This window comes from Pandoraea anapnoica, assembly GCF_902459765.1.
In the GTDB taxonomy this organism is placed as follows: Bacteria; Pseudomonadota; Gammaproteobacteria; order Burkholderiales; family Burkholderiaceae; genus Pandoraea; species Pandoraea anapnoica.
On the sequence record NZ_CABPSP010000006.1, the window covers coordinates 171101 to 228771 of the forward strand.

The 57671-nt window shown below is 63.8% G+C and carries 41 protein-coding genes and 1 pseudogene (2 of these 42 running past the window's edge); 28 read left to right on the forward strand and 14 right to left on the reverse strand.

The features are described from left to right. The 3 genes from PAN31117_RS12230 to pdxA all read left to right on the forward strand — a co-directional run. Positions 1-42, forward strand: the end of a protein-coding gene (locus tag PAN31117_RS12230; protein WP_150738426.1) for a 2-keto-3-deoxygluconate permease. The gene continues 957 nt to the left of window position 1, outside the view; only the last 42 of its 999 coding nucleotides appear in the window; the start codon falls outside the window, past its left edge; the stop codon is at positions 40-42. Next, a complete protein-coding gene (locus tag PAN31117_RS12235) occupies positions 39-1310 on the forward strand; it encodes a four-carbon acid sugar kinase family protein (RefSeq protein WP_150738427.1) in 1272 nt (423 codons plus the stop codon). Before PAN31117_RS12230 ends, PAN31117_RS12235 begins: the two co-directional genes overlap by 4 nt. A gap of 94 nt (positions 1311-1404) precedes the next feature. Continuing rightward, on the forward strand, positions 1405-2406 hold the full coding sequence (pdxA, locus tag PAN31117_RS12240) for a 4-hydroxythreonine-4-phosphate dehydrogenase PdxA (RefSeq protein ID WP_150665791.1): 1002 nt from the start codon (positions 1405-1407) through the stop codon (positions 2404-2406). Between the two features lie 52 nt (positions 2407-2458). On the opposite strand, the gene PAN31117_RS12245 is transcribed toward pdxA, so the two are convergent. After that, entirely contained in the window at positions 2459-3385 is a 927-nt protein-coding gene (locus PAN31117_RS12245; RefSeq protein WP_150738428.1) for a LysR family transcriptional regulator, read from the reverse strand. Positions 3386-3484: 99 nt separating this feature from the next. Between PAN31117_RS12245 and PAN31117_RS12250 the strand changes: the two genes are divergently transcribed. The 3 genes from PAN31117_RS12250 to PAN31117_RS12260 all read left to right on the forward strand — a co-directional run bounded on the left by PAN31117_RS12250 (position 3485) and on the right by PAN31117_RS12260 (position 9455). After that, a complete protein-coding gene (locus PAN31117_RS12250; protein WP_150738429.1) occupies positions 3485-6946 on the forward strand; it encodes a molybdopterin-dependent oxidoreductase in 3462 nt (1153 codons plus the stop codon). A 73-nt stretch (positions 6947-7019) separates the two neighbouring features. After that, on the forward strand, positions 7020-7964 hold the full coding sequence (gene lhpI / locus PAN31117_RS12255) for a bifunctional Delta(1)-pyrroline-2-carboxylate/Delta(1)-piperideine-2-carboxylate reductase (protein ID WP_150738430.1): 945 nt from the start codon (positions 7020-7022) through the stop codon (positions 7962-7964). Positions 7965-8006: 42 nt separating this feature from the next. Further along, entirely contained in the window at positions 8007-9455 is a 1449-nt protein-coding gene (locus tag PAN31117_RS12260; protein ID WP_150738431.1) for a short-chain fatty acid transporter, read from the forward strand. 99 nt (positions 9456-9554) lie between these two features. On the opposite strand, the gene PAN31117_RS12265 is transcribed toward PAN31117_RS12260, so the two are convergent. The 3 genes from PAN31117_RS12265 to PAN31117_RS12275 all read right to left on the reverse strand — a co-directional run bounded on the left by PAN31117_RS12265 (position 9555) and on the right by PAN31117_RS12275 (position 12794). Further along, the gene (locus PAN31117_RS12265) at positions 9555-10316 is read right to left on the reverse strand and encodes a class II aldolase/adducin family protein (RefSeq protein ID WP_150738432.1); all 762 of its coding nucleotides are present in this window, start codon (positions 10314-10316) and stop codon (positions 9555-9557) included. A 59-nt stretch (positions 10317-10375) separates the two neighbouring features. Further along, on the reverse strand, positions 10376-11365 hold the full coding sequence (locus PAN31117_RS12270) for a substrate-binding domain-containing protein (protein WP_150738433.1): 990 nt from the start codon (positions 11363-11365) through the stop codon (positions 10376-10378). A gap of 64 nt (positions 11366-11429) precedes the next feature. After that, positions 11430-12794, reverse strand: a complete 1365-nt coding sequence (locus PAN31117_RS12275) for an MFS transporter (protein ID WP_150738434.1) — start codon at positions 12792-12794, stop codon at positions 11430-11432. A gap of 202 nt (positions 12795-12996) precedes the next feature. On the opposite strand from PAN31117_RS12275, the gene PAN31117_RS12280 reads away from it, so the two are divergent. The 6 genes from PAN31117_RS12280 (at position 12997) to PAN31117_RS12305 (ending at position 30319) form a co-directional block, all read left to right on the forward strand. Then, positions 12997-14322, forward strand: a complete 1326-nt coding sequence (locus PAN31117_RS12280; RefSeq protein WP_246189047.1) for a citrate synthase — start codon at positions 12997-12999, stop codon at positions 14320-14322. Between the two features lie 179 nt (positions 14323-14501). Beyond that, entirely contained in the window at positions 14502-15308 is an 807-nt protein-coding gene (locus PAN31117_RS12285; RefSeq protein WP_150738435.1) for a secretin and TonB N-terminal domain-containing protein, read from the forward strand. Next, entirely contained in the window at positions 15298-15801 is a 504-nt protein-coding gene (locus PAN31117_RS12290; protein ID WP_150738436.1) for an RNA polymerase sigma factor, read from the forward strand. The genes PAN31117_RS12285 and PAN31117_RS12290 overlap by 11 nt, the downstream gene beginning before the upstream one ends. Before the next feature lie 214 nt (positions 15802-16015). Then, positions 16016-17041, forward strand: a complete 1026-nt coding sequence (locus tag PAN31117_RS12295; RefSeq protein WP_217429653.1) for a FecR family protein — start codon at positions 16016-16018, stop codon at positions 17039-17041. A gap of 164 nt (positions 17042-17205) precedes the next feature. Next, positions 17206-29499, forward strand: coding sequence for a filamentous hemagglutinin family protein (locus PAN31117_RS12300; protein ID WP_150738437.1), 12294 nt, complete (start codon positions 17206-17208; stop codon positions 29497-29499). A gap of 181 nt (positions 29500-29680) precedes the next feature. Next, on the forward strand, positions 29681-30319 hold the full coding sequence (locus PAN31117_RS12305; protein WP_174990933.1) for an RNA polymerase sigma factor: 639 nt from the start codon (positions 29681-29683) through the stop codon (positions 30317-30319). A gap of 48 nt (positions 30320-30367) precedes the next feature. On the opposite strand, the gene PAN31117_RS12310 is transcribed toward PAN31117_RS12305, so the two are convergent. Continuing rightward, positions 30368-31003 carry a trimeric intracellular cation channel family protein gene (locus PAN31117_RS12310; protein ID WP_039399799.1) on the reverse strand — a complete coding sequence of 212 codons (636 nt, stop codon included), beginning with the start codon at positions 31001-31003 and terminating at the stop codon, positions 30368-30370. A 354-nt stretch (positions 31004-31357) separates the two neighbouring features. Here PAN31117_RS12310 and macA point away from each other — a divergent pair, with 354 nt between their 5' ends. From macA to PAN31117_RS27930, 5 genes are all read left to right on the forward strand, one after another. Next, positions 31358-32563: a macrolide transporter subunit MacA gene (gene macA, locus PAN31117_RS12315; protein WP_150738439.1), complete on the forward strand. Its 1206-nt coding sequence runs from the start codon at positions 31358-31360 to the stop codon at positions 32561-32563. A 96-nt stretch (positions 32564-32659) separates the two neighbouring features. Continuing rightward, positions 32660-34675: a MacB family efflux pump subunit gene (locus PAN31117_RS12320; RefSeq protein WP_150738511.1), complete on the forward strand. Its 2016-nt coding sequence runs from the start codon at positions 32660-32662 to the stop codon at positions 34673-34675. A gap of 89 nt (positions 34676-34764) precedes the next feature. Further along, complete coding sequence (locus tag PAN31117_RS12325; protein WP_150738512.1) at positions 34765-36174, forward strand: efflux transporter outer membrane subunit; 1410 nt, start codon at positions 34765-34767, stop codon at positions 36172-36174. Positions 36175-36246: 72 nt separating this feature from the next. Continuing rightward, positions 36247-37074, forward strand: a complete 828-nt coding sequence (locus tag PAN31117_RS12330; RefSeq protein ID WP_150738440.1) for an AraC family transcriptional regulator — start codon at positions 36247-36249, stop codon at positions 37072-37074. A gap of 37 nt (positions 37075-37111) precedes the next feature. Then, positions 37112-37177 carry a hypothetical protein gene (locus tag PAN31117_RS27930; protein WP_503124982.1) on the forward strand — a complete coding sequence of 22 codons (66 nt, stop codon included), beginning with the start codon at positions 37112-37114 and terminating at the stop codon, positions 37175-37177. A gap of 161 nt (positions 37178-37338) precedes the next feature. Here PAN31117_RS27930 and PAN31117_RS12340 read toward each other — a convergent pair whose 3' ends face one another. Next, on the reverse strand, positions 37339-38268 hold the full coding sequence (locus PAN31117_RS12340; RefSeq protein ID WP_150738441.1) for a LysR family transcriptional regulator: 930 nt from the start codon (positions 38266-38268) through the stop codon (positions 37339-37341). A gap of 99 nt (positions 38269-38367) precedes the next feature. Here PAN31117_RS12340 and PAN31117_RS12345 point away from each other — a divergent pair, with 99 nt between their 5' ends. The 4 genes and pseudogenes from PAN31117_RS12345 (at position 38368) to PAN31117_RS12360 (ending at position 41334) form a co-directional block, all read left to right on the forward strand. Next, on the forward strand, positions 38368-39669 hold the full coding sequence (locus tag PAN31117_RS12345; RefSeq protein ID WP_150738442.1) for an MFS transporter: 1302 nt from the start codon (positions 38368-38370) through the stop codon (positions 39667-39669). A gap of 195 nt (positions 39670-39864) precedes the next feature. Beyond that, positions 39865-40155: pseudogene (locus PAN31117_RS12350) on the forward strand (helix-turn-helix domain-containing protein); the annotation flags it as partial. 84 nt (positions 40156-40239) lie between these two features. Then, a complete protein-coding gene (locus tag PAN31117_RS12355) occupies positions 40240-40665 on the forward strand; it encodes a cupin domain-containing protein (RefSeq protein WP_150738443.1) in 426 nt (141 codons plus the stop codon). A 99-nt stretch (positions 40666-40764) separates the two neighbouring features. Beyond that, positions 40765-41334 carry a YdeI/OmpD-associated family protein gene (locus PAN31117_RS12360; protein WP_150738444.1) on the forward strand — a complete coding sequence of 190 codons (570 nt, stop codon included), beginning with the start codon at positions 40765-40767 and terminating at the stop codon, positions 41332-41334. A gap of 157 nt (positions 41335-41491) precedes the next feature. Here PAN31117_RS12360 and PAN31117_RS12365 read toward each other — a convergent pair whose 3' ends face one another. The 3 genes from PAN31117_RS12365 to PAN31117_RS12375 form a co-directional block, all read right to left on the reverse strand. Continuing rightward, positions 41492-41905, reverse strand: a complete 414-nt coding sequence (locus tag PAN31117_RS12365; protein WP_150738445.1) for a VOC family protein — start codon at positions 41903-41905, stop codon at positions 41492-41494. A gap of 215 nt (positions 41906-42120) precedes the next feature. After that, the gene (locus PAN31117_RS12370) at positions 42121-43101 is read right to left on the reverse strand and encodes a LysR family transcriptional regulator (protein WP_150738446.1); all 981 of its coding nucleotides are present in this window, start codon (positions 43099-43101) and stop codon (positions 42121-42123) included. A 182-nt stretch (positions 43102-43283) separates the two neighbouring features. Beyond that, complete coding sequence (locus PAN31117_RS12375; protein WP_150738447.1) at positions 43284-43901, reverse strand: LysE family translocator; 618 nt, start codon at positions 43899-43901, stop codon at positions 43284-43286. A gap of 59 nt (positions 43902-43960) precedes the next feature. On the opposite strand from PAN31117_RS12375, the gene PAN31117_RS12380 reads away from it, so the two are divergent. Next, a complete protein-coding gene (locus tag PAN31117_RS12380; protein WP_503124983.1) occupies positions 43961-44194 on the forward strand; it encodes a GNAT family N-acetyltransferase in 234 nt (77 codons plus the stop codon). 38 nt (positions 44195-44232) lie between these two features. Here the strand turns inward: PAN31117_RS12380 and PAN31117_RS12385 are convergent, their stop codons facing one another. The 5 genes from PAN31117_RS12385 to PAN31117_RS12405 all read right to left on the reverse strand — a co-directional run bounded on the left by PAN31117_RS12385 (position 44233) and on the right by PAN31117_RS12405 (position 49495). Continuing rightward, positions 44233-45894 (reverse strand): ABC-F family ATP-binding cassette domain-containing protein, encoded by a 1662-nt coding sequence (locus tag PAN31117_RS12385; RefSeq protein ID WP_150738449.1) that lies wholly within the window; start codon positions 45892-45894, stop codon positions 44233-44235. A gap of 104 nt (positions 45895-45998) precedes the next feature. Then, positions 45999-46556 (reverse strand): DapH/DapD/GlmU-related protein, encoded by a 558-nt coding sequence (locus tag PAN31117_RS12390; protein WP_150738450.1) that lies wholly within the window; start codon positions 46554-46556, stop codon positions 45999-46001. Between the two features lie 33 nt (positions 46557-46589). Further along, positions 46590-48173 (reverse strand): sensor histidine kinase, encoded by a 1584-nt coding sequence (locus PAN31117_RS12395; protein WP_150738451.1) that lies wholly within the window; start codon positions 48171-48173, stop codon positions 46590-46592. 47 nt (positions 48174-48220) lie between these two features. Further along, a complete protein-coding gene (locus tag PAN31117_RS12400) occupies positions 48221-48823 on the reverse strand; it encodes a response regulator transcription factor (protein ID WP_150738452.1) in 603 nt (200 codons plus the stop codon). Positions 48824-49282: 459 nt separating this feature from the next. Next, positions 49283-49495 (reverse strand): hypothetical protein, encoded by a 213-nt coding sequence (locus PAN31117_RS12405; RefSeq protein WP_150738453.1) that lies wholly within the window; start codon positions 49493-49495, stop codon positions 49283-49285. A gap of 156 nt (positions 49496-49651) precedes the next feature. On the opposite strand from PAN31117_RS12405, the gene PAN31117_RS12410 reads away from it, so the two are divergent. The 6 genes from PAN31117_RS12410 to PAN31117_RS12435 form a co-directional block, all read left to right on the forward strand. Then, positions 49652-53011 carry an autotransporter outer membrane beta-barrel domain-containing protein gene (locus PAN31117_RS12410; protein WP_150738454.1) on the forward strand — a complete coding sequence of 1120 codons (3360 nt, stop codon included), beginning with the start codon at positions 49652-49654 and terminating at the stop codon, positions 53009-53011. A gap of 360 nt (positions 53012-53371) precedes the next feature. Next, complete coding sequence (gene cyoA / locus PAN31117_RS12415; RefSeq protein WP_442417691.1) at positions 53372-54331, forward strand: ubiquinol oxidase subunit II; 960 nt, start codon at positions 53372-53374, stop codon at positions 54329-54331. Between the two features lie 3 nt (positions 54332-54334). Continuing rightward, complete coding sequence (gene cyoB / locus PAN31117_RS12420; RefSeq protein ID WP_150577355.1) at positions 54335-56341, forward strand: cytochrome o ubiquinol oxidase subunit I; 2007 nt, start codon at positions 54335-54337, stop codon at positions 56339-56341. Then, a complete protein-coding gene (gene cyoC, locus PAN31117_RS12425; RefSeq protein ID WP_150738455.1) occupies positions 56341-56976 on the forward strand; it encodes a cytochrome o ubiquinol oxidase subunit III in 636 nt (211 codons plus the stop codon). Before cyoB ends, cyoC begins: the two co-directional genes overlap by 1 nt. Continuing rightward, a complete protein-coding gene (cyoD, locus tag PAN31117_RS12430; protein ID WP_150738456.1) occupies positions 56973-57344 on the forward strand; it encodes a cytochrome o ubiquinol oxidase subunit IV in 372 nt (123 codons plus the stop codon). The genes cyoC and cyoD overlap by 4 nt, the downstream gene beginning before the upstream one ends. Positions 57345-57346: 2 nt before the next feature. Beyond that, positions 57347-57671, forward strand: partial view of a LysR family transcriptional regulator gene (locus PAN31117_RS12435; protein ID WP_150738457.1) — the start only. 602 nt of this gene lie beyond the right edge of the window; only the first 325 of its 927 coding nucleotides appear in the window; its start codon is at positions 57347-57349; the stop codon falls past the right edge of the window.

Sequence of the window (57671 nt, forward strand, 5' to 3'; positions counted from 1 at the left end):
ACGGCAAACGCAGCGAGCGCGGGTAAGGGAGCGGTGCAGTGAGTGTTCTGATTGTCGCCGACGATCTGTCCGGCGCTGCCGACTGTGCCATTGGCTTTACCAATGCCGGACGGCGCAGTGTGGTGTCGCTGGACGTCGACGGCTTCAACGCCTCGGCACAGGTTGTCGCCATCGACACCGACACCCGGCGTCTCGCACCGAGTGAAGCGGCGGCACGCGCGGTCGCGGCCTGGCAGCGACTGGCGGCACCGGGCCGTCGTCTGTACAAGAAAATCGACTCGACGTTGCGCGGCAACTGGGTCGCCGAAGTGGCGGCCTTGCAGCCGCTCGCGGGACTGGCGGTCGTAGCGCCCGCGTTTCCCGCGACGGGACGCACCGTGCGCAACGGCGAAGTCTTCGTGCGCGGTGTGCCGCTGGTCGAGACGGACACGTGGCAGTTGGAGCACGAAGGGCAGGAAGCGCGTCTCGCACCCATGCTGAGCGCGGCCGGTATGGTCACGCAGACGGTGTCCGTCGAGACGCTTCGCGACGAACTCGTGCAGGTGGCATCGGCGTTGGCGACCATCGTCGCGCAGGCTCGCGCGGCGGGCGTGACGGCGCTGATCGTCGACGCGCAGACCGATGACGACCTCGCCATGCTCGCGCGCGCCAGCACGTCGCTCACGGAAATCTTCTGGGTCGGTTCGGGCGGTCTCGCTCGTGAACTGGCCGAACTGCCGGAATTGTTCGAGGTGCCGCAAGGCGCAACGCCGTCAGCAGAGGCGGCGAGCAACGTTGACACCGCTAACGGCAACGGCCGCGTGTTGACGCTCGTTGGCAGTTTGTCGGCCGTCTCGCGGCAGCAATGTGCACGACTGTGCGAAGACAATGCGGTCGTGGAGTGGGTCGTGCCGCCTGCCGTATTGCGTGCAGGTGCAGCGCATCCGCAGAGCACCGTGTGGTGCGAACGCATCGGCGAAGCCATCGAGCAAGGCACTGACTTGCTCGTGCGTATCGGACGCGACGACGCGTTCGATCCCGCCGAAGGCGCGCAACTCTCGGCCGCACTGGCGGCATTGATTGCGCCGCACTTCGCGAAGCTATCGGGACTGATCGTCACTGGCGGCGAAACGGCCCGTGCGATGTTGAGCGCGGCGAACATCGGCGCGCTGGAACTGCTGTCGGAAGTGGAGCCGGGCGTGGCCGTCGGACGTCCCGCCAACGGTGCCCCCATGCGCATCGTCACAAAGGCCGGGGCATTCGGCGGGGAGGCGGCGCTTCATAGCGCTTATCGCCACTTGCGCGCGGCGGCGGATGCGAACGTCGGTTGACGCAAGACGTGACACCGCCCTCTAACGAACATCTGGAAATCGCCCCGGCCTGTGCGCCGGGCAACCCAACAAAACGGATATGAACGCAAACGCCATGAACCCTTACCTCCCTGTTATCGGCATCACCATGGGTGATGCGGCGGGCGTTGGCCCCGAAATCATCGTCAAGAGTCTGGCGCACGAGAGCGTTTATCAGCAGTGCCGTCCGGTGGTGATCGGCGACGCGCGCCGTCTGGAACAGGCCATCGCCATCGTGAAGCAGCCGCTCACCGTGCGTCGTATCAAGACGGTCGCCGAGGCGACGTTCGCGCGCGGCGTGATCGAATGCATCGACCTCGATCTGATCCCGGAAGACCTGCCGTTCGGCGAGCTGTCGGCGATTGCGGGCGACGCGGCGTATCAGTACATCGCGCATGCCGCGAAGCTGGCCGAAGCCGGTGAAATCGACGCGATCTGCACCGCACCGCTCAACAAGGAAGCGCTGCACGCGGGCGGTCACAAGTTCCCGGGTCACACCGAAATGCTGGCGCATCTGACGGGCGTAGAAGAAGTGTCGATGATGCTGGTCGCGCCGCAACTGCGCGTGATCCACGTGACGACGCACATCGGCATCATCGACGCGATCCGCAAGATCGAGCCGGGGCTGGTGCAGCGCACGATCGAGCGCGGTCACGCCACGCTGGTGAAGGCGGGCATTGCGAATCCGCGCATCGCCGTGTGCGGCATCAACCCGCATGCGGGTGAGAACGGGCTGTTCGGTTACGGTGAAGAGGAAGAGAAGATCGTGCCCGCCGTGCAACTGCTGCGCGAGCGCGGTTGGGACATCGAAGGCCCGCTCCCGGCCGACACGCTGTTCTTCCGCGCTGGCCGTGGCGACTTCGATCTGGTCGTCGCCATGTACCACGATCAGGGCCACGGTCCGGTCAAGGTGCTGGGTCTGGAGGCGGGTGTGAACGTGACCGTCGGTCTGCAAGTGGTGCGCACGTCGGTCGATCACGGCACGGCGTTCGACATTGCAGGCAAGGGCATTGCCGACGAAGGCAGCCTGCTCGAAGCGCTGCGTCAGGGTGCGGAGCTGGCGACGCGTCGCGGCTAAAGTACGGGAAGGGCATCGGTCGAAGACGACTGTCGGCGACCGATGCCCTCGCTCACTCCACCCCCATATGACCGCGATCGTTGATTTCGCGGATGAGTGTGCGTAGCGCGCCGACGATACGCTCGGTCAGCCCCTGTGGTGGACGTCGCTCCGCCCACACCAGTCCCACATCCATCGATGGCACGCCCGTGCCGAGATCCCGTCGCAAAATCCGTCCGCCATCGATCGACCATGGCCGGTAGACGAGATCCGACAGAATCGATACCCCGTATCCCTGCGCCACCATGCTGCGAATCGATTCGATCGAGCGCGTGCGGAAATGCACGACCGGCTCGACGTGCGCCGCATGCCAGTAACGCTCGACCGTCTGCACATGCTCGTCCATGTCCAGCAGCAGAAAGCGCTGCCCGCGCACGTCGTCCAGTGTGACGGTCGGCTTGTCGAGCAGCGGATGCCCGGGGTTCGTCCAGAGCCGCCGCGTGGAGCGCAGCAACGTGTGCGAGACGAGACCGTCGGCGACGACGTTGGACACCAGTAGCAAGGCGAGATCGACGTCTCCCGCAAGCACGGCCGTTTCCAGCTCGCGACGGTCGCCCTCGATCAGCGTGAGTTCGACGTTAGGGAAACGCTTGGATAACGTGCTGGCCACTGACGGCAGCAGATAGGCAGAGATCGTCTCCGTGACGGCCAGCCGCAGCCGACCGCCCGCGTCGTCGGGCAGCGTACGGGCTTCGTGCAGGGCGTCGTCCGTCGCGTTGAGGATGCGATAGGCGTGCCGCAGGAACCGTTCGCCCGCCTCCGTCGGACGCAGCCCCTTCGCGTGCCGCACGAACAGCGGCGTGCCGACAATCACCTCCAGATTCTGCAAGGCAATCGTCAGCGACGACTGCGACGCGCTGCACCGCTCGGCGGCCCGCATCACTTGCCCGGTCTCGGCGACGGCCACGAAATACTCGATCTGACGCAGGGTTGGTTTCATTTAAAAAATCAATATTGCAAACTATATTTTTTATATTAGTAATAAAACTGTCCCCTGTATAGCATCGGAACATCGCTTCATATATGAGATGCACGGGACATGGTTCAGGAGGTCAAGCCCGGGTTCTGCACGCTTTGCAGGTCCCGCTGCGGCACACTCAATCGCGTGGAAAACGATGCGCTGATCGCGGTCGAGCCCGATCCGTCGCACCCGAACGGCGCGGCCATGTGCCGCAAGGGCAAGGCTGCACCGGAGTTGGTGCATCACCCGGATCGCCTGACCACGCCGTTGCGCCGCACGGCACCCAAAGGGGCCGACGATCCGTGCTGGGAACGCATTTCGTGGGACGAGGCACTGACCGAAATTGCCGCGCGTCTGGGCGACATCCGTCGAGAGAGCGGGGCGCACTCTGTCGCCTTCGGCGTCACCACACCGAGCGGCACGCCGCTGTCGGACAGCATCGACTGGATCGAGCGCTTCATCCGGGGCTTCGGCAGTCCCAACACCGTCTACGCGACGGAGATCTGCAACTGGCACAAGGACTTCGCACACGCATTCACGTTCGGTTGTGGCATGCCGACGGCCGACTATTCGCAGGCGGACGTGATCATGCTCTGGGGGCATAACCCGACGAGCACGTGGCTGAGTCAGGCGAACGCGATCGGACGCGGCCGCACGCGTGGCGCGCGTCTGCTGGTGGTCGATCCGCGTGAGACGCCGCTGGCCGCTGCGGCCGATGCCTGGCTGCCGGTGCGTCCCGGTACGGACGCGGCGCTCGCGCTGGGACTCGCACGCCGGCTGATCGACGACAACCGTTTCGACGAGACCTTCGTGCGTCGCTGGACCAACGCGCCCTTGCTCGTGCGCAATGACAACGGGCACTTTCTGCGGGCGCAGGATTTGGCGACGCTTGGGTCGGACGCGTCTCCGGACGCCTTCGTCATCTGGGACGAAGCGGCCGCCGCCGCCCAAAGCTACGACACGACCCATTCGTTGACGCGCGACGTCGCCAGCCGAGTGGCCCTGCGCGGCGAGTTCACCGTCGATGGCCGCGACGGCGCGCGCATCATCTGCCGCCCGTCCTTCGATCTGCTCTGCGAAGGCCTTGCCCCGTACGATCCGGCGACCGTCAGCGAACTGTGCGGCGTGTCGCCCGAACAACTCGACGCGGCCGCTGCGCTCTTCGACGGCACGCAACGCGTTGCGTATCACGCGTGGTCAGGCGTCGCTCAGCACGCGAATGCTACGCAAATCGAGCGCGCCATCGCGGTGCTCTACGCGCTCACTGGCAGCTTCGACCGACGGGGTGGCAACCGGGTGATGACGCGTCAGCCGGTGAACGCAGTCGCACAGCACGACCTCCTGAGTCCCGAACAACAGGCGAAGGCGCTGGGTATCGACGCGCGTCCGCTGGGGCCGCCTGCACGTGGGTGGGTGACGGCACGCGACACCTATCGCGCCATCCTTGAAGGTGAGCCGTATCGCGTTCGCGCCTTGTTCTGCTTCGGCACGAACGTGCTGGCGTCGCAGGCCGACTACGAGATGGCGCGTGCCGCGCTCGAAACGCTCGAATTCCACGTCCATTGCGATCTGTTCGAAACGCCGTCGTCGCGCTACGCCGACATCGTGCTGCCGGTGAATACGCCGTGGGAGCGCGAGGGCCTTCGTCCCGGCTTCGAGATCGACGATCAGGCCGACGCGCTGATTCAGTTGCGTCAGCGCATGGTGTCCCCGCGTGGCGAGTCGCGCAGCGACAACGACATCGTGTTCGATCTCGCAGTGCGGCTGGGCATGGGAGACGCGTTTTTCGGCGGCAGCCTGGAAGCGGGATGGAATCATCAACTCGCGCCGACAGGGCTGGATGTGCAGACATTGCGCGCGCATCCCGAGGGCATTTCGCGTGCTCAGCCGCAATACGAACGCAAGTACGCGCGTAGCGAATCCGGCGGCGTACGCGGCTTCGCGACTGAGACGCGCCGCGTCGAACTGTATTCCGAGCTTCTATTGCGTCACGGCTATCCGCCGGTGCCGGTGCACGTTACGTCGCATGCACTCACCGACGACGAAGCGCGTCGTTTCCCGCTGCTGCTGGGCTCGACGAAGAACGGTTACTACTGCCATAGCCAGCATCGCGGACTGGCCAGTCTGCGCATGCGCGCGCCGGACCCGTTGGTGCATCTGCACCCCGCACTGGCGCAGCGCAAGCAGATCGCCGAAGGCGACTGGGTGCGCGTGACGACGCCCGCGGGCGTTGCGCGTTTTCGTGCGGCATTCGACGCGGGTGTCGGCGAAGACGTGCTGCTCGCCGAGTATGGTTGGTGGCAGGCATGCGACAGCGTCGGACGTCGCGGCTTCACGATGACGGGCGAGCAGTCGAGCAACTACAACGCGCTGGTCACGACGCGGGACATCGACCCGATCAGCGGTTCGTCGCCGTTGCGCTCACTGCGCTGCGACGTGACGCGCGACGCCGCCAGCGATCCCGCACGTCGCCCGTGGGAAGGCCTCGCACGCTTTCGCATCAGCGAACTCGATGCAGCTGCCGACGGCGTGCGCGCCATCGCTTTCGAACCGCTGGATGACGTGGGCCTGCCGGACTATCTCGCCGGACAGCACGTCACCGTACGCGTGCCGATCCCCGGTCACGCGAAGCCCGTCACACGCGCTTACTCGCTGACCGGGCCCGCCAATGAGTCCGCGCGACGCGGCTATCGCATTGCCGTGCGTCATCAGCAGGGGCGCACCGCCAGCGGCGAGTCCTTCGCGGGCGTGGTCTCCAGTTGGCTAAACACCGGCGCGCGCGTGGGCGACGTGATCGAACTCGGCGCACCGTCGGGGCGCTTCGTCATGCCGCTGCAAAGCCGTCAGCCGGTGATCTGCTTTGCCGGTGGTATCGGCATCACGCCATTCCTCTGCTATCTGGAATCGCTGGCCGAACAAGTCGAGCGCGGACTGGCGCAGACGCCGGAAGTCTGGCTGCACTACGCCAACCGGAACGGCGCGACGCACGCGTTTCGCGATCGTCTGGCGGTGCTGGCGCAGCGGTTGCCCGACGTGCATATCGTCAACTACTACGACGCCCCGCGCGATGTCGATGTCCTCGGGCGCGACTATGCGTCGGCCGAACGATTGTCGGCGACGGTCGTGTCCGACGACCTGATCACCCGCCGCGCCCGCGTTTATCTCTGCGGTCCCGAGCCGATGATGGTGGCGGTGATGGGCGGGCTGGCCGCACGTGGCGTCCCGGCGTTCGACATGTTCAAGGAAGCGTTCCGCTCCCCGGCCGCGCCGCGCGTCGATGCCGATGCTGCGTGGCCCGTCACGTTCGCCCGCTCGGGCCGTCAGGCGGTGTGGACACCGTCGCACGGCAGCCTGCTGTCGTTCGCCGAGTCGCTGGGCCTGTCGCTGCCGAGCGGGTGTCGCGTCGGACAGTGCGAAAGCTGCGCCGTGCGGGTGCTGGAAGGCGAGGTCGATCACATGGGCGACGTTGCGCTCGACGAGCCGGGCATGTGTCTGGCGTGTCAGGCCATACCGCGCGAAGCGGTCGTGATCGACGCTTGAAGCCCGCGACGCCTGAGATCGACGTCAGATTTATCCGAATTTCATCCCCCCAATTCTGAAGAGGACGCAATCCATGAAAATCATCGACGCCGCCACCACCCGCGACACCCTCGCGTTTGGCCCGCTGCTCGACGCACTGAACGCCATGTTCGTGGAGGGATGCGAAGTGCCGCTGCGCCACACTCACGTGATTCCCGATCCGGCAACGGGCGCGTCTGTGACCGTGCTGATCATGCCCGCATGGCAGCCGGGTGGTTTCCTCGGCATCAAGACGGTCAACATCGCGCCGGCCAACGCCCAGCGCAGCGTGCCGGGACTTCATTCGACCTATTTGCTGTACGACGCGGCGACCGGGGTGCCGCTCGCGCAGATGGATGGCAACGAGATCACGTCGCGCCGCACGGCTGCTGCGTCGGCGCTGGGGGCGGCCTATCTGGCACGCGAAGACGCGTCGCATCTCGCGCTGCTGGGCGCGGGACGCGTCGGCTCGCTGGTGCCGCCCGCGCATCGTACGGTGCGCCCGATTACATACGTGAGCGTGTGGGACCGTGATGCGCAAGCCGCTGCCCGGGTGGTCGACGGCCTGCGCGAGCAGGGCTTCGAGGCGCAGGTGAGCGCGACCGCCAAAGACGCCGTGGCGAATGCCGACGTCGTGACGTGCGCCACGCTTGCGACCGAGCCGGTCGTGCAAGCCGAATGGCTCAAACCGGGCGTGCATCTGGATCTGATCGGTAGCTTCACGCCGCAGATGCGCGAGGCGGACGACGCCTGCTTCGCCGGTGCGACGCTGTTCGTCGACACGGAGGAAGCGCTGGTGAAGTCTGGCGAGTTGCTCGGACCGATGGCGCGCGGCGTTTTCACGAAAGAGGACGTACGCGGCACGCTGGCCGATCTGTGCCGCGAGGGGCGCATTCGCCGCAGCACGCAAGACGAGCGCACGGTGTTCAAGGCCGTGGGCACCGCACTGGAAGACCTTGCTGCCGCCATGCTGGTCTGGCGAGCGACGCAGGGCACCTGACCCATCCAATTCAAGCCACATCAAGCAAGGGGAACGCAGGAAATGAAACCGGGAACTTCACTATCGAGCACGACGGAGGCACCGCACGACGGCGGACTCCTCGAACGTCTGGCGGCATCGGTCACACGCTGGTCCGAGCGCTGGTTTCCTGACGCCTATCTGTTCGCCGCACTCGCCGTCATCGTGTGTGCGGGCGGGGCGCTTGCCATCGGGGTGCCTGCGGTCAAGGTCGGCGTCGCGTTCGGCGACGGCTTCTGGAGCCTGATCCCGTTCACGATGCAGATGGCCATCGTCGCCATCTCGGGTTATGTGGTGGCGGTCTCGCCGCCGGCGGCCGTGCTGATTCGCAAGATGGCGGCGGTGCCGCGCAGCGGTCGCAGCGCTGTTGCGTATGTGGCGTTCGTGAGTATCGTGCTCTCCTTGTTCAACTGGGCCATCAGTCTCGTGTTCAGCGGCCTGCTGGTGCGCGCGATTGCACGACGCGACGACATCCGCATGGATTACCGGGCGGGCGGTGCGGCGGCGTATCTGGGCATGGGGGCGACGTGGGCGCTGGGCCTGAGTTCGTCGGCCGCGCAGTTGCAGGCGAATCCGGCGAGTCTGCCCAAGGCGCTCGTCGAGATCACCGGCGTCATTCCGTTCTCGGACACGATTTTCCTGCCGCAGTCGATGGCGATTGCCGCCGTACTGACGGTCGTCTCGGTGATCCTCGCGTACTACTCCGCGCCGCGCGATGCGCGTGCGAAGGTGGCCGCCGATCTCGGCGTGTCGCTCGACGACACGTCGAAGCCGTACGTGCGTCCGCAGCGTCCCGGCGACTGGCTCGAATACAGCCCGTTCGTGACGGTGCTGATCGTGGCGCTCGGTGCGTTGTGGATCGGGCATGAGTTCACGACCAAGGACCCGCTGCTCGCTATCTCGAACCTGAACACGTATAACTTCCTGTTCCTGATGCTGGGGATGTTGCTGAACTGGCGTCCGCGCCGGTTCCTCGACGCCATTGCCAAGTCGGTGCCATCGGTGGCGGGCGTGCTGATTCAGTTCCCGCTATACGGCGGCATCGCCTACCTGCTCACGAAGGCACCCGGACTTGACGGGCAGACGCTCTCGCACCATCTGTCGAGCTTTTTCGTGGCGATCTCGTCGCAGGAGTCGTTCCCCGGCGTGATGGGCGTGTACTCGGCCGTGCTGGGCTTCTTCGTGCCGTCGGGCGGCGGCAAGTGGATCATCGAGGCGCCGTACGTCATGCAAGCCGCCAACGATCTGCACGTGCACCTTGGCTGGGCCGTGACGGTGTATAACGCGGCTGAAGCGCTGCCGAACCTGATCAACCCGTTCTGGATGCTGCCGCTGCTGGGCGTGCTCGGCCTGCGTGCCCGCGACGTGGTGGGCTACACGTTCACGCAGTTGCTTGTGCACTTCCCGGTGGTCATCGTCATGCTTTGGTTGCTGGCGCAGACGCTGACGTATCACCCGCCGGTCATGCCGTAACGCGCCCAAGCGTGGGCATACGCGCTTCCGATCAAGGCGCCTCCCCGGGATGTCGGGAGGCGCTTTGTTTTCCCATAGCCCGTGACAGACCGCCTCGCTTCAGTCACCGCGCAAAGCGGCGGCCTGACGTTTCCACAACGTCCACGGACGCTCCATCACGCCGAGATTGGTTTCCGTGGAGCGGCGGCCTTCCTCTTCGTCGAGATAGGTCACCTCGCCACCGAGCGCGATGGCAGTCGATTGCATACCGGCGTTCAATTCGGTGTAGATCGCGCGATAGACGGCAGCGGGCAGCGTGGGGGCGGTCGCTACGAAGCCATGTCCGCGCATGAGCGCGACGTCCGCCTCGCCCAACGTGTCCGCGAGCGCTTTGCCTTGCTCGCCGTTGCGCACGAGCATGTCCGTGCAGCCGAAGCAATGACGGATGTCGAACACCGGCGCGCCGCTGCCGAGAAAACCGGCCATGTGATAGACGGGACGCAGTCGCACCGACGATGCAGCAAACGGAATCACCGACGGCGAATGGCTATGCACGATGGCCTTGACGTCCGGGCGCGCGCGATAGATCTCGCTGTGAATCCATGTCTCGAGATAACGCTTGCGCGTGTCACCGTCGACCGGCTGGCAATCGAGGTCGAGCGTGAGAATGTCGTCCGGCGTGACCAGCTCGGGCGCCATCGATTGCGCGATCAGAAAGTGCGCCGCATTGCGCGGGTCGCGCACGCTCACATGCCCGAAGCCGTCGAGCACTTCGTGATGCGCAAGGATGTGGTTGGCGGCAACAAGGTCTTCGCGCAGTTGCGCGATGGACGCAGCGTCGTGTTCGGTGATCGCCGGTGTGTAGGGGGTAGTGGCTTGCATAGTGGTGTTTTGCAATGAGTGTCGATAGTCGGACGGTGGCGCGATGTGCAGGGCGGGCGTCAAACCCGCACGGCGGCGCTCACCTCGGGAGGAAACAAATCGTCGGCCTGCATCGGGCGATGACAGACGCCTTGTTCGAAGGCGAATCGCAGGAAGGCGTCGAGCGTGACGCGATTGGGTGCAACGCCATACGGCCACGGATCGCTGCCGAACATCGCTTTGGCTTCGGCGGCACGCTGGCTCATCCACGGCAGCGGGAAGTGCGAGCACGTGATGTCTTCGAGACGGGCGATGCTCGCGTCCTTCGCCTGCGTGAACGCTTTGACGAGGTTGTTGGCGATCCAGCGATTCGCGGTGAAGACATCGCGTCGCATGACGATCAGATGCATGATCGGGAAGATGCCGCTGCGCTCGAAATAGGCGCGCTCGGCCGTCTCGAAGTCCGGTAGTAGACGCACGACTTCGTGCTCGCGTCCGGCAGGCGGTGCAGGCGGACGTGCGCTGAGAATCGCGTCGATCTCGCCATCGAGCAGCAGGGCGGTGAGCGACTTGTCGGGCGACGGCCGATAGCGCACGCCTTCCGGCACGCGCACGGCGACTTTCTCGCGGCGTCCCGCCTGATTCACACCGCCCTGCACCCACTCGACCTCCGTGAGCGCAACGCCCTGATCGTGGGCGAGCCAGCCGCGCGAGTAGACCGACGCCGTCTGTGCCCACTCTGGCACACCGATGCGCTTGCCGCGCAAGTCGCCGGGCGACGCCACGCCGCCGCCTGCATTCACGTAGAGCGACGACAAGCGAAAGACGCGCGACGGAAACACCGGCAGGCCAATCAGCCGGTCGTCGCCCTGCGAGCGCAGCGACGCGTACTTCGCGAGCGACATCTCCGAGAGATCCCATTCCTGAAAATGCGTGGTGCGATAGAAGATCTCTTCCACCGGCAAGACCGACGGCACGAGGTCGATGCCGGTGACGGCGATGCGAGCGTCGAGCAGATCGCGCACGTGGTCGTAGTCGTTGATGGCGAGTGACAGCGAGAGTCTGGACATGAGGGATTCCGAATCGGGCGCGGCATCGAAGGACGACGTCGCCCTGAACACGAAGGGAGCCGCTTCAGTGACCGAAGGCCGGTGCTTTCGGCAGGTTTTCGGGGCGTGCGACGAGGAACACGAGTGCGGCGGCGCTCACGAGCGCTGCGCCGAGCACGAAGAACATCGTGCCCGCGCCGCCCGTCGCCTGTTGCAGCACACCGGCGATGGCCGGACCGCACATGGCACCCACGCGGGCGATGCCGAGATATAGCCCCACGCCGGTGCTGCGAATCTCGGTCGGATAGCTCACGGCCACGAGGTTGTTGAGCACTGTCTGCGTGCCGATGACGAACATGCCCGCCACTACAATGCCCACGAACGTCACCGAGCCGCCGGTGATCGTCGCAAGCACGCCGATGGCTGCAGCACCACACAGCCACGCGAGCGACATGGCGAGCCGACGGTTGCCGATGCGGTCAGCGACCACGCCGGTAAGCAAGCTGCCGAACGCCGACGCGAACACCAGCAACGACCCGTAGGCGAAGCTCGTCGAGAGGTTCTCGCCGCGCTTGAGCATGATTGTCGGCAGCCAGCCCGACAGACCGTACGACGAGAACAGCGACAGCGCGCCCATCGACCATAGGCAGATCGTCTGACGGCGGAATTCGCTGGAGAAGAGAGCGGCGACAGAACCGGCTTTCACACCGGCATTGGGAGACGTGAATGTCGCTGTCGCAAACTCGGCTGCACGCGCGGGCCACAGGCGGGTCAGTTGCGCGCGCACTTCGTCCTGACGGCCACGACTCGCGAGAAACGACACCGACTCGGGCAGCACGAATTGCAGCGCGAGCGCCAGCACGACCGACAGTGCACCGACGTAATACATGCTCTGCCATCCGTACTGCGGAATCAGCCACGCGGCGATGAAGCCGGAGGCGGTTGCTCCACCGATCCAGCCGCACGAGAAGAACACGATAGTGAAGACATTGGCGCTGCGCTTGGGCGCGATTTCATTGATGTACGTAACGGCCACCGGCATCAGCAAACCCAGCGAGATTCCCATCACAAAACGCAGTGCGATGAACGTGCGCAAGTCGTGGGCGAAGAGCGCGATGGCGAGACTCATCACACCGGACAGCCAGATGCCGGTGAGCAGCACGCGGCGGCGTCCGATGCGGTCGCTGAACGGTCCCGAGACGGCGGAGCCCGCAGCAAAGCCTGCTAGCCCGCACGAGAGCAGCACACCGATCTGGCTCGGCGACAGAAGCCACAGCCTGGTGACGTCGTGAACGATGTACGCGGCGTTGTACAGATCGAAGCCGTCAAACAGCAGGATCAGCGCCAGCAGAGTGGCGAGCCGATAGTGAAAGGCCGAGAGCGGGGCGGATTGCAGCGCTTCGCGAACGTCGATGCGCTCGGTTTGCCGCGGCGGAAGGTCATGGGCCATGCGTTGTCTCCGGATGGGCGACCTGTCGAATACCGGCGAGCGCCGGTTCGCAGTGTCTTTGTCTGTGTTCAGGAGACGACTTTACTGAGCGATTTTTTGTTTATCAATATTGATTTTTAAAGTCAATATGAATGTGGCATGATGGGCCGCAAACGCGTTGCCACGGGGCGACGCAGCGCGACCGAAGGAGCAGCAGACACCGATGACGCAGCAGACCGACCTGATGACACGCGAAGAAGTCCTGGCGTTGCTCGATATCAAACCGGCCACGTTGTACGCCTACGTGAGCCGGGGATTGATTCGGGCGCGCCCGCATGAGGACGGTCGCAAGAGCCTGTATCTGCGTCGCGACGTCGAGCGTCTGGCCACGCGCAAGCGCGGGCGCGCGCCGACCGGCGCGGTGGCCGAATCCACCATGCGCTTCGGCGATCCCGTGCTGCATTCGGCCATCACCCAGATCACGCCGCACGGTCCGCGCTATCGCAACCGGCTGGCGATCGATCTGGCCAGCGGCGGGGCGTCGTTCGAGTCGGTCGTGCATTTGCTGATGACGGGGATCTGGCAGGACGGCATTGCCGAATGGCCAATGCAGGAAACGCCGTCCGACGTGCTGCGTTTTCTGTCGACGTACGACGGGGAAGTGGCGAGCGCCGACATCGGCAATCTGCTCGGCATGGTGCCGTTCGCGCTCGCCATGCACGGGCGCGGCGCACTCGAGCTGGCCGACGGCGCCGCCGTGCAGGCGGCCCGCGCGATGCTGCATTGCATGGTCGGATGTGTGGGGTTTCTCGGGCCGCAGCAGCGCTTCGTCGCACGTGAGACCGGGGAGAGCGTTGCCGCGCACGTGCTACGCGCAGCGGGCAGCGCGGTAACACCCGCGCGACTGCGGGCGATGAATGCCGCACTGGTCGTGCTGGCCGACAACGAACTCGCGCCGGCGACGTTTTCGGCGCGCGTGGCGGCATCCACCAATGCGGATCTGTTCGGCTGCGTTGCGGCGGCCATCGGCTCGCACATCGGCTTCACCACCGGCACCAGCACCGAAAAGATCGAGACGCTGCTGCTGTGCGAGCCGTTCGATGCGCTCGACTCGCGTATCGGTCGGGTGCGCGAATACGGCGCGAGCCTGCTTGGCTTCAATCATCCGTTGTATCCGGGTGGAGATGCACGTGCCGATCTGATGATGCAGATGGCGGGTGAGTTGATGCGCGAGACGGACGACGCCACTATCGACGACGCATTGCGCACCAACACGCGGCTGACGCTCGATTTTCTCGAACGTATGCGCACTGAAGTGAACGCGCATGCCGGGTTGGCGACGGGACTGGTCGCGCTCGCCCGTGCGCTGGGACTGCCGGACGGCACGTCGACGGCGATGTGGATCATCGGCCGTTCGGCGGGCTGGGTGGCGCACGTCATGGAGCAGCGCACGCAGGCGTTCATGCTGCGACCGCGCGCGAAGTACGGCTTCGGGGGACCGGTGAGCGCCGAAACTTTCGAGTCGTTTGACCCGCCCGCCACCCGGTGATCGACGCCGTTTGTCGGACTTCACAGCGCACGGATGTCAGACGGTTTCGCATCGGGACGGATTGAGGATGTAACAAAAAATTCATATCGGACTGCTAGCCTGCGCGCAGATTTCCTATTCGCACGCGCCCGGCGGCACCCGCCTCGACCCGGAGCCGCCGTGTGCCAAGTAGCGCGGACATGCTCAGAACCAAAGCGAAAAGCACGCCGCAGCCGATATTGTTACTGTGCATCGCGATGATCTGCTACTGCGCTTGCTCTGCCCGTGCCTGGGCGACGGATGTCGCGCCCGGCGCTGCGACACCTGTCGCACCTGCCACGCCAGGCGCTTCGAGCGACTTTGCCGCTGAGCCGTCGTTGCACTTCGACATCGCGTCACAACCCCTTCAGACCGCGCTGGAATCGTACGGCGCGAGCACCGACGTTTCACTCCTGTATGACAGTTCGCTGACCGCCGGTCGTATCTCTGCACCGGTGCAGGGCGACATGACGGCGCGTGCGGCGCTGCGCATGCTGCTCGAAGGCAGCGGCCTCGCCGCGCGCTATACGGGGGCGAAGACGGTCGCGCTGGTGCCGTTGCGCCGCAGTTTGCCCGACAGCGCCGACGACATTCGGATCGAAGCGAATGCGGCGCGTCGTTACTTCGGACTCATACAGGCGCGGGTTCACGATGCGTTCTGTGCGCAACCTGTGCTGGCACAGGGCGCGCGACGTATCGCGCTGCGCTTGTGGATCGATGCGTCGGGACGGATCGGGCCGGTCAGCCTGCTCGGGTCGAGCGGCGACAGCACCGTCGACAGGCTCGCTGTCGGCGCACTGCAGGGTGTGAGCGTTGGTGAGCCGGTACCGCCGTCGCTCGCACAGCCGTTCACGTTCGTGATCTTGCCCAAGGCGTCGGGACGTAGCTGGGGCTGTAGTTCCGCCGACGATCCCACGGCTGTGACCGCCGACAAGCCGCCTCGCACGGGAGGCCGGAATGACCGATAGCGCCCGCGCGACGTTGCGCGAACTGCTCGTCGAGCGTTACGGGCAACTCAAGACGCTGCTCTCGCGCAGGCTCGGGTCGTCCGAACTCGCGGGCGACGCCTTGCAAGACACGTGGGTGCGGCTGGAGAACACCGAGAACATCGAACCGGTGCGTAATCCGGGCGCGTATCTATACCGAATGGCGTACCACGCTGCGATCGACAAGCAGCGCGCCGAGGACCGGAGACTGAGCGTCGGCGAGATCGAGACGATGCTCGATCTCGTCAGCCCCGAACCCGGACCTGCGCAGATCGCTGAAGCGAATTCCGACCTGCATGAACTCGCACGGGTGCTGGAGCAAATGCCGCAGCGCCGTCGCGACATTCTGCTGGCGGTGCGTCTGGATGGCCTCGCGCAGCGCGAAGTCGCAGAGCGTTTCGGCATCTCCCTGCGGCTGGTCGAACTGGAGTTGAAGAAGGCGCAGGAATTCTGCGCGCAGCACATCGAACGGTAAACATTCGACGCGCCGTACCACACGGTTTTATGACGGTTATGCGACGCGACAGAAAATAATGGCAAAAAAACTGCGGATTCTGCCGATGGCAAACGTCATGTAATCAGGACGACCCGCAAACCCATGGATGCATGGGGCACATCGAAGGCAGAATTCAGGGCGCACGCCACGGAGAAGCGTTCCCGCAGGCAGAGGATCGACAGACACACCCGATATGAAGGTATCACCCGACAACTCGACCGGCTCTGGCACGGCGCCGGCCTCGCACGACGCGTTGCGTATGCAGCGCGACGCCCACGCATGGGTGCGACGCCTCACGTCCGGCGAAGCCACCGTGGCCGACGCGCAGGCGCTTCAGCAATGGTGTGACGCGAGCCCCGCGCATGCCGCGGCGTTTGCCGACGCGCGGCGTCTGTGGCGCGATCTCGGCCCGGCGGGCGAAGTGGTGCGTGCGCGCGAACGTGCCGAGGCACGGCGTCCCACGCGCGCGGGGCGGCGCGTGTTCCTGGGCGGTGCGCTGGCTTCCGTGGCGGGCGTCGGGGCGGCGGTGATTGCACCCGCAGGACTCTGGGGCGCGATGACGTCGCTCGCGCATGCGGACTACCGCACGTCGGCGGGTGAGCAGCGACAGATCGCGCTTACCAGCGATGTGAGCGTCAATCTCAATACGCGTACAAGCATTGCTTTGACGGAGAAAGACGGAGAACTCGGCACGACGTCGGCGCAAGGCGTGCGTCGGGGCGTCGATCTCCTCGATGGCGAGATCGCCGTCGACAACTCGCGCAGTGCCGCACCGTTCATTGTCACGGCGGGCGACGGCCGCGCCATCGGTACGCAAGCGAATTTCGAAGTGCGCAATCTCGACACGCGCGTTTGCGTGACATGTGTGTCCGGTAACGTACGCGTCGAACTCGGCGGCAACAGCGTGCAGCTCGCTGCGCTCCAGCAAGTGAGCTATCAGGGGCAACGCCTTGGGCGTGCAACAACCGTCGACACGACCGTCGCCACCGCGTGGCGCTCTGGCGTGCTGATTTTCCGCGACACGCCGCTGTCCGATGTCATCGGCGAGATCAACCGCTATCGTGCGGGGCGCGTGGTGGTGTTCGACAGCCACCTCGCGCAGAGCCGCCTGAGCGGGCGATTCCGTATCGATCGGCTCGACGAAGTCTTCGCGCAGATACAGGAAGTGCTCGGTGCGCGTGTGACGCAATTGCCGGGCGGGGTGGTCGTCATCGGCTAGCAGAAGTTATAGGTGTGCGTGCGGGACGGGTCCGGTGGCGCAAGAATTTCGAGTGCGGCTTTGCGGGTTTCGGAAATGAGCGTCGTCATCAAAGGGAAGGCCGCTTGCATCGATGCGATGGCAGCGGTCACTAACCGATTGCCGATTGCCACTGCAGACCCGACATGCAACCGAACCCTTTGCTTTCGCTCGCTCCCCCGGCTTCAGACGCTTCTGCCAACCCCAGTGACGACGCGCCACGCAAGCGTCACCGTCTCGGTCGCGTTATTCGCACGCTCCATCGCAAACCGCTCGTTCAGGCCGCAGCGCTGACACTGCTTGCGTCGTCGGCGGCGCATGCGCAACAGGCGTTCAGCAGCGCATGGTTCGCCGCGCGCGGTGCAGCGCAGGCGACGGCATCGCAAACCGGCCGCCTGCCGAACGGCATGCCGGTAACGACGCTGATGGATCCGTCGGCACAGCAGCAACAGGCGAACGCACAGTTGCAACGCTCGATTGCAAATCTGAGTTCGGCCGCGCAGAACATCGCGGCCATGCAGGCGACGCAAGCAAATGCGCGCGCGGCCGCGGCCAACACCGATGCCACGATCCCCGATGGCCTCACTGAGGGCGGTCTCAAAGTCGATACGAACAGCCTGACGAAGGGCTGGATCAACGCCAACGCGCCGACGCAGTCGGCATCCAACAGCAAGACCAACGTCAATGTTCAGCAGACAGCCGACAAGGCGATCCTGAACTGGGAAACGTTCAACGTCGGGCGCAACACGTCCGTCAACTTCGCCCAGCAGAGCGACTGGTCGGTGCTCAACCGGGTGAACGATCCGAACGCGCGTCCGAGCCGGATTCAGGGGCAGATTCACGGCGACGGCACCGTGCTGATCCTGAACCGAAACGGCGTGATCTTCGGCGGCACGAGTCAGGTCGATACGCGTAATCTGGTCGCCGCGGCCGCGAAGATGACCGACGCGCAGTTCACTACCAACGGGCTGTACGGCGCGAATGGCACGGCGCCGACGTTCACCGATGCCCTCGGTAAAGTCGAAGTGCAAGCCGGCGCCAACATCGTCACGCGCACGCCGACATCGGTCACCCAGGGCGGCGGCTACGTCATGCTGGTGGGACGAGAGGTGAGCAACGCGGGGACCATCGTCACGCCACAAGGGCAGGTCGCACTCGCCGCTGGCGACAGCTTCGTCATTCGCAAGGGCGTGGGTACCGATGCCAACACCCCGTCGACGACGCGAGGCAACGAAATCGCGCCGCAGCTCGTCGCGCAGAGCGTAGCCGGAAAGGTCGTCAACACAGGCTTGCTGATGGTGCCTGAAGGCGATATCACGCTGGCAGGACGCGACGTGCAGCAACTCGGCACGGCGGTGTCGACGACGACCGTCAATACGCGCGGCACGATTCACTTGCTGAACTCTGCGAGCGACACGCTGGGCAAAGTGACGCTGGGCAATGGGGCGCTGACGTCGGTCCTCATCAGCGATAACGGCGCCACGGCGCTCGACAGCCAGCGCTCGGCGCTGATGCAGGACTCGGTGGCGCAGGACGTGCTGCGTGCCGGGGCGTCGTCGGGGCTGTTCGACAACCTCTCGAAACTCTCGGACCGACGCGACCAGTCGCGCGTGGAAATCGTCAGCGGCGGCAACGTCGAGTTTCAGGGCAACTCGCTCACGCTCGCCACAGGCGGTCAGCTTGCCGTGAGCGCGATCGGTCGAAGCTTCGTCGCGAACGGTGCGCAGCTCGATGTCTCGGGGGCCGTCGGTGTGTCGCTTTCGATGGACAGCAACAACGTCAAGGTCAACGTTCAGGGCAACGAGCAACGCGACGCCCCGGGAAATCGCGATAACGCGGCGCTCAACAACGCGAACGTCTATATCGACCGTCGCCGTCTGGTCTATGTGCCTGCAAGCGTCGGTGGCTACGCGAACGAGCGCTGGTACACGCCAGGCGGCCTGCTGGAGGTCGGTGGCTATCTTGCCAATCAGGCGCACGGTATCGGCGAATGGACGGCGCAGGGCGGCATGATTACGCTCGGCGGTAATGAGGTCGTGACACAGATGGGTGCGGCCATCAACCTCTCGGGCGGCACGTACAACGTGCAGACCGGGTACCTCAATCAGTCTTGGCTGCGTGGTGCGGACGGTCAGCTTTACAACGTCAATACAGCCCCGACAAATGTCCTCTACACCGGCGTCTACAACGGCTTCGAGGTGACCCACCCGCGCTGGGGCACGAGCGCGACCGAGTCCTACGCCAGTCCGCTGATCGCGCCGACGAGGGTGCTGCAAAACGGCTATACCGTGGGCCGCGACGCTGGTCGTCTGAGCATTTCCGCACCGACCGCCGTGCTCGAAGGTGAGGTGATTGCGAACGTCTACACCGGTCCGGTACAGACGCAGGCACGCCCTGGTGCGCTGACGGACGGCTATGCGCTGAGTCAGTTCGCAGTCGCCCGCGCCGGTTCGCTCACGCTGGGGCAGTACGCGGGGCCGGGGCGCACCGGTGCGTTCACGACCGACGTCGAGATCGGTGCGTTTGACGACATCACGTCGCGAATGGGCGTGGCGGACGCCCTCGATGCCTCGCGCGCGAACACCCTCTGGCTCGACGTATCGCGCCTGAATCGGACGGGCTTCGGCGAACTCGATCTCGTCTCTGCGGGCAATATCGCTGTCAAGCGCGACCTGACGCTGGATAACGGCGGCAGGCTGAGTCTTGTGGCCCCGGACGTGGACGTGAGCGGGACTATCACCGTGCCGTCGGGCACGGTCACCATCGCCAACATGTACTTGCGCGCGACCGATACGTATCCGATTGCGCTCTTGAAGTCGGACGGCACCGCATCGCTGACGCTCGAACCTGGCGCGAAGATCGACGTGCGCGGCCTCTGGGTCAACGGCAGTACGGATTCCGATTCGCTCTCGAAGACGGCATTTCTGAACGGCGGTAACGTCACGTTCGATTCCACGCGCGATGTGACGATCAGCGAGGGCAGCACGATTGACGTGTCCTCGGGTGGCGCGGTACTGGCGAACGGTAAGACGAAGGGCGGCACGGGGGGGAACGTCACCTTAATCGCAGGTGATTCCGCGTCGAACGTCAACATCAGTGCCGGTACGCTCATCCTGAACGGCGACATCGTGGCGTATGGCGTGAACGGCGGTGGCAAGCTCACGGTCTCGACGCCGGACGCCATCATGATCGGCTCGAACGCGGAACTCGCTGGCGGCTTGCTTGCGGCCGGTACGACGTCCAATGTCGCGGTCAAGCTCGCCGAGCCGTACACCGTACCTGCGGGCACGCCGTTGCCATTTTCGACGGTCGATGCACACACGAAGCTGATTATGGACGTGCCGTTGCCCGTCAACATTTCGGTCGCCACGGGCCCGACGCAGCCGACGGCCGCGCCGTGGGTGGTGCCGACCGGCACGCAGGTGCTGGCGTACAAGACCGACGGCAGTATCGGTTACGCTTACTTCAACCCCGGGGACACGGTGCCGCAGGGCACACGCGTCTTCACCGTCACCGGTTACAACAATAACAATGGCATTCCCGCCGGGACGGTGATTCCGTCAAGAGTCTTCCCCCAGGGCTTCGCGATTCAGCCGTACCGAGTGGTGTACTCGGCGGGCACCGTCAATAGCGTGGACGTGACTTATCCGACCGGTTCGGTGGTCCCTGCGGGCACGAAGTTCTCCCGCGACGTGGCTGTCGCCCCGGTGCCGATGTTCAACGCCGGGGATTCGGGCAGTAACACGCCGTTATTTGCTGCGGGCTTCGGCAACTACGACATCACGGGTGGTCAGGGTGTGCGCGTCGACACCGGCGTGGTGCTCGCCCCGGTGATGCCTGTGTATCGCTTCGGCACGAACAGCTTCACTGCGCGGACCGGGGCCGATCCTGCGAGCGCGATGGAAGTGGTCTTGCCGCCACTCTTTGCCGAGAACGCACAGACCGGCACGCTTGCGCAGCGCGCTGGCGCGAGCATCGCGCTGCGCTCAATCGCCAAGGACTATCAGGGCAACAAGACGGGCGGCGACGTGTCGATCGGACGCGGCGCGTCGGTCGTCGTGGACCCGGGGCAGAACATCACACTCGACTCGTTCGGGCAGATTACGGTCGACGGCTCGCTGACGGCGCGTGGTGGGAAGATCACGCTGACCTCCGAAGCGGACAACGTCCTGCCCAGCGCGCGCAACTTCGACGTCGGCGGCAAGAACCTCGGCATGTCAACCTGGCTCGGCCCGACGGCCAGTCTCGATGTCTCCGGATTCGGCTACACCGCCATCGACGCTTCCGGCCGTACCTACGGCAAGGTATCCGACGCGGGCAGCATCACACTCAACGGAGGCCCGTCGTTCGTGATCGTGCGTCCCGGCGCGGAGCTCAATGCCGATGGCGCGGCCGTCACCGTGGACACCGCGACGGTGTCCGGACAACCCTCGAACGCGGTCGGGCGCACAACGCTCGCGTCCAACGGCGGCGCCATCTCGCTAAGCACGACGAGCGGTCTGATGCTCGACGGCAACGCGCACGCCTTCGCTGGCGGCGCGGGTGCGTTGGGCGGCGATCTGTCGCTCTCGCTCGTCTCCGCACAGTTTCAGGATCCGGCAGGCAAGATTCCAGGCAATGTGTTGCCGCCGTCGCAGTTCACCGTGACGCAGGCACGCGGCACGCCGGTCGTGCTGGCGGGACCGGCGGATGTGTCGTCTCTGACGTTCGGTCTGGCGGCCGTGAGCGCGGATCAGATCCGCGAGGGCGGTTTCGCATCTGCCACGCTGGCGTCGACGGACTATCTGATGTTCAGAGGCGACGTGTCGCTTGCACTCGACAAGAGCCTGAGGCTCACGGCCAACGCCATCACCTCCGGCAGGCCGATGGTCGGGACACAAACCCCGACGATTAACACGGTTCGCCTTTCCGCTCCGTATGTGAGCTTCTCCGCCACACCGGCCGTGTACCGCGACGGCTACCGTTCCGGTGCGATCGGCAATACGTCTGCGAACAGCGTGCCGACCAATGCGACGTTCGAAGTCGATGCCAATCTCATCGACATCCAGGGGCCGATCAGCTTCGGCGCGAGCACGGCGTATTACGACACCGCGACCAACCAGTTCGTCGGCACGCCGTCGCAAGGATTCAAGACGACACGCTTCGTGAGTCAGGGCGACATCCGTTTCCTGCCAACGACCGAATTGCAGGCGGGCACGTCGATCATGTCCGGCTGGGACATGGACTTCGTGGGCGCGCAGATTTACCCGACGACGGGGGCGATGGCCAACATCATCGCCGGATCGGGCAACCCGAATTACGACGCGACGCTCACCCTCGGGCGCTCCACCGCCGACGTGCCGGATGTCCCGATGTCCGTCTTCGGCACGCTTTATCTGGCTGCACCGAATATCATGCAGGGCGGTGTGCTGCGCGCGCCCTTCGGTGTGTTGATCTTCGGGCAGGCGGGCGCTGTGCCGGGGCAGGTGCCGGGCGTCAAACGCGTCGAGTTGCTGCCGGGGAGCGTGACCTCCGTGTCGACGAATGGTCTGACGATGCCTTATGGCGGCACGTTCGATGGCGTCACCTACAACTACAACGGCGCGAGCATTGCGGCGTTGGGCGCAGGCGGTTTCACGTCGGGCGGGTGGGGCATCAGTTCCGGGATTCGTCTGGAGGGCGAGTCGGTCGCAGTCGACAGGGGGGCGGTACTCGATCTCTCGGGCGGTGGCTCGCTCACCGGCGCGGGCTTCGTGACAGGCCGGGGCGGCTCGGTCAACGTGCTGACGACGCCGCTCGTCAATGCGAACCCGACCATGACGCTCAGTAAGGCGGGCAACAGGGTCTACGCGATTGTGCCGGGCTATGCGTCGAGCTACGCACCGGTGTCGCCGGAAAACGGCGGGGGCGATCCCGCCATCGGACAACGCATCACCCTCGGTGCGGGCGTGCCGGGGTTGCCTGCGGGGACCTACACGTTGCTGCCGTCGAACTACGCGCTGCTGCCGGGTGCGTTTCGGGTGGAAATCGGCGGCACAGGCCAGAACCTTCCCGCAACGGCGACCGCAGCGGGCAACGGGACTTACCTGACGTCGGGTTACACGAGCATTGCGAACACGTCGGGGCGCAGTCAGTTGCCGTCCACTGTGCTGGTGACGTCGGCCGACGCCGTGCGCAGGTACTCGCAGTTCAACGAACAGAGCTACAGCGATTTCCTCACCACGCAGGCCGCGCAGTTCGGCAACATCCCCCCGCTGTTGCCGCGCGACGGCAAGGCGCTCGACATCCAGTTCGATACGCCTTCGCAAGTTCCGACGACGCCCGTCTTCACGTTCGACGGCACGGCGCGCTTTCAGGCTGCGCCGGGCGGCGTCGCCGGACAGGCCGCCGTGGAGCGTATCGGTGAAATTACGACAGGCAATCGCACGGCGGGCTACACGGGCGTGTCGGTGTCGGCCGATGCCCTGAGCGCCATCGAAGCGCCGCGCCTGAGTATCAACGGTACCGCTGCGGTCACGCTGGGTCAGCAGTACATGATTATTGGACGCGGCAACTCAGACCTTTTCCTGCGCGATGGCGTAACGCTCTCCGCTGGGGAGATCTATCTGGTCGGCGCGAACGGCACGAACATCACGCTCGGCAATAACGTCACGCTGACCACGATAGGCAAGGGACCGGCACCGTTCGACACGGCAACGACCGGGTTGCCGTACACGCCTTTCGCCAACACGGTGCTGGCGGTGTCCAACGGAGACATCGAGTTCGCGGGGCCGCAGACCAGCAACGGCACCATCACCATCGGGGCCGGTTCGGGCCTGTTCTCCGAGGGCACGGTGGTGTTCTCGACGAATGGCGCTTCGCAGCTCGACCCGACGGCGCGCTTCGGCGCACGCAACATCTCGCTCGCGGTGGGATCGCTCAATGTGGGCGACGCCGCGCAGATCGCGACAGCGGGCAATCCGGCGGGCATGATGTTCAATCAGACGATGCTATCGACGCTGATGCAGGGCGATCCGACGAGCGGCGCACCGGCGCTTGAGAAGCTCACGCTGGGCGCTGCGAACGCGATCAACGTGTTTGGCAGCCGCAACCTTGACACGCGCGGCTCCGGTGTGGAGGTCGTGCTCAAAACCCCGGCCATCTATGGCTACGGCGGCAGCGCCGATCATGCGACGGTGGCCGCCGACCGATTGACGTGGAACGGTGTGGCGGGCGCCTCGGCACCTGCCATCGCGGCAGGCGGCCCGGGTACTGGGTCCGGCACGCTGAGCCTTGTCGCCAGGGAAATCGACCTCGGCCAGTTCTCGTCGACGGACACGACTAACGTCACGCGCACGATCTATGGCTTCGGCAACGTCGATCTGACGGCGAGCGAGCGCATCGTCTCGGCAGGCCGCAGCACGCTCTTCGTCTATCAGGCCCCCAGCACGCAGAGCGGTGCGGTGTTCGGCCAGAGCGGCACGGGCGGTAATCTCACGCTCGCGACGCCGCTGCTGAGCGCTACGCAGAAGTCCGTCACCGGCTATGTGGCGGGCGGGGCGCTGAATGTCGTCGCCCCGGCGGGCACGGCACCGAGCGCCGCGACATCGACCATCGCAGGCGCGGAGATCGATCTCACAGGCGACAGCGTGCGACTCGGCAGCACGGTGCTGCTGCCCAGCGGCAAGCTGGCCGTGGACGCCACGAACGACATCGTGCTCGCCGACGGAAGCCGCATCGACCTGAGCGGACAGAAGTCGGCCGTTCAGGATGCGACCGTGTACGGTTTCGGCGGCACTTTGTTGCTGACGAGTGCACAGGGCAACGTCACGCAATCGGCGGGATCGGTGATGGATGTCTCAGCGCAGAACAACAACGCAGGCGACATCGTCATCGATGCGGGCAATGGCACCGTGGCGCTGAACGGACAGTTGCGCGGCGCGGCTAACACGGGCTACCTCAGCGGCGACTTCGGCGCGTCGGCAGGCAGCTTTGCGGACTTTGCGGGCCTTAACGCGTCGCTCACGACGGGGGGCTTCTTCGACGCGCGCAGCTTCGTGCAGAAGCATGGCGACCTGAACGTCGGCAACGGCGTCAAGGCGCACAACGTCAATATCTCGGTCGACGGTGGAAGTCTGACGGTCGACGGGACCATCGACGCCTCCGGGAGCGCATCGGGCACCATTCGTCTGTCGGCGGCTAACGGTCTGACGCTGAGCGGCACATCGTTGCTCGATGCGCACAGCACGAAGCTGCAAGTCGACAGCTACGGTGCCCCCATCGAAGCGAAGAATCGCGGGCACATCGAACTGACGACCGCCAGCGGCACGATGACGCTCTCGCCAGGCGCGACACTGGACCTGAGCACGCCGGGCGGCACGAACTACGGCGAAGTCATCCTGAACGCCGTGCGCACGTCCGAAACGTCGGGCGACATCGCCATCAATGCGTCGGGACCGCTCAATATTCGTGGCGCGAACAGCGTGGCACTCAATGGCTTCTGGACGTACAACCTGCCCGCGGGCAGCGGGATTTCGCAGGGGACGCTCGACGGCTACGACGCTGCCAGCACGTCGTTCATCAATGCGGCGGCGGCCAACAGTTTTCTTGCGACACGCACGGCGGGTTTGTCTGCTCTGGGCAGCGCATATCACCTGCGTCCAGGCGTGCAGATTGCATCGGTCGGCGATTTGTCGACCATCGGCGATATCGACCTCGCTAAGTTCCGCTACGGCCCGAACGCGAATCGCGATCCCAATTCGGCATCGTACGGCGCGGGCGAGCCGATGGCGCTCGTGGTGCGCGCGGGCGGCAACCTTACGATCGGCGGCAGCATCTCGGACGGCTTCCGTGCATCGGCGGGTGCACCGGCGCAGTTCTCCCTTATCGATGTGACGACCGCGCCGTACTTCAAAAAACAGACCAACGTGGTCGGTGGGGCCACTTTTACCTACTGGTTCGACGAGAACAACGACCTCTATCTGGCGAACGCGTGGACGGTTCCGAACGATGCGTTCTACAACTGGTGGACGATTAATTGGTGGGGGCCGTACGTCGATACGCAAGGCAACTCGTATAACCCGGGCGACACGATCCCGGCGGGCACTACGCTTAGCGCAAGCAACAGCTACGGCTTCGGCTTTGAGGCAGGCAACATGCCCGCATTCTCCGCATTGACCAGTCCCGCCGTTGCGCCCAGTCCGGCCACGTCACCGGGCGCGGCGATGCTGGCGGCAGGCTCGCTGTCGACATCGCTGCGTCTGGTCGGCGGGGCCGACCTCGCGTCCGCCGATCAGCGCGCGATGCGGACGACGCGTGCGCTCGCCGGACAGGGCAACGTTACGTTGAGCGACGCGTCGTACAACAACGGTCAGCGCGCTACGACGTTCAGTCTCCTACGTACCGGCACCGGCAATCTGGACATTCTCGCCGCTGGCAGCTTCAGTGAAGCTACGCCGTTCGGCGTGTACACGGCGGGGACGACGTCTGCTCCGATACTCGCGGCGAACGGCACTGATCCGTACAACCTGCCGAACACGGCTTCGGCGGGCGGGGTGAATGTCTGGTATCCGGAGCACGGCGGCGACGTGCTGATCTCGGCCCAACAGGACGTGACCGGCAACATCCAGATGAACGACAACTCGTCGCGTTACGTCGACAGCAACATCACGTCGAACTGGTTGTGGCGGCAAGGCGGGGCGGGTCTGACGACCGATCCGACCGCTTGGGGCATCAACTTCGGCGCGATGGTGAAGGTGAACCCGTACAACGTGACGCCGGGCATCGTCGGCTTCCAGGGTATCGGTACGCTTGGCGGCGGCAATCTGACGCTGATCGCCGGGCGCAATGCCGGGGTGATGGCGTCGGACAATGTCCTCAAGTCGACGGGCCTCGATCTGGCGGTCGCCTCGACCGGCCGTGTGCTGGCCGACGGCACCGTGGTGCAGACGGGCGGAGGCGATCTGACGGTGAAGGTCGGCGGCATGCTCAACGGGCGTGCGTCGGTGGTGGCGGCCGATCGTCCCGGCGATTACTTCGGTTCGGTGACTGCGCTACGCGGCGACACGACTATCGATGCAGGCTCGATCGGGGCGACCGCACCGTACGGCAACGGCGCGTACTGGAAGTCGTACGATCCACGTGCGCAGCCCATCACGACGATCAAGGGCGTGACGGTGACTCGCGGACCGATGGTCGTGCCCGGCGACGGCGTGGTGAGCGTGAGTGCGCGCGGCGATCTCGTGCTCGGTGGCGTGGGCGACGCAGGCATGACGCTCGGCACGGACGTGGACGGCTCGTACTACACGAGCGCGACCGGCACGGTGAGCAAGGGCGGCAACACGCGCTTCACGCTCTATCGTCCGGAGACCGGCATTCGTCTGTTCACGGCGGGAGGCGATGTGGTTCCGCTCGACGGTGGCGTCGGCAGCGACGGTTCTACGTCCACCAACGGCACGTCGTATCTTCCCGGCAGCCTGAGCGTTGTGGCTGCGAACGGCGACATCCGCTTCAATACGGCGCTCACGCCGAGCGATCCGCGCGGCAACATCGAGTTGATCTCGTCGCCGGTCGGCCAGCTCGATATGCTCGCTGCCGGTTCGATCTACGGGCAGGGGGCGACGGTCGCCATGTCCGGGGCCGATATGTCGAGCCTCGCCACGCCGCGGCATCCGTTCTTCCAGGCGCTCAAGGTGTCGAATCTGAACAGCGCGTCGGTGGACGCCGCCATTCTGCGCACCAGCAACAACCCGCTCGCCTATGGCGAAGACACCGTTACGTCGCTGTTGCATGCGCAGGACAGTGTCGCGGCACGCGTCTACGCGGGAATCGATATCGACGATCTGAGTCTGGGCCTGACGATCCCGAAGTTGATTAACGACCCGGTGGCGGGCTTCATACCGACGCATAGCACTTGGTACATCGCTGCCAAGCCGTTCGAGGTGATGGCCGGGCGCGATATCGTCGGGGTGGGTGCAACGCCGAACACGTTCTTGAACCCGACGGGCAGCGATATCAGCCGGATGCAAGCAGGGCGCGACATTCTCTTCCAGTCGGCGAACATCGTCGGCCCGGGGCTGTTGCAGATGCAGGCGGGACGCAATCTGTATCAGGGCTACTACGGCATGCTAACGAGTGTTGGCGACGTGATTCACCCGTCGAACACGGCAGGGGGCGCGGACATTTCGGTGCTCGCCGGTGTGGGCGCAAACGGTCCCGACTATGCGAGCTTCGCCAAGCTGTACTTCGATCCGGCGAATCAGTTGTTCACCGGGGCGACGCTGGCGGGCAGCGGCAAGGTGGCCCATGCGTACGGGGACGAACTGGTGAAGTGGCTGGCCGATCGCTTCGGTTATACAGGCACCGCGAGCGATGCGTTAGCGTACTTCCTTGCGTTGCCGTCGCCGCAGCAAGGCGCGTTCGTGCGACAGGTGTATTTCAAGGAGCTACTCGCTGGTGGGCGTGAATACAACGACGTAGGCAGTCCGCGCTACGGCAGCTATCTGCGCGGACGCGACGCCATTGCGACACTGTTCCCGTCGCTCAATGCACAGGGGCAGCCCATCGACTACACCGGGGCGATCACGATGTTCAGCAGTGTGACGGGGATGAACAACGTGGGCGGCGTGAACATTCCGATTACGGCCGACGCCGGGGTGCGGACCAACTTCGGCGGCAGTATCCAGATGCTGAACCCGGGCGGCCGTACACTGGTCGGCGTCGAAGGCGTGACGCCGGGCGCGACGGCCGGTGTCGTCACACAAGGCGAGGGCGATATCGCGCTTTACAGCCGTGACAGCATCCTGCTGGGCCTCTCACGCATCATGACGACCTTCGGCGGCAGCATTCAGGCGTGGTCGGCGCAGGGCGACATCAACGCGGGGCGCGGTTCCAAAACCACAGTGCTTTACACGCCGCCCAAGCGCGTGTACGACAACGTCGGCGATGTGACGCTTTCGCCTGCGGCACCGTCGAACGGTGCCGGTATCGCAACGCTGGCCCCGCTACCGGAAGTGCCGCCGGGCGACGTCGATCTGGTCGCGCCGCTGGGCACGATCGATGCGGGCGAGGCCGGGGTGCGGGTGTCGGGCAACGTCAACTTCGCGGCGCTGGCGGTGGTCAATGCCGCCAACGTTCAGGTGCAGGGCAAATCGACGGGCCTGCCGGTGATCGCGGCGGTCAACGTGGGTGCACTCACGAACGCGAGCGCTACGGCGTCGCAGGCGGCGAACGCCGCCCAGGACGCGATGGCGCGCGAGCGCGTCTCGCAGCGTCAGAACGCCCCGTCGATCTTCTCGGTGCGGATGCTGAGCGCCGGTGACGGGAGCGGCCCGTCGGCCGATCAGAAGGGCGGTGCGGCGGGCGGTGCAACGGCCGCGAAGATCGGCTACGACCCGTCCAGTGCTTTTCAACTGGTGGGAAATGGTGAGTTGACCGAAGCCCAGAAGATGCAGCTCACGCGGGAGGAAAAGGCACATCTGTGACACGCGGTTGCCCGTTACAAAAAATAGTCTGCGGTTTTGCCCTCCGACATCCGTCATATCAATGAGGCCCGCGATTGCAGCGACGGCCGACGCAAGCGTTCATGGGTATCGGGGGGCACACAATGTTCGCGCAGTGGCATGACGGGGAAGTCGAGTGCGGCAAGGCACCGGGAGCGGCGACGTGGATCTGACCAATGTCAGCGTTGAAGCTGCGGTGCGTGCCGCGCAGGCGCAGGAAAGCAGCGCGGGCACGGCCACGCAGGTGTTGAGGGAGTGTCTGGAAGCGAACTACGACCGCTTGCTGCGCCGTCTGTCGCGCAGCATCGGCTGCCACGATACGGCCAGCGACAGCCTGCACGAGGCGTGGGTGAGGCTCGGCAGCGCCACCTTGCCCGAGGCCGTGCACAAGGGCGAGACGTATGTGTTTCGGATGGCTTACAACCTCGCCGTCGATCAGATGCGGGGACGCCGGATGTGGGAGTCGCTGGCGGACGAGAACCAGGTGTTCGACGTGCTGCCCGACCAAGGCCCCGGACCTGAGGCGGTTGCGGGGGCACGCTCAGAGCTGGCGGCGCTCGCACGTGCTCTTGGCGAGATGTCCGGACACCATCGCCGCGTGCTGGTCGAGTTGCGTATCGACGATCTGACGCGCGAGGAAGTGGCCGCCCGTCACGGTATTTCGCTGCGCAAGGTGGACACGCTGCTGCGCCAGACGCTCGATTACTGTGCAGAGCAGACTGGCCGCCAGGCCGCAGGCGGAATCACGGAGTCGCGTCGTCCGGCGCGGCTGCCCGACGCGTCGGAAGCGATCAAGCCCTGAGCGGCGCATGATGGATGTCCGGCGCGCGCCGCTGCGCCGGGTAAGGCGTTAATGCAACGGCTCGGACGGCGCTTCGTCCTCGAACGTGCGAAAGCGCCAACCGAACCACACGGCCAGCATGCGGATGACGAAGCCCGCGACGAAGCCCACGCCCGTCGCGACGCCGTTCGGCACGCCGAAATGCAGCATCGCCACGTACATCGCTCCCGCGATGCACGCCACGCTGGCGTACATCTCGCGGCGCAGCACCAGCGGCACCTGTCCGCATAGCAGATCGCGCAGCATACCGCCGCCAATCCCCGTCAGCACCCCGGCGAGCACCACGATGACCGGGCTCGTGCTCACGGTCATGCCGATATCGCACCCCAGAATCGTGAAGGCGGCGAGGCCGATGGCGTCGACCGTAATGAACGTCATGCGCAGCCGGTGAATGTGGCGCGCAACGATGGACGCGAGCGTCGCCGCGCCGAGGGTGAGCAGCAGGTACTCCGGATGCGCGATCCAGACGAGCGGATGGCGGCCGAACAGCACGTCGCGAATGGTGCCGCCGCCGAGCGCCGTCACCATGCCGACAAAGGCTAGCCCGAAGCGGTCCATGCCGCGCTGCATCCCCATGATGGCCCCTGACATCGCTTCCGTGACGATGGCGATGAGGTACAGGGCGTAGAAGATTTCTGTTTTCATGATGTCCCTTGCAATGCCGGGCGAATATATCACTTCACGTGGTTTTTCCCGTGTTTTGCCGCGCCAGCGGGCGTGAAACTGTGATTTGTACAAGTTTTCAGCGTCTGTCTCGGGTGCGACACTGCCTGCAACGAAACGACCGACGCGGGAATGCCGCCCCACCCGTCATGCAAACCCCTTAAAATCTCATCCTTTTGTGCTCCGAAGCGTGCCCGACGCGACCGGCACGGCGCTAACGGGGAGATCGACCGATCTCCGGCCGGCAGACCGACCGGCCCACCGGCCCGAATGCGCTACGAGTGAAGCCCTTTTGACGTGTCCCGGACGTGTCTTTTTGATCGCCAACTTCGTTCCATGATCCAGTTCATTCGCCGTCGGCCCTATCTGATTACCAGCCTCGTTGTGCTTATCGTTCTCGTGGTGCTCGGTCTGCGCAGTCTCGCGACCCCGAAGGTGCCTCAGTACCTCAGCGCCAGGGTGGAGCGTGCCGACCTCGAAAACACGGTGCTTGCCACGGGTACGCTGGGTGCCTTCCAGCAGGTGGACGTCGGCGCACAGGTCAGCGGGCAGTTGAAGTCGCTCAAGGTCAAGCTGGGCGACAAGGTCACGAAGGGGCAATGGCTCGCGCAGATCGATCCGGTGCTGGCGCAGAACAGCCTGCGTCAGGCCGAGGCCGAAGAACAGAACCTTCAGGCGCAAAAGCGCTCGACGGCGGCGCAACTCAGGCAGGCCGAACTGGCATTTGCCCGTCAGCGTCAGATGCTGCCGGACGACGCAACTTCCCGTCAGGACTTCGAGTCGGCGCAAGCCAATCTGGACGTGCAGCGCGCCACGCTGAACGGACTCGACGCTCAGATCCGCAAGGCGAGCGTGGCCATCGAATCGGCGAAGGCGAACGTGGGCTATACGCGCATCGACGCGCCGATCGACGGGCAGGTCGTCGCCATCGTCACACAGGAAGGCCAGACCGTCATTGCGCAGCAGCAAGCGCCGGTGATTCTGAAGCTCGCCGATCTGGACACCATTACCGTGAAGGCTCAGGTCTCGGAAGCCGACGTCATTCGTATCTCCCCGGGACAGACGGCCTACTTCACGATTCTGGGCGATCCCGACAAGCGTTACTACGGCAAGCTGCGCGCCATCGAACCGGCCCCCCAGAACTTCCTCGACACGCAAAGTACGCTGGGCGGGGGGGCGACGCGCAACAACACGGCGGTGTTCTACAACGCGCTGTTCGAAGTGCCGAACCCCGACCATCGCCTGCGTATTTCGATGACGGCGCAGGTCAACGTGCTGCTCGGCACCGCCAAGCAGGCGCTGAGCGTGCCGGTGGCGGCGCTGGGCAAGAAGGTCGGCCCGGACCGTTACGAAGTGCGTGTTCTGCCTGCGCAGGGCAAGGGCGATGGCAAGGCTGTGACGCGTCAGGTCGTCACCGGACTGAACAACAACGTGCGGGTCGAGGTGAAAGAAGGTCTCACGGCCGACGATCGCGTCGTGATCGGCGAGGCGGGCGACAGCACGCAAGCCTCAACAGACGCCTCACCCGGTGCGTCCCAATAAAGGGAGACGAGTGCGATGACTCAAGCCGCCGGTACGTCTTCTGTGTCACAAGCGTCGCAAGCTGCTGTGCAGGCTCCCGACGTCCGTGCGCATCCGATGCTGGAACTCACGGGCATCACCCGGCGCTTTCCGGCCGGTGAGCGTGATGTGACCGTATTGCGCGACGTCAATCTCACCATCGAAGAAGGCGAGATCGTCGCGATCATGGGGGCGTCCGGCTCGGGCAAGTCGACGCTGATGAATATCCTCGGCTGTCTCGACCATCCGAGCGAAGGCAGCTATCGCGTTGCGGGGCGCGAGACGCGCGATCTGGATGCGGACGCGCTCGCGCAGCTGCGTCGCGAGCACTTCGGCTTCATCTTCCAGCGCTACCACCTGCTGCCGCACCTCGACGCGGCATCTAACGTGGAGATGCCGTCGGTGTACACCGGCACGCCGCATGCGGCGCGTCGTGCGCGCTCGGTGATGCTGCTGGAGCGGCTCGGGTTGGCCGATCGCACGGAACATCGTCCGAGCCAGTTGTCGGGCGGTCAGCAGCAGCGCGTGAGTATCGCGCGCGCGCTGATGAACGGCGGCGATGTGATTCTGGCCGACGAGCCGACTGGTGCACTCGATACGCGTAGCGGTCGCGAAGTCATCCGCATTCTCAAGGAACTCAACGCGCTGGGGCACACGGTCATCATCGTGACCCATGACGAGAAGGTTGCCGCGCATGCGCGCCGCATCATCGAGATTCGCGATGGCGAGATCGTGGCCGACCGTGAGAACACGCCGGTGGAGATCGAGCCGGATGTCCCGTCGCCGGAAGAGGCTGCTGAGGAAGCCGTGGTCGCCTCGACGCCCCCGGCCGCCGATCCCGCTTCGGTGAACGCCAGCCACGGCGGGGCGATTGCGCCGCGTCGCTGGACGGGGGGCATCGACCGCTTCGCCGAGGCGTTCCGCATGGCATGGATCGCGCTGATTTCGCACCGTCTGCGCACGTTCCTGACGATGCTCGGGATCATCATCGGCATCACGTCGGTCGTCTCCATCGTCGCCATTGGCGAAGGGGCAAAGCGCTACATGCTGGCCGAGATCGGCAGCATCGGCACGAACACGATCAACATCTATCCGGGCAAGGACTGGGGCGATAACCGCGCGACAGCAATTCAGACACTCGTGCCCGAGGACGTGCATGCACTCTCGGAGCAGATCTACGTGGACAGCGCGACGCCCGAGACGGCGCGCAGTTTGCTGCTGCGCTACCGCAATGTCGACGCGAGCGCGATGGTGACGGGCGTGGGCGAGCACTTCTTCCAGGTGCGCGGCATGAAGATCGGGCAGGGCATTGCGTTCGGTGCTGACGAAGTGCGGCGTCAGGCGCAGGTCGCCGTGATCGACCAGAACACGCGTCGCAAGCTGTTCGGCGCGAATCCGAATCCGCTGGGCGAAGTGATCTTCGTGGGCAATCTGCCGTGCGTGGTGATCGGTGTGACGGTGGAAAAGAAGAGCGCATTCGGCGACACCAAGAGCCTGAACATCTGGGTGCCTTACACGACGGCGGCGGGGCGTCTTTTCGGTCAGCGCAACGTCGACAGCATTACGGTGCGTGTGCGTGACGGACAGCCGAGCAAGGCCGCCGAGAAGAGTCTGGAGACGCTCATGACGCAGCGTCACGGCCGCAAGGACTTCTTCACGTACAACATGGACAGCGTGGTGAAGACGGTCGAAAAGACGAGTCAGTCGCTCACGTTGCTGCTGTCGCTGATCGCGGTGATTTCGCTGGTCGTGGGCGGTATCGGTGTGATGAACATCATGATCGTGTCGGTCACGGAGCGTACGCGGGAGATTGGTATTCGGATGGCGGTCGGGGCGCGTCAGAGCGACATCATGCAGCAGTTCCTGGTGGAGGCCGTCATGGTGTGTCTGATGGGCGGCGCGATCGGGATTGCACTTTCGTTTGGGGCGAGCTTCCTGTTCTCGCTGTTCGTCGAGAAGTGGAAGATGGTGTTTTCGATGGGCTCTGTCGTCACAGCATTCCTGTGTTCGACGCTCATCGGCGTGGTGTTCGGGTTCATGCCAGCGCGCAATGCCGCGCGACTCGACCCGGTCGAAGCGCTTGCACGCGATTGAGGTATAGCCAGATGACCAGAATGAAATCTATTACTTGCCACCCGTTCGCTTCGGCGCATTCGTGCGGCACGCCGACGGTGCTGCGTCGTATGGTCCTCGCGCTGGCGAGCGCCGCAGCGCTGCTCACGGGCTGCGCCGGTGTGCGTCACGACACGTTGCCTGCGGTGCCGGTACCTGCGCAGTGGGCGGGTGCGACGGGGACATCGGGGGCCTCCGGGGCATCGCCCGTCGCCGCTGGCAACACCGCAACGATTGCCCCCGACTTCTGGCGTGCATTCGGCGACCCGGTGCTGGACCGTCTGATCACCGATGTACTGGCCGTCAACAACGATCTGGCGGCGGCGGGGATTCGCGTCTATCGCGCACAATTGCAGGCGGGGTTGGCGGATACGAACCTCACGCCGTCCGTGACCGTTGGCGGCAACGCGACCGTACAACGCACGCTGGATACCCATGTGATGGGGCGTAAGAGCACCCTGTCGGCGCAGGCATCGTACGAGCTGGATCTGTGGGGAAAACTCGCCGCGCAACGTGATGCGGCGCGCTGGGAGTACGAGGCGACCGACGCCGACCGCGAATCCGCGCGTCTGTCGATCATCGGTACGACGGCGCAGCTGTACTGGACGATCGGCTTCCTGAATCAGCAGATCGCCAACACCGAAGGCAATATCGCTTATAGCGAACGGATTCTGGCGCTGGTGCGCTCACGCTATGCGGCGGGGGCGGTGTCGGGGCTGGATGTCGCGCAGACGGAGGGCAATCTGGCCGATCAGCGCGCGGCGCTCACGCAGTTGTTGCAGCAGCGCACGGAGAACCGCAACGCACTGGCGATTCTGTTCGACCGTCCCCCCGAGCAGGCGGCCGCCGAGCCGTCGACGCTACCTACGCAGGCGTTGCCTGTCGTACCGGCGGGATTGCCTGCGGAGTTGCTTGGCCGTCGTCCAGACCTGCGCGCCGCGGAGTTGCGTTTGCGTGGGACACTCGCTAACGTCGACATCACCCGCACGAGCTTTTACCCGACGTTCACGCTGACGGGGCAGGTGGGGACGACGAGTACGTCGCTGGAGCGCGTATTGCAGAACCCGATCGGTTCGCTGGGGGTGGGGCTGGCCCTGCCGTTCATCCAGTGGAATACGATGCAGTTGCAGATCAAGGTGTCGCAGACGCAGTACGAGGAAGCGGTGGTGAATTTCCGCAAGAGCCTCTTTACGGCACTGAGCGAAGTCGAGAACGCTCTATCAGCCCGTGAGCAACTGACGCGCGAGGCAGAGCAACGCACGCTGTCGCTGGTGCAGGCACAGCGTGCCGAGACCTTGCTGCGTTCGCGCTATCAGGCGGGCGCTATCGGGGTGCAGCAGTGGCTGGAGCAGTTGCAGTTGCTGCGCAACGCGCAAACGGCCGACGCGCAAGTGCGCTTGAATCGCTTGAACAACCGCATGGCGCTGTACAAGGCGCTGGGCGGGGCAGGCAATGCGTCGGATGTGAATCCGCCTGCTTGAGTGTGTAATATCGAGCGTGGTTTGAATCTGCGACTGCATCGCGACGCGTGAGGTCATCCTAGGCCATACATCATGAATCGACGGACATCCGCTTTAACACCCGATTGGGTGAAGCATGCACAGCCGATCGAGGGCGTGGAGCGCTTCGAGGCCTGGTTTCGCGGTAACGCTTATTCGATGCATCGCCATGACACCTACGCGATTGGCCGCACGCTCGCGGGTGTTCAGAGTTTCAGCTATCGGCGGGGGCAGCGAAACAGTCTGCCCGGCAACACGATGGTGCTGCATCCCGACGAACCGCACGACGGTCAGGCGGGCACCGACGAGGGATTCCGGTATCGCATGATCTACGTGCATCCGTCGCTGTTTCAGGACGTGCTTGGCGGGCAAGCGCTGCCGTTCGTCGAAGGGGGCGTGACGACGGATCCGCGTCTGGCGGCAGCGACCGAAACGTTGCTGCAACACGTTAGCCACACGCTGGAACCACTTGAACAGAGCGACGCGCTGACGGAACTGGCCCACGCGCTTGCGGCCGTCTCAGGCGCGCCTGCGCGGAAGACGAAGGGCGACTATCTGGCGGCGCGGCGTGCGCGTGATTACCTGCATACGCACAGCGCACGGGTCGTCACGCTGGACGAACTCGAAGCGGCGACAGGGCGGGATCGCTGGAGTCTGTCGCGCGACTTTCGCACGTTCTACGGCACAAGTCCGTACCGGTATCTGACGATGCGACGTCTCGACGACGTGCGTCACCAGTTGCTTACGGGCACATCCCTCGTCGATGCGGCTGCTACGGCAGGTTTTGCCGATCAGAGCCATATGACGCGCCATTTCTCGAAGACCTTCGGACTGACGCCCGGCCGCTGGCTTCAGGTCGCGAGCGGCATTCTGCCGGGCTAGAACAGCCAGGGGGAAGAAGGAAAGCGACGAGCACTGGTTGCAGCGCTTCACCCCACGCACGGCTAACAGCATCTGGGCCAAGCTGAATGCAGAACGAGCATAGGCCTTGATCGCCGAAGGCAGAATGCGCCCGTCAGGAATGCGAGAAATCGAAAAAGCCAAAGCGGATGGACGGTGGCAAGCGGCTTCGACGTGCGAATTTACCCGGCTTTTGCGCCGCGGCCGGTGGTGGGAAATCTCCTGCAACGCAGCTTCTGCTCGGGTTTATGCGACGGAATCGGTGAGAGGCAAACATACCGCATCCCTTTCCAGTGTTTCGATCAGTGCGTCGCGCATCACCGCGACGGGTCGCACAAGACGGCCAGGCAGCACGGCATGCACGAGCCACACGTTCAGTCCGCTATTGAACTCAGGCACATCGACGATCTGCAGCGCATTGCGATGCGGGCTGCGCGCCAGCACTTCAGGCGCAGCGAGCCCGACGCCCAAAGCGCGCGCGACCAGCGACAACTGTAGTTCCGAACCGAACGCTTCGACAGCGACGTTGAACGGCAAACCTGCCGCAGACATGGCGCGACTCAGTGCTGAACGCATTCCGCAACCGTCCTGGTTCAACACCCAGGGATAAATCGCCAGATCGGCGAGCGAGACGGGTTTGTCGGGCAGACTGAACGAGCGCGGCGCGACGACGACCGTGGGCTTATAGGCGAGAAGCGTCGACGTCAGGCCTGCCGGCAATGGCACGCCTTCAGGCAAAAGAACGACGACCGCGTCCGCCTTCGCCTTTTCGATGCCCTCCAGCAGTCCCGGCGACCAGCCCGCTGTCACGCGCAGCGTCAGATTCGGAAATGCGGCACGCAGACGATCGATGGGTTGCTCCAACGCCATCTCAGACAAAAACGGCGGTACCCCGATCCTAAACTCGCCTGCCGGCTCGCTATCAGGCGACGCGACGGCCAGCAGGTCGTCGACCGCGCGTAGCACCGCGCGCGCAAGGCCATAGACGTCGCTTCCGGCCGCCGTCGGCTTGAGCGGCTTGCTCTGCCGGTCGAGCAGCTCGATGCCGAGCATCGTTTCCAGATTCTGGACTCGGCGCGTGAGTCCCGGCTGAGTCAAAAACAGTCTCTCTGCGGCCCGCACCATTGAGCCGCTTTCGACCACAGCCACGAAAGCCTGCAAGTCTCGCGTGTTCATTAAACAATCTCGCATAAACATTATCAAGATAATTCAATTGTCGCATAACGTTCTCGTTCTTAGGATAAGCCACACTCGTACACCCGGAAGCCCAAACCCATGAGTCAACCTGCTGACACTTGCGCGCGCAAACTGCCCTCCGCTTCGCTGCCCTCACTGCAAGCGGATGCATCCCCAGGCGGTGACCTGACCACGCCATTGACGATTTTTTTTGCCGCCGCCATCGGCGTCATCGTCGTGAACCTAACCGCCGCGCAACCTCTGACGGGGCCTGTCAGCCGAGCATTGACTCTGCCACCAGAGCTTGCCGGCATGATCGCAATGCTCCCGCAACTCGGCTACGCCGCGGGTCTGCTATTGCTCGTACCCCTATGCGACCTTCTTGAAAATCGCCGCCTGATCGTCTGGACGCTCGCCTGCTGCGCGATGTTCCTCGGATTCGCGTCGCTCGCGCGATCGGGCTGGCTGTTTCTGGCATCGGTGTTCATGGCGGGGGCGACATCGAGCGTGATCCAGATGCTCGTGCCGATGGCGGCGTCGATGGCGCCTGAAAGCCGGCGCGGACGCGCAGTCGGCAACGTGATGAGCGGCCTGATGCTGGGTATTTTGTTGTCGCGACCGCTCGCGAGCCTGATCGGCGGAGCGTTTGGCTGGCGTGCGTTCTATGGCATCGCGGCGTTGGCCGACTTGCTGCTTGCTGTCGTGCTGCTGACTCGGTTGCCGAGTCACACGCCGCAGACGGCTGCTCGCTACTTGGACTTGCTGCGTTCGCTGTGGACCTTGCTGCGCACCGAACGCGTCTTACAGCGTCGCGCGACGCTTGCCGCGCTCGCACTCGGTGCGTTCAGCGCGTTCTGGACAGCCATCGCACTGCTTCTTGCCCAGCCGCCGTTTTCGCTGGGTACACAAGGCATTGCTGCCTTCGCGCTGGCGGGTGCAACGGGCGCGATAGTGACGCCGCTCGCGGGCTACCTCGGCGATTGCGGGGCGGGGCGTGCGACACAAATCACCGCGCATCTGGTGATGATCGCGGCGGTACTCGTGCTCGCGACTGCCGGGGCGGGCTGGGGCGGGTTCTCCGCGGCCACGCACCCCGTCCGTGCGCTCGCATTGCTGGTAGTCGGGGCGGCGGCGCTCGACGCCGGTGTGATCGCCGATCAAACGCTCGGTCGACGCGCGATCAACCTGATCAATCCGGCGGCTCGTGGCCGCTTGAACGCGCTCTTTGTCGGCATCTTTTTCGTCGGCGGCGCAATTGGCGCTGCGCTGTCAGGCGCGGCATGGGCATGGGCGGGATGGAATGGAGTGTGCGTCGTCACACTGGGGTTCGCGGTTGCCGTGTTTTTGTTCGGCTGCTTCGACCGTGCCGCGCAGTCAGGCAAGCGATCTCGGAATGCCTGAGCTCCGGCGCGATGTTCTACATCTGAGTCGCGTTGATGGAATTGGAATTCAATACTACATCCGCGAAATTTCACGACATCAATACGGAACGGCGTCGCCGAGCATTCGAGTTGAATGAGACATGGCAGTAGGCGGCTTTTCTCAAACGACGATGTTGTTGCTGACCTCCCCCCGAAAAAACGTAGCGGCGAGAAGAATAGCGCGCGGGTCGTCACACTGGACGAACTCGAAGCGGCGACGGGACGGGATCGCTGGAGTCTGTCGCGCGACTTTCGCACGTTCTACGGCACAAGTCCGTACCGGTATCTGACGATGCGACGTCTCGATGATGTGCGTCATCAGTTGCTTGCGGGTACATCTCTCGTGGATGCGGCGGCTACGGCAGGTTTCGCCGATCAGAGCCATATGACGCGCCATTTCTCAAAGACCTTCGGGCTGACGCCGGGCCGCTGGCTTCAGGTTGCGAGCGGCATTCTGCCGGGCTAGAACCACCACGCACAATCGTTCAATACGGCCGTGAAGGGGCATGCGTATCCTCGGCGCATTACCCCCAAAAAACCGGAGAGAACGATGTCTCAATTCCCCACTCATCCCAACGCCCCGGCGGATCGCGGCCAGTGCAAGGCCATCGACCCGATCCGCAAGATCGCGCTGATCGATGGTCACTGGCAACCTCGCGTGGTTGCCGAGATGAACGACTACCAGTTCAAGGTCGTGAAGGTCATCGGCGAGTTCCAATGGCATCAGCATGCCGATACCGACGAAACGTTCATCGTCCTGGAAGGCGAGTTGCGGATCGATTTCCGCGATGCGACGACCGGCGACGGTTCCATCGCGCTACGCGCCGGTGAAATGGCCGTGGTGCCGAAGGGTATCGAACACAAGCCGTTTGCGGAGTCTGAAGCCAAGCTGCTGCTCATCGAGCCGCGAGGCGTGGTGAACACGGGCGACGGCGAGGCAGGGGATCGGACGGTGGCGAACGATCAGTGGATTTGAACTGAATATTCGCAGGGGCGTCTCGAGCGCGTTACGATATGGCGACATCGTTGCGGCGCAAAAGTGCCACTGCCCGGATATCACGATTCAAATCGCGCTATGACAGAGCCTTGTCTGACATTCTCTGACCAGAATGAATGGGAAGACTGGTTGAAGCAAAACGGCGGAACATCCGCCGGGGTATGGCTGCGTCTGGCAAAGAAAGGGGCGGCGCAGCCAACGCTGAGCTATGCACAGGCAGTGGAAAGCGCGCTGTGCCACGGCTGGATCGATGGGCAAAAAAAGAAGGAAAGCGATGAACACTGGTTGCAGCGCTTCACACCACGCACGGCGAAAAGCATCTGGGCCAAGCTGAATAGAGAACGAGCGGAAGCCCTGATCGCTACAGGCAGAATGCGCCCGTCAGGGATGCGAGAAATCGAAAAAGCCAAAGCGGATGGGCGGTGGCAAGCAGCTTACGACTCCCCTAAAAACTCAGTAGTCCCGGATGATTTGCAGGCCGCGTTAGACGCGAATCCTAAGGCCAAAGCGTTTTTTGCGACGCTGAATGGCCGGAATCGCTACGCGATCTTGTTTCGGATACAGAACGTCAAAAGGGCCGAGACGCGTGTGCGGAAGATTGATGAGTTCGTCGGGATGTTGAGTCGCGAGGAAACCATTCACGCCTGAACCGGAAAGTTCGGGAGACGGGGTTGATGCTGCTGATTGCGGGGAAGTCCGGAGCCGGATTGGGTGTCGGACGACGGGCATAGCTTGTCCGGAGCAATACCCGTTGACGCTGGAAGATGCGCCCGCGTGAGGCCTCGGCGGGCGAATCATCAGTGCGTTAACCGTGCGGCGGAATGGCTGCCGGGTCCATCCACATTACCTCCCAGATATGGCCGTCCGGATCCTCGAAGCTGCGTCCGAACATGAAACCGAAATCCTGAACAGGCGTGGGATCCGCCTTGCCGCCCGCGTCGGCCGCCTTCTGCACGAGTTCGGACACATCTTCCCGTCCGCCCGCTGACAGGCACAGTAATACCTGTGCCTCAGCGTGCGCGTCGACAATTCGCTTTCCCGTAAACTGGCGCCATTTGTCGTGGGTAAGCAGCATGACGTAGATCGCATCGGAGATCACCATGCATGCTGCGGTCTCGTCGGTGAACGCGGGGTTGTTGACCGCGCCAACGGCCTCATAAAAGGCCTTGGATTGCGGCAGGTTTGTCACGGGCAGGTTGATGAAAATCTGCTTGGTCATGATCTGGCTTCCTGTGCTTGGGCGATATGTGAACGTTGGCTATCGATGAGAGCCATCAGGCGATAGCTATGTCATCTTACTGACCAACAAGGAAAGAAGATGTTCGACAGGCTTCCGCCGCGATCGGATCAGCGTGCCGCACGCCTGTTGCAAGTCACCGCTGCGCGGACCCGTCGATCCAGAGAAACATACTGGCTCGCCCCGATGGTGGGAAGTCAGCGGTTTGCAACGAGGCGTTTCGGAACTGGAACGGTCCCGCCGGACACAGGGGGGCAGGCGGAGGCCGGATCGGACGGCCACCTTGCGCGCACCAGATCGAGGAACACGCGCACGGCGGAAGTCATGCCGCGCCGGCTCGGGTACATGGCGTAAAGCGTCGCCGGGCGCGAGCGCACGGCGTCGAGCACGGGCACCAGTCTGCCGTCATCAATGGCGTCCTGGCAAAGATACGCCGGTAACTGCGCCATGCCGGCGCCGCGCAGCGCGAGTTCGCGAATGACCAATAGATTATCCACGGCAATGCCCGGCGTGATCGCGATGTCGATCGGCTCGTCGTCTGCACCGACGAACTGCCATGGCCTCGGATTTGCCAGCGTGCCCTGCGCGAGACAGGGGTAGCCGGACAACTCATCGAGGCGCGTGGGTGGGCCGTCGGCTTTGAGCAACGACGGATGGGCCACGACGATCGATGGCGACGTTGCTATCGGCATGGCGATCACGTCTTCTGATGCGAGGGGCACAACCGCCGCACGGATGACCAGATCCAGCCGTTCTTCGGCCAGGTCGACAAAGCGATTCGATAGCGTCAACTGCACCTGCACGCGGGGGTGCGTGCGCGCAAAGTCAGCCAGGATTGGTGGGAGCGTGGTCTCGGCGATCAGCACGGAGGTATGGAGGTGGATCACACCCGATGGCTCTGCCACGGCACTGCGCGTGAGCGCGCCGATCTTGTCAACGTGAGTGGCTGCCTCACGCGCGTGCACGAGCACCGCCTCGCCAACGGGTGTGAGGCCGAAGACTTGCCCGGACCGGTGCAGCAGTCGCACGCCGAGCGCGCGCTCGAGTGTCGCCACCCTGCGGGACAGCCGCGATTTGGCGATACCGGTCTGCCGCTCGGCAGCGCTGAATCCGCCGGCGTCCACCACGAGGGTAAAGAGCAGCAAGTCGTCGAGATGCGCGCCGCTGCTCTGCAGCATGGGGGCGAATTCTCTATAGACGGCGGAGGCCGCTTGAGGACCTGACATAAAAGGTGAAATAGGAGGTGAAGGGGCCGGGCCGCGAGATTGCAGGCGAAGCCGATGCTACCGCCCTCATGGGCGGCTGTGAAGATCGCGATCGCCCCTACATCCCATTCGACGCCTTCCTCGGGGGAGAGCAATTAACGAAATGCCTGCCGGATTCCCAGCGCGATCATAAGCCCTCCACATGTGAGGTCGATCCATGCCTTCGCGCGGCGATACGCGCTCGCAATCCTCGCATGCGATAGAACGAGCGCGACGACTCCGTACCAGCATGTCGCCGATATACCGACAGTCGCCAACATCGCGAAGAACGTCGGCGTAGAAACGTGCGTGGGTACCGCTGAGGAAAACACCGCCGCATAAAAGGCGATGGACTTCGGATTCGCGATATTTGTCGCGATACCTTGCAGGAATGCGGCGCGAAACAGGGGGGGCTTCGTCGGCTGACGGACTTCCGTGTGGATGGCCCGTGCCGACATCACTAGCCGTAGCCCGAACCAGATCAGATAGGCCGCACCAGTCAGCTTGACGCCGATCGCGAGCCACGGAAAAATCGCAAACACCACACCGATGCCGAGGACGGCGCAGGTCGCCCAGAACAGATTCACCGTCACGATTCCGGCGACAAGTGCGAGCGCATCGGAGCGTTTGCCGGTTACCGCCTTGTGCGTGATGGCGACGAAGTTCGGCCCGGGTATGACGACAGCGGCCGCATAGACAGAAAAGACTGTCACAACAACAGACCAGTCAACCATTTGTAACCTCAGCGGATATTGGTTGTACGAGACGCTTCGTTGCTTATTCAGCCCATATTCTGAGGCAAATTGCGATGGACTGCTCTTGGGCAGTTTCAGTTGTCGCAGTCGATGCGGCGGGTCGGGGGACAGGTGTTGGCCGATCCTTGATGGCGTACGCCGAAGCCGACGCGCGTGCTCGTGGCATGACCACGCTATTTCTTGACGCGCGGCCGGACGCGATCCCGCTTTATGAGCGAGAGAGCTATGTGCTTCATCCCGCGCCGTCCATGAAGAAGGTCCTGTCGACCTAAGGCCGGTCGACGTGCAACGCCGACCGTCAGGAAGCCACTCAGGCGGCAGCCTGCTCGCGCAGCCGACGTGCTTCGTCGCGCAAGAACTGCTGGTAATCGTCCAGATCGCCGTCGAAGGGTTCGACGCCGCCGTTGGTGACCAGCCAGAACTCGTCACAGACGGCGCGCAGCAGCGCGCGGTCGTGGCTCACCAGCAACACCGTGCCTTCAAACTCGTTAAGCGCCACTGCCAGCGCCTCACGTGTGGCCAAATCGAGGTGGTTGGTCGGCTCGTCGAGCAACAGCAGGTTAGGACGCTGCCACACGATCATGCACAACACGAGCCGCGCCTTTTCGCCGCCGCTCATCGTGCCGACCGCCTGATGGACCATGTCGCCACTAAAGTTGAACGTCCCCAGGAACGTCCGCAGCGATTGCTCCGTGCCACTCTGGCCGGGCGCGCGCATCTGGGGCGGCGTGTCCCGGGCGAGGCGGATCATGTGTTCCATCGGCGTGTCGAGCGGGCGCAGCACGTCAAGCTCCTGCTGGGCGAAGTAGCCGATGTTCAGCCCCTTGCCTTCGCTGATTTCACCGGCAATCGGTGCCAGCGCGTGCGCGACCGTCTTCACCAGCGTGGACTTGCCCTGACCGTTCGCACCGAGAATCCCGATGCGCTGCCCTGCCAGCACAGAACGGCTGATGCCCTTCACGATGACGGTGGGTGGCGTGTCCGGTGGTGCGTCGGCGGGGGCGGGGTAGCCGAAACTCGCGTCCAGCATCGACAACAGCGGGTTCGGAACGCTGAGCGGCTCCTTGAACTCGAAGTTGAATTCCGCTTCTGCAAGCACCGGAGCAACCTTCTCCATGCGTTCGAGCGCTTTGACCCGGCTCTGCGCCTGCTTCGCCTTCGATGCCTGCGCCTTGAATCTGTCGATGAATTTCTGCAAGTGGGCGATCTTTTCCACTTGCTTGGCCATCGCAGCCTGTTGCAAGACAAGCTGCTCGGCGCGCATGTCTTCGAACTTGCTGTAGTTACCGCCATAACGCACGAGCTTGGCATTGTCGACGTGCACGGTGACCTGCGTCACCGCGTCGAGAAACTCGCGGTCGTGGCTGATCACGACCAGCGTTCCCTGATAGCGCTTGAGCCACGCTTCCAGCCAGACCAGTGCGTCGATATCCAAGTGGTTCGTCGGTTCGTCGAGCAGCAGCAGGTCGGACGGGCACATGAGCGCGCGCGCCAGTTGCAGTCGCATGCGCCAGCCACCCGAGAAACTGTTGACCGGCTGATTCAGCTGCTCGGCACTGAAGCCGAGACCCTGAATCAATGCCTGCGCGCGGGCGGGGGCGTCGTGTGCCCCGGCGTCGTGCAGGTTCATGTACGCGTGCGCCATGCGCATGCCGTCGTCGCTGGCTTCGGCAGCGGCGACTTCCGCGTGCGCGGCCATCAGCACGGTGTCGCCTTCGACTACGAAGTCGGTCGCTCCCTGCTCGGTCTCCGGCATATCCTGCGCGACCTGGCCCATCTTCCATGCCGCCGGAATCGAGAATTCGCCGCTATCTTCGTGCAGGGTACCGTTAAGAAGGGCGAAAAACGACGACTTGCCAGCGCCATTGCGGCCGACAAGGCCAATCTTTTCGCCTGGGGTGAAGGTGACGGACGCGCTGTCGAGCACGACGTTGACGCCGCGACGCAGCGTGAGATTACGGACGGAAATCATAAGGAGCTACCGCTAAGAAGACTGGCATGATAGCTGACCGGGCGGGCGGAGCTGTCATTTTCATTTGGCGTCAGCCTTCTTGCGGGCGTCTGTTGGGCGATCTGCTAATCCGAAATCGAACGAATGACCTTCGCCGGATTGCCGCCGACCAGCGAGTTCGGCGGGACGTCTCTGGTCACGACCGCACCGGCCGCAACCACCGAGTTCTCGCCGACGGTGACGCCGCCGATGATGATTGCGCCCGCTGCGATCCAGACGTTCCTCTCGATCACGATAGGCTTTGCGATGACACCGTCGCGCCGCTGGGAGGGGGAAAGGGGATGCCCGGTCGTGATGAGACTCACGTTTGGCCCGATCATCACATCGTCGCCGATGTCGAGGCCGCCAAGGTCATAGAAGGTGCAATTCTGATTGATGAAGACGTTGCGTCCCACGCTGATATCGGCGCCACAGGCCGTGTAAAACGGCGGTGCCAGCATGAAGCTGTCGTCCACCGCCTTGCCGATCAATTCGCTGAACAACGCCCGGACTTCATCCGCATCGTTGAACGTTAACCGGTTCAGCGTCGCGGTGATCGCCATCGCTCGTTTGACGTTTGCCGTCATGGCGGCCGATTCCGGTGTTTTTCTGGCAATTATTCTGGTCCGGTGATCATTCGCCATTCGTTATATTCCTCCGATTTCGACGCCAGCCGATCAGGCTGGCGCAGCTTCCACCGCCGGTGCCTTCGGCAACGTGATCGTAAACGTCGTCCCAACGCCCACCTGACTTGCGACGTCGATAGTCCCTTTGTGGAATTCGATTGCGGCGTAGACCACCGCCAGTCCCACACCGGAGCCGTCTTCCAGCACCGCATTACTGCGCGAGCGGAAGGACATCTGGAAGATCTCCTTCAACTCGTCCGCAGGGATACCTGTGCCGTTGTCTCGCAGCACCACCTGGAACGCCTCACCCGTATCCGTCACGCTCATGTCGATGGCGGGTTGCGCCATCGTGTACTTCGTCGCATTGCTGATGAGGTTGATGAACGCGTGGAACAGCACGTTGCTGTCGCCGATCATCGTGCTGTCCATGCCGGACGGTGCTTGCACCGTGATCGTCGCGTTCGGGAACATGTCCGAGCCGACGCCGCGCACATCCTCCAGCAACGCCACCAGCGACAACTGCGCGCGCTTGCCGAATTTCGGGTCATCCAGCGACGCGCTTTGCGCCGCATCCAGCCAGTTCTGGATCAGGTTATTCAGCTTCGCCACCGCCTCGCGAATCTTCGTGTAACGCGGCGTCGAATCCGTCTCCTCGTTACGCGGGTTCAACAACCGTTGCGCGTGTCCGTCGATCACGCTGAGCAACGTACGGAACTCGTGCGTGGCCATCGAGCGGAACGTCTTCTGAAAGTTATTGAGACGCTCCTCATTGGCCAGCGCCCGCTGCAAAATCGTATTCTTCGCCGTCGCGAGTTTCTGGTTACGCACCAGCGACGCCGTGCTTTCCTGAATCTTCGACAGCGTCCGCGACAGCGTGCCGATTTCGTCACCGCGCGAGAGCCACGGCAGACGCAGCTTGTCTTTGCCCGACATCGTATTGCCCGCCATCCGGATCAGACGCGTCAGCGGACTGAGAATCACGGTGTCCACGTAAATCAGGCAGAGCAGGGTGACGACGATCATCGCGGCAATCAGCGCATCGATTTGCAGCAGATGCTTGCGTGCCGCGCTGTTCTTCACCTCGACTTCCTTGATCAGCGACTCGGTGCTGCGAAACACCAGGGAGCCGAACGTACTGTTCGCCTGCGTGTACTTATTGTTCGAGTCGCCGCGATAGAGCTTGGCGGCCTCGCTCAGCTTGCCGGTCTGCGCAAGCTGAAACACCTGATTCGACGCGCGACGGTACTGCGCCCATTGCGACTGAAACTTTGAGAATGCGAGACGGAATTCGTCGTGGACCAGCACCTTTTGATAACGGTCCGACGCCGACTTGATCTTGTCGTCGAACTCGCCCGCCGCCGTGCGGATGTCCGCAAGCGCCTTGGACGACATCGGCGCGAGGGCTTCGGACTCCACCGTGCGGAAGTCGGAGATGTAGTCGTTGAGCTCTTCGAGCAGGCTCAGATTCTCGATCTGGGTGCGCTCGGCAGCGATGGCGCGCTGCTGGGACGAATCGACCTGATGGTGCACGGCGACGCCCACGGCGATCATCGCCACGAGACAGAGCGCGAGCAGGAGATACATCCGCCCCCGGATCGGGAGCGACTTGGGCGGTGTGGAAGACGCTTTCGACATGCGATGTCAGCAGTGATCAGCAGATGAGGCCCGGCGCGGCGATGCGCTCAGAGCTGGATGATATTGAGCAGGGCCGCACGCACCACGGCTTCGGTGCGGGTGGCGACGTTCAGCTTCTCGCGGGCATTGTCGATGTGGAAGTCGACCGTGCGCTTGCCCAGATCGAGAATGATCGCGATTTCGGCCGACGTCTTGCCCTTCGCCGACCATTGCAGCACTTCCACTTCTCGCTTCGAGAGACCGAAGGGCAGCGGCGCGCCTTCCTCCGGTTCTTCGTGCTCGGTGTACTTGCGGATGACGGTGTCAAGTACGTCGAAATCCACAGGCTTGAGCATGTACTCGTCCGCACCGGTGCTGTGCCCGCGCATGATCGATTCCTTATCGGCGTTGCCGGTCAGGAAGATGAACGGGATCTTGCGTTCGCCCTGAATGATGCCGCGGGCGCTTTCCAGAAACTCGAAGCCGGTCATGCCCGGCACGTTGACGTCGCACACGATGATGTCCGGCATGAACGCGGCGAGCGTCGCCAGCGCGGCCGAAAAATCGTGCGCGACTTTCACGACATAACCGCGATCCGTCAGATCTTCTCGAATCAGATCTGCCGAATCTACGTCGTCCTCAATGCAGAAAACTTTGGTGGGAGATGACATCCCGCTGGCCCCGGTTTTTTTATGGAATAGTGAAATCCTACTAAAAAATCACCGGACGACGAAATTTCGCCGAAATACACGCGGACGACACGTCTCGCGCAATCCGGTTAATTTGTTTTCGCGCAAAAAAAAAGGACCGCGAGCGCGGTCCTTTCTGGGTGGGAGATCTTCCATGCGTGCCCGATCAGGTGAAGAGGGCCGGGCAGATCTCAAATGCGAGCCGCATGCCGATCAATGCCATGTTTTGGAGATTTTCGATCATGACGTGTTCTCCGTCGTGAGTGAGGTTGCGCGGGGCTCAGGCCTAGTAGCCGAACACATGCCCGACGTGGATGGCGCATTGCATGCCGGTTTCGATACAGGTTTCGTTGTAGAAGAGGCTGTCGACGAGGTTGAGGATGAGGCTCATGGTGATTTCTCCGGTATAGGGGGGGAAGTCGGTAAGTCAGTCAGTGCCGATCAGCCGAGGGCCGAGACGATGGTGCCGACGAGGCCGAGGATGGAGGCGAAGCCGTAGGTGACGAGTGCGGGCATGGTGTTTCTCCTTAAGTCGGTTTGTTGGGTTTGGCGGCTGTCGCTGTCTTGCGTTAGCCGGTGAGTGAAGTATCGTCGTCGCCCACTTGCCGCGAAACTGTGATTAATACAGGTCGGCCCGATTTCGGATGAATTCACGATGCTCGGAGAGAAATAGTGCTTATTTCATAGGCGGTTACGGTCGCTCACCGCAAAACCCCGTATAAATCGCAGTGACGTCGTTCAGGGTGCTCCGTACCATTCGCTTCGCATTACAAAGCCTTACAGAAGCGAACTAGAACAATGGAGTACTGAATGAGGACGATTCGGATGACTTGCGTCGCATTTGCGGCGCTTTGCGTAATGACGTCGGCCGCACAGGCTTACGAAACGGTCGACATTGCCGACCATTGGGGCACGGCGTTCATCAAGGCCCGGCTGTTTTCCCCGACGGACGGCCCTTATGCGACTGACGAGAAGGGCAACGATCAATATTCGATTGGAACCCTGACAGCACTGCAGACCAACCAGATCCGCAGCGCCCTGAACTATTGGGCTGAAGTCATCAAGGTGAAGCCCGGAAGTTCTCCGGCGATCATCAACGTGGGCATGAGCACTGAGAACGGCGCACACGCGGCCAGCCCCTATGCGTTCGCGGCGAACGACCAGACGGCCACCGGCGGGCAGAACCCGACGCTGGTGCAGGCGGCGTTGCAGAACAGTCCGCTCGCGCGCAACGACTATCACGGCGCGCACGGCGAGATCACGCTGGGCGATATGGCGTTTTCGACCGCGGCCCCGGTGGCGTCGCAGATCCCGCTCAACAGCGCAGCCGACCTGCCGGCCGTCATGCTGCACGAAGTGGCGCATGCGCTGGGCGTGGGGGCCAACATTATCGAGACCGAGTTGCCGTCGAAATTGCATACGAACCAGTTTGCGACGGTCCTCGACTCCTGGTCCGCGCACCTGTACGACGACAACGGTCGTCAGGCGAAGGCCGGACAAATGATTCTCACGCCGGAAGACGCAGGCACGGTAGCCGACCCCGACGCATTCGACGCCCGCAAGGACACGGCGTACTTCACCGGCGATCACGTCAGGGAAGTGCTCGGGGATTCGATGAAGGGGATTCCCGTGAAGGCGATGTTCGACGAGACGGCCTACGATTCGCCGATCTTCTCGCACATCGAGCTCAAGAACAGCCTGATGAGCCACCAGACGTACCGCAACTACACGGCGTTCATGGAGGCCGAACTGGCCGCGCTGCAAGACCTCGGTTACGACATCGATCGGCGTAATTTTTTCGGCCGCTCGATCTACGACGATGGCAAGACGCTGACTAACGATAACCCGTTCTTCGGCCGCAATGCCGATGGCACGGCCTACATCCCGAACACTTACAACACCTCGACGCTCGGGCTCGGCTTGCACATCTACGGCAGCGGCAACACGGTCGCGCAGCGCGCCGACCTCCTGACCATCGGCGCAGGTGGGGCGGGCATTCGGGTGGACGGCGTTGGCAACAGCGTGACCGTGCTGCCGGGCACGCGCGTCTATGCGGACGGCAGCAACGGGCGCGGCGTGATGTTCACGTACGGCAAGAACCATTCGTTCGTGCAGCGTGGCGACGTTCAGGCACTCGGGGCCAACGGCATCGCGGCGAGTTTCGATTTCGGCCATAACGCGCTGGGCGACGCTCGCGACTACCGTGGGTCTTACATTTCGACGAAAGTCGATCCCGTCACCAAGCTGACCTTGCCGCTGCCCGACGAACTCAATGGTCCGCTCGTGACCCGCGCCGACATTACCGGCCGTCTCGCGGGCACGTACGCGTCGCTGTACATGTCGGAGAACGGCTATGTCGGCGAGATTAACGTCATGCGCGGGGCGGCGCTGTACGGCGACATCATCTCCCAGTACGCCGAACGGGACGCCCTGGGGGCGCTGCGTCTTACTCAACTGAATTTCGGTCTGACGCCTGACGCCAGCGGCGTCGCAACGAGTGCGGCGGACCCCACGTTCAATCTGCGCTACGACGGCAATATCGTCGGCGGCAACCTGGCGCTGACGATGGCAGGCGGGACGACCCAGATCAACGGCGATCATACGGTGCACGATGTGGCTGTGCTTAGCGGCGCGACGCTGACCGGCAATAGCCGCTACACGCTCGACCCGGCGGGCGCGTTCGTGAACGCGGGCACTGTTGCGCCGTCAGTGGCGGGCAGCTTCATCAGCATTGGCGGTGACTACTCGCAGACGAGTACGGGCCGTCTCGTAGCCTCACTGTCGGATAATGGGACATTCACCAAGCTGATCGTGACCGGCCACGCGGCGCTCGACGGCACGCTCGCCATTGCGCCGCAACGCGGCTGGTACGCAAGCGGCATGACGGTGACGTCGGATCAATGGCTGAACGCGTCGAGCATCGGCGGTGCGTTCGCCAACGTGACGACGCTTCTGTCCTCGCCGACATTGCTTGCCACTGCGAGTTCGCTCGGCAACAACACGTACCGAGTGCAGATTGCCCGCGCGGGCAATGCCTATTCGCAATACGGCATCGACGGTAATAGCCGTCGTGTCGGTGCCGCGCTCGACCGCATTGCGGGCAGCGTCGGCCGCGACCTGCAACCGCTCGTCACGGCGCTCGACTTCTCGGCAGCAGACGGCAGCGACATCGCCCGCGCATTGCCGCAACTGACACCGGCCGCTTACGGCGCGATGTTCACCGGTGGCCTGCTGCGAGAACGTCAATTGACGGATCTGGTGGCCGCTGCCGTCGGTGCAGACGGCGCTCAGAATGTCGGCAACGGTGGGCTCACCGGCAACTGGCGCGGGTTTGCCATGCCGTTCGGTAGCGGCTACTGGCGCGGGCGCAACGATGACACGGCGGGTGCCAGCGGCAACACGTACGGCGTGGTATTCGGCGTCGAAAAGGTGGCGGGCGAGGGGCGCGACTGGACGATCGGCGCGCATGGCGCGGTCAGCGGCCAGTCGACGCGTCTGGACGGGCAGACGCCCGGCTCGGGCAAGACGACGGCGTTCGACATTGGTGTGCATGCCCGTTACGTGCCGTCAGCAAATGTCGGCCCGCACGCGTTTGCCCTGGCGCGTTTCGGTGTCGAGGACGGCCGCGTCGACCGGACCATCGCCGTGAACGGGTACTCGGCCACGCCGCGCGGCACATGGACTGGCGCGACGGCATCCGCAAGCATCGGCGGCGGCTGGCGCTGGCAGTTGAGCAGCACCACGAGCGCAGGCCCGGTGGCAGCGCTCGACTACACCGCACTGTATCGTCCGAGCCTCACAGAAGACGGCGGCGCCAGCCTGCATCTCGACGGCAAGACGTTCAACTCGCTTCGCACCCGCGTGGGTGGGGAGTTGCGCTTCGATCTGCCGATGATCTCGGGCAACGCGCTGACCGCCAATCTGCAAGCGACGTGGAACCACGAGCTGACGAGTGGCGCGATCAACCAGACGGCCAGCTTCGCGGGCTATCCGGGGGCGTCGTTCACGACACGTAGCGAGGTCGTCGGTCGCGACAGCCTCGGCCTGCAAGCTGGCGTGTCGTATCGCATGGCCCGCAAGATCGTGCTCGGTGCGGCCGTGTCGAGCAATGTGTACAAAGCCGGAAATGCCGACATAGCTGGTTCCGTGTCGGCAACGTGGAGATTCTAATGTATGTAATTACGTCAACCTCCAAGTTGTAGGTGGTGACGTAATCGACACGACCGAAAAAACGCCAGGAAATCACAATTCCTGGCGTTTTTTCGTTGTGAGCGGCATCGCCTTATCTCGATTTCAACGCGCGAAACATCGGTTCCCAAGTGCGTCATTATGTCGCGATGTATGGAATATGTGCATGCGTAGCATTCGTCACGCAAATAGTGTATCCATACATAGAGGCTTAAGATGTCCATGCATAACGTCTCGCTCGCCCGCAGAGGAAGGGCAGACACGACACCCGGCGCGCTTTGGCGCACGTGGTGTGCGCGCGTCGCCGCAGCGATGGCGATGGTGCCCATGAGCGGCTGCACGATGGAGTTGTTTGACCCCAAAGGTAGTGTCGGCGAGCAGGAAAAACACCTGATCCTGATCGCGCTGGGTGTCATGCTGCTTGTCGTGATCCCGGTCATCGTGCTCACGCTCGTGTTCTTCTGGCGCTACCGCGAGACCAACACCGCGGCGACCTACTCGCCGAAGTGGTCACACTCCACCAAGATCGAAGTCGTCGTGTGGACGATTCCCGTGATCATCGTTGTAGCGCTTGCCGTGATGATCTGGGAGACGACCCACAAACTCGACCCCTATCAGCCCATCGAACCCATCGCCGCCGACAAGCCGCCGGTGCGCGTGGAAGTCGTGGCGCTGAACTGGAAGTGGCTGTTCATCTACCCGGACTACAAGGTTGCCACCGTCAACAAGTTGGTGCTGCCGGTCGATACCCCCGTGGAGTTCAAGATCACGGCCGAGTCGCTGATGAATGCGTTCTTCATCCCGCAACTGGGCAGCATGGTCTACGCGATGTCGGGCATGCAGACCAAACTGCACCTGATCGCCAACGAGACCGGCACTTACGCGGGGATGTCGTCCGCCTATAGCGGCCCGGGCTTCTCGGACATGCACTTCAAGGCGCACGTCACGTCGCAGGGCGACTTCGACAAGTGGGTCAGGCAAGCGCAGGCCGTGCCCGACACGCTCGACGCACCGACCTACGTGAAGCTCGAGCAGCCGGGCACCGCTGCGCCGGTCGCCATCTACGCCAACGTCATGCCGGGCCTGTTCGACGCCGTCGTCGGCAAGTACATGGGGCCGATGGATGGTCGCATGCAGGGGACGCAAGGCATGCGTGTCTCGGGCAACAGCGCCATCGACGACATCATCGCCGCCGCCAATTGCCGCGTGGACGGCCAACTGGACAGCCGCGCGCTCCTCGCGCAGCGTCCCGAGCGCGAGGTCGGTGCACAACCCGCGTCGCAGCGCGCGCTCACGGAGTAAGTCATGTTCGGAAAACTCGATCTCGACGCCATCCCACTGCACGAGCCCATCATCATGGGCACGCTCGTCGTGGTGCTGCTGGGCGGCGCGGCGCTGCTCGGCGCCATCACGTACTTCAAAAAGTGGGGCTATCTCTGGACGGAGTGGATTACCTCCGTCGACCACAAGCGCATCGGTGTCATGTACATCATCCTCGCGCTCGTCATGATGCTGCGCGGCTTTGCCGACGCGATCATGATGCGCGCGCAGCAAGCCATCGCCGCCGGTGGCGAAGCGGGCTATCTGCCGCCGCATCACTACGATCAGATCTTCACGGCGCACGGCGTCATCATGATCTTCTTCGTGGCCACGCCGCTGGTGCTGGGCCTGATGAACGTGATCGTGCCGTTGCAGATCGGCGCGCGCGACGTGGCGTTTCCGTTCGTCAACTCGCTGTCGTTCTGGCTCTCGGCGATGGGCGCAGTGCTGGTCATGATGTCGATGTTCGTCGGCGATTTCGCCGCGACGGGCTGGGTCGCGTATCCGCCGCTCTCTGAGCTGGGGTATAGCCCGACGGTCGGGGTGGATTACTACATCTGGTCGCTACAGATATCGGGGCTAGGCACCACGCTGACCGGCATCAACTTCATCGTCACGATCCTGCGCATGCGTGCGCCGGGCATGAACCTGATGAAGATGCCGGTGTTCACGTGGACCGCGCTGATCACCAACATCCTGATCGTCGCCGTGTTCCCGGTGCTGACCGCCACGCTCGCGCTGCTCACCGCCGACCGCTACCTCGGCATGCACTTCTTCACTAACGAACTCGGCGGCAACGCCATGATGTACGTGAACCTGATCTGGATCTGGGGTCACCCGGAGGTGTACATCCTGATCCTGCCCGCGTTCGGTGCGTTCTCGGAAATCATCGCCACGTTCTCGCGCAAGCCGCTGTTCGGCTACAAGTCGATGGTCTACGCCACGTCGTCGATCGGCATTCTGTCGTTCTTCGTCTGGCTGCACCACTTCTTCACGATGGGGTCGGGCGCGAACGTGAACGCCTTCTTCGGCATCATGACGACGATCATCTCGATCCCGACCGGCGTGAAGCTGTTCAACTGGCTGTTCACGATGTATCAGGGCCGTATCCGTTATCACTCGGCCACGCTCTGGACCATCGGCTTCATGGTGACGTTCGCCATCGGCGGCATGACTGGTGTGCTGCTGGCTGTGCCGGGCGCGGACTTCGTGCTGCACAATTCGCTGTTCCTCGTGGCGCACTTCCACAACGTGATCATCGGCGGCGTGGTGTTCGGCTGCCTCGCGGGCATTACGTTCTGGTTCCCGAAGGTCTTCGGCTTCACGCTCAACGAACGTTGGGGCAAGTTCTCGTTCGCCTGCTGGCTGATCGGCTTCTACCTCGCGTTCATGCCGCTGTACGTGCTCGGCTTCAAGGGTATGACACGCCGCATGAACCACTACGTGCAGGCCGACTGGCAGCCGTACCTCATTGTGGCGGCGGTCGGTGCCGCAGTGATCGGTCTGGGCATTCTGTCCTTCGGCGTGCAACTCGTCGTGAGCATTCGCGACCGCAACGCCAACCGCGATCTGACGGGCGATCCGTGGGACGCGCGCAGCCTGGAATGGGCGACGTCTTCGCCCGCGCCGTTCTACAACTTCGCGCACGTGCCGCACATCGACTCGCTGGAGCAGCATTGGGACGACAAGGAGCGCGGTCTGGCCTATGTACAGCCGACGCACTACGAAGATATCCACATGCCGCGTAACACCGGCACCGGGTTCATCGTCTCGGCGTTCAGCTTCGTGATGTGCTTCGCGCTGATCTGGCACATCTGGTGGCTGGCCGGTGCGAGCCTGATCGCGACGATTGCCACGTTCCTGTGGCGCACCTACGACCGCGACGTCGATTACTACGTGCCGGCGGCCGAAGTGGAGCGTATCGAAAACGCCCGCTTTGCCGACCTGCGTGCCGCGCATCGCGCGCATCAATCCCTGCAAAAGGCCGCCTGATGTCCTCGGCATCCCTTCACACCTCACACGGTCACGGCACTGCTGCCGGAGCCGACGCCCACGCTCACGGGCACCACGACGCAGGAGCTACGACGACGCTCGGCTTCTGGATCTACCTGATGAGCGACTGTCTCATCTTTTGCGTGCTGTTCGCGACGTTCGGCGTGCTCGCCGCGAACACGGCAGGCGGCCCGACAGGCCGCGAGCTGTTCGAACTGCCGTTCGTGCTCGGCGAGACGATGTTGCTGCTGCTCTCGAGCTTCACGTTCGGGCTGGCATCGCTGTCGATGCGTCCGGGTAACGAGAGCGTCGTCCAGCGCTGGCTCTGGATCACGTTCGCGCTGGGCGCGGCGTTCGTCGCGATGGAAGTCTACGAGTTCTCGGCGCTGCTGCACGAAGGCGCAGGCCCGGGGCGCAGCGCGTTCCTCTCGGCGTTCTTTACGCTGGTGGGCACGCACGGTCTGCACGTCACGTGCGGCCTGCTTTGGCTCGTGGTGATGATCCATCAGATCGGACGCTTCGGTTTTGATCCGGTCGTGCGTCGCCGTCTGCAATGCCTGAGCCTGTTCTGGCACTTTCTGGACCTCGTCTGGATTTGTGTCTTCACCTTCGTCTATCTGCGGGAGTTCGTATGACGAGCGCGCAAGTTCACGACCACGGCGCTTACGCCTCGCAGAGCCATCTGCGCGATTACATCATCGGGTTCTTCCTGTCGCTGGTGCTGACGTTCGCGTCATTCGGCGCGGTCATGCTCAAGCTCGTGCCACCCGGCTGGGGGCTGGCGACCATCGTCGTGCTGTGTGTGGCGCAGTTGGTGGTGCAACTGGTGTACTTCCTGCACATCGGGGCGAAGCGCAGCCAGCGTCAGAACTCGGCCATCTTCCTGTGCACGGCCGGACTGATTGCGATCATCGTCGCGGGTTCGTTGTGGGTGATGCATAACGCCAACGAGAACATGATGCCCACGCACATGTCCATCGACCGGGCGAAGCTGCGCGACTGACCATGGACCGCCTCAAATGCATGGAGGTGTTCGTGCAAGTGGTACGCGCCGGTAGCCTGTCTGCCGGTGCGGCCGCCTGTGGGATGTCGGCCGTCACGGCCACGCGCCACGTGCAGGCGCTCGAAGCCCGACTCGGCCAGCCGTTGCTGCGCCGAGCCGGGCGGCGTCAGATGCCCACCGAACTCGGCGAGCGCTATTTCACCGAGTGTGCGGAAGTGCTTGCGCGGGTCGAGACGGCTGACGCTTTGGGCGACGGGGGGCCTGCGGGGGCACTGCTTGCGTCGGCGATCTCGCGGCCCGTCGGCCAGATTCGTGTGTGCGCACCTA

What these genes read in the sequence shown, in the direction of transcription:
- PAN31117_RS12355 (WP_150738443.1), top strand. Translation starts at nt 40,240, where the DNA reads ATGTCTCAATTCCCCACTCATCCCAACGCCCCGGCGGATCGCGGCCAG.
- PAN31117_RS12310 (WP_039399799.1), bottom strand. Translation starts at nt 31,003, where the DNA reads ATGAAAACAGAAATCTTCTACGCCCTGTACCTCATCGCCATCGTCACG.
- PAN31117_RS12385 (WP_150738449.1), bottom strand. Translation starts at nt 45,894, where the DNA reads ATGATTTCCGTCCGTAATCTCACGCTGCGTCGCGGCGTCAACGTCGTG.
- PAN31117_RS12275 (WP_150738434.1), bottom strand. Translation starts at nt 12,794, where the DNA reads ATGGCCCATGACCTTCCGCCGCGGCAAACCGAGCGCATCGACGTTCGC.
- cyoD (WP_150738456.1), top strand. Translation starts at nt 56,973, where the DNA reads ATGACGAGCGCGCAAGTTCACGACCACGGCGCTTACGCCTCGCAGAGC.
- PAN31117_RS12330 (WP_150738440.1), top strand. Translation starts at nt 36,247, where the DNA reads ATGAATCGACGGACATCCGCTTTAACACCCGATTGGGTGAAGCATGCA.
- PAN31117_RS12345 (WP_150738442.1), top strand. Translation starts at nt 38,368, where the DNA reads ATGAGTCAACCTGCTGACACTTGCGCGCGCAAACTGCCCTCCGCTTCG.
- PAN31117_RS12265 (WP_150738432.1), bottom strand. Translation starts at nt 10,316, where the DNA reads ATGCAAGCCACTACCCCCTACACACCGGCGATCACCGAACACGACGCT.
- PAN31117_RS12250 (WP_150738429.1), top strand. Translation starts at nt 3,485, where the DNA reads ATGGTTCAGGAGGTCAAGCCCGGGTTCTGCACGCTTTGCAGGTCCCGC.
- PAN31117_RS12260 (WP_150738431.1), top strand. Translation starts at nt 8,007, where the DNA reads ATGAAACCGGGAACTTCACTATCGAGCACGACGGAGGCACCGCACGAC.
- PAN31117_RS12320 (WP_150738511.1), top strand. Translation starts at nt 32,660, where the DNA reads ATGCTGGAACTCACGGGCATCACCCGGCGCTTTCCGGCCGGTGAGCGT.
- PAN31117_RS12365 (WP_150738445.1), bottom strand. Translation starts at nt 41,905, where the DNA reads ATGACCAAGCAGATTTTCATCAACCTGCCCGTGACAAACCTGCCGCAA.
- PAN31117_RS12270 (WP_150738433.1), bottom strand. Translation starts at nt 11,365, where the DNA reads ATGTCCAGACTCTCGCTGTCACTCGCCATCAACGACTACGACCACGTG.
- PAN31117_RS12410 (WP_150738454.1), top strand. Translation starts at nt 49,652, where the DNA reads ATGAGGACGATTCGGATGACTTGCGTCGCATTTGCGGCGCTTTGCGTA.
- PAN31117_RS12390 (WP_150738450.1), bottom strand. Translation starts at nt 46,556, where the DNA reads ATGGCGAATGATCACCGGACCAGAATAATTGCCAGAAAAACACCGGAA.
- PAN31117_RS12245 (WP_150738428.1), bottom strand. Translation starts at nt 3,385, where the DNA reads ATGAAACCAACCCTGCGTCAGATCGAGTATTTCGTGGCCGTCGCCGAG.
- PAN31117_RS12285 (WP_150738435.1), top strand. Translation starts at nt 14,502, where the DNA reads ATGCTCAGAACCAAAGCGAAAAGCACGCCGCAGCCGATATTGTTACTG.
- PAN31117_RS12280 (WP_246189047.1), top strand. Translation starts at nt 12,997, where the DNA reads ATGACGCAGCAGACCGACCTGATGACACGCGAAGAAGTCCTGGCGTTG.
- PAN31117_RS12290 (WP_150738436.1), top strand. Translation starts at nt 15,298, where the DNA reads ATGACCGATAGCGCCCGCGCGACGTTGCGCGAACTGCTCGTCGAGCGT.
- PAN31117_RS12400 (WP_150738452.1), bottom strand. Translation starts at nt 48,823, where the DNA reads ATGTCATCTCCCACCAAAGTTTTCTGCATTGAGGACGACGTAGATTCG.
- pdxA (WP_150665791.1), top strand. Translation starts at nt 1,405, where the DNA reads ATGAACCCTTACCTCCCTGTTATCGGCATCACCATGGGTGATGCGGCG.
- cyoC (WP_150738455.1), top strand. Translation starts at nt 56,341, where the DNA reads ATGTCCTCGGCATCCCTTCACACCTCACACGGTCACGGCACTGCTGCC.
- PAN31117_RS12375 (WP_150738447.1), bottom strand. Translation starts at nt 43,901, where the DNA reads ATGGTTGACTGGTCTGTTGTTGTGACAGTCTTTTCTGTCTATGCGGCC.
- lhpI (WP_150738430.1), top strand. Translation starts at nt 7,020, where the DNA reads ATGAAAATCATCGACGCCGCCACCACCCGCGACACCCTCGCGTTTGGC.
- PAN31117_RS12395 (WP_150738451.1), bottom strand. Translation starts at nt 48,173, where the DNA reads ATGTCGAAAGCGTCTTCCACACCGCCCAAGTCGCTCCCGATCCGGGGG.
- PAN31117_RS12295 (WP_217429653.1), top strand. Translation starts at nt 16,016, where the DNA reads ATGAAGGTATCACCCGACAACTCGACCGGCTCTGGCACGGCGCCGGCC.
- PAN31117_RS12370 (WP_150738446.1), bottom strand. Translation starts at nt 43,101, where the DNA reads ATGCTGCAGAGCAGCGGCGCGCATCTCGACGACTTGCTGCTCTTTACC.
- PAN31117_RS12325 (WP_150738512.1), top strand. Translation starts at nt 34,765, where the DNA reads ATGGTCCTCGCGCTGGCGAGCGCCGCAGCGCTGCTCACGGGCTGCGCC.
- macA (WP_150738439.1), top strand. Translation starts at nt 31,358, where the DNA reads ATGATCCAGTTCATTCGCCGTCGGCCCTATCTGATTACCAGCCTCGTT.
- PAN31117_RS12340 (WP_150738441.1), bottom strand. Translation starts at nt 38,268, where the DNA reads ATGAACACGCGAGACTTGCAGGCTTTCGTGGCTGTGGTCGAAAGCGGC.
- cyoB (WP_150577355.1), top strand. Translation starts at nt 54,335, where the DNA reads ATGTTCGGAAAACTCGATCTCGACGCCATCCCACTGCACGAGCCCATC.
- cyoA (WP_442417691.1), top strand. Translation starts at nt 53,372, where the DNA reads ATGGAGTTGTTTGACCCCAAAGGTAGTGTCGGCGAGCAGGAAAAACAC.
- PAN31117_RS12360 (WP_150738444.1), top strand. Translation starts at nt 40,765, where the DNA reads ATGACAGAGCCTTGTCTGACATTCTCTGACCAGAATGAATGGGAAGAC.
- PAN31117_RS12300 (WP_150738437.1), top strand. Translation starts at nt 17,206, where the DNA reads ATGCAACCGAACCCTTTGCTTTCGCTCGCTCCCCCGGCTTCAGACGCT.